The organism is Micromonospora polyrhachis (genome assembly GCF_014203835.1).
In the GTDB taxonomy this organism is placed as follows: Bacteria; Actinomycetota; Actinomycetes; order Mycobacteriales; family Micromonosporaceae; genus Micromonospora_H; species Micromonospora_H polyrhachis.
The window spans coordinates 1557132-1613808 of record NZ_JACHJW010000001.1; the positions used below are offsets into that span (position 1 = coordinate 1557132).

The 56677-nt window shown below is 70.1% G+C and carries 54 protein-coding genes and 2 tRNA genes; 23 read left to right on the plus strand and 33 right to left on the minus strand.

Annotated elements, in window-relative coordinates; all coding sequences use genetic code 11:
• Positions 1 to 56 precede the first annotated feature (56 nt).
• Complete coding sequence (recG, locus tag FHR38_RS06250) at positions 57 to 2312, minus strand: ATP-dependent DNA helicase RecG (protein ID WP_184533609.1); 2256 nt, start codon at positions 2310 to 2312, stop codon at positions 57 to 59.
• The gene (locus FHR38_RS06255) at positions 2309 to 4063 is read right to left on the minus strand and encodes a fatty acid kinase ATP-binding subunit FakA (protein WP_184533611.1); all 1755 of its coding nucleotides are present in this window, start codon (positions 4061 to 4063) and stop codon (positions 2309 to 2311) included. Before FHR38_RS06255 ends, recG begins: the two co-directional genes overlap by 4 nt.
• A gap of 106 nt (positions 4064 to 4169) precedes the next feature.
• Here FHR38_RS06255 and FHR38_RS06260 point away from each other — a divergent pair, with 106 nt between their 5' ends.
• The 3 genes from FHR38_RS06260 (at position 4170) to FHR38_RS06270 (ending at position 8267) form a co-directional block, all read left to right on the plus strand.
• The gene (locus tag FHR38_RS06260; RefSeq protein ID WP_184533613.1) at positions 4170 to 6278 is read left to right on the plus strand and encodes a PBS lyase; all 2109 of its coding nucleotides are present in this window, start codon (positions 4170 to 4172) and stop codon (positions 6276 to 6278) included.
• Between the two features lie 180 nt (positions 6279 to 6458).
• Complete coding sequence (gene rpmB, locus FHR38_RS06265) at positions 6459 to 6650, plus strand: 50S ribosomal protein L28 (protein WP_184533614.1); 192 nt, start codon at positions 6459 to 6461, stop codon at positions 6648 to 6650.
• 375 nt (positions 6651 to 7025) lie between these two features.
• The gene (locus FHR38_RS06270) at positions 7026 to 8267 is read left to right on the plus strand and encodes an ATP-grasp domain-containing protein (protein WP_246446334.1); all 1242 of its coding nucleotides are present in this window, start codon (positions 7026 to 7028) and stop codon (positions 8265 to 8267) included.
• 26 nt (positions 8268 to 8293) lie between these two features.
• Here FHR38_RS06270 and FHR38_RS06275 read toward each other — a convergent pair whose 3' ends face one another.
• Complete coding sequence (locus FHR38_RS06275) at positions 8294 to 8761, minus strand: GNAT family N-acetyltransferase (RefSeq protein WP_184533616.1); 468 nt, start codon at positions 8759 to 8761, stop codon at positions 8294 to 8296.
• Between the two features lie 177 nt (positions 8762 to 8938).
• Positions 8939 to 9877, minus strand: coding sequence for a thiamine-phosphate kinase (locus tag FHR38_RS06280; RefSeq protein WP_184533617.1), 939 nt, complete (start codon positions 9875 to 9877; stop codon positions 8939 to 8941).
• Between the two features lie 257 nt (positions 9878 to 10134).
• On the opposite strand from FHR38_RS06280, the gene FHR38_RS06285 reads away from it, so the two are divergent.
• Entirely contained in the window at positions 10135 to 10368 is a 234-nt protein-coding gene (locus FHR38_RS06285) for an Lrp/AsnC ligand binding domain-containing protein (protein ID WP_184533618.1), read from the plus strand.
• Positions 10369 to 10980 (plus strand): DUF3515 domain-containing protein, encoded by a 612-nt coding sequence (locus FHR38_RS06290; protein ID WP_184533619.1) that lies wholly within the window; start codon positions 10369 to 10371, stop codon positions 10978 to 10980.
• Positions 10981 to 11164: 184 nt separating this feature from the next.
• On the opposite strand, the gene FHR38_RS06295 is transcribed toward FHR38_RS06290, so the two are convergent.
• Positions 11165 to 12265 (minus strand): D-alanine--D-alanine ligase family protein, encoded by a 1101-nt coding sequence (locus FHR38_RS06295; RefSeq protein WP_184533620.1) that lies wholly within the window; start codon positions 12263 to 12265, stop codon positions 11165 to 11167.
• 289 nt (positions 12266 to 12554) lie between these two features.
• Here FHR38_RS06295 and FHR38_RS06300 point away from each other — a divergent pair, with 289 nt between their 5' ends.
• Together FHR38_RS06300 and FHR38_RS06305 are read left to right on the plus strand one after the other, a co-directional pair.
• A complete protein-coding gene (locus tag FHR38_RS06300) occupies positions 12555 to 13910 on the plus strand; it encodes an ATP-binding protein (protein ID WP_184533622.1) in 1356 nt (451 codons plus the stop codon).
• A gap of 46 nt (positions 13911 to 13956) precedes the next feature.
• The gene (locus tag FHR38_RS06305; RefSeq protein WP_184533624.1) at positions 13957 to 15099 is read left to right on the plus strand and encodes a tetratricopeptide repeat protein; all 1143 of its coding nucleotides are present in this window, start codon (positions 13957 to 13959) and stop codon (positions 15097 to 15099) included.
• A 3-nt stretch (positions 15100 to 15102) separates the two neighbouring features.
• Here the strand turns inward: FHR38_RS06305 and FHR38_RS06310 are convergent, their stop codons facing one another.
• A complete protein-coding gene (locus FHR38_RS06310) occupies positions 15103 to 15336 on the minus strand; it encodes a hypothetical protein (protein ID WP_184533626.1) in 234 nt (77 codons plus the stop codon).
• Positions 15337 to 15351: 15 nt separating this feature from the next.
• Positions 15352 to 15528 (minus strand): hypothetical protein, encoded by a 177-nt coding sequence (locus FHR38_RS06315; RefSeq protein ID WP_184533628.1) that lies wholly within the window; start codon positions 15526 to 15528, stop codon positions 15352 to 15354.
• A gap of 224 nt (positions 15529 to 15752) precedes the next feature.
• On the opposite strand from FHR38_RS06315, the gene FHR38_RS06320 reads away from it, so the two are divergent.
• Positions 15753 to 16604, plus strand: a complete 852-nt coding sequence (locus tag FHR38_RS06320; protein WP_184533630.1) for a helix-turn-helix domain-containing protein — start codon at positions 15753 to 15755, stop codon at positions 16602 to 16604.
• Positions 16601 to 16804, plus strand: coding sequence for a DUF397 domain-containing protein (locus FHR38_RS06325; protein ID WP_184533632.1), 204 nt, complete (start codon positions 16601 to 16603; stop codon positions 16802 to 16804). The genes FHR38_RS06320 and FHR38_RS06325 overlap by 4 nt, the downstream gene beginning before the upstream one ends.
• Positions 16805 to 16826: 22 nt before the next feature.
• Here the strand turns inward: FHR38_RS06325 and FHR38_RS06330 are convergent, their stop codons facing one another.
• Together FHR38_RS06330 and FHR38_RS06335 are read right to left on the minus strand one after the other, a co-directional pair.
• On the minus strand, positions 16827 to 17063 hold the full coding sequence (locus tag FHR38_RS06330) for a hypothetical protein (protein ID WP_184533634.1): 237 nt from the start codon (positions 17061 to 17063) through the stop codon (positions 16827 to 16829).
• Positions 17057 to 18016 carry a hypothetical protein gene (locus FHR38_RS06335; RefSeq protein ID WP_184533636.1) on the minus strand — a complete coding sequence of 320 codons (960 nt, stop codon included), beginning with the start codon at positions 18014 to 18016 and terminating at the stop codon, positions 17057 to 17059. The genes FHR38_RS06330 and FHR38_RS06335 overlap by 7 nt, the downstream gene beginning before the upstream one ends.
• A 236-nt stretch (positions 18017 to 18252) precedes the next feature.
• On the opposite strand from FHR38_RS06335, the gene FHR38_RS06340 reads away from it, so the two are divergent.
• Positions 18253 to 19626 (plus strand): NsdA family TPR-like regulatory protein, encoded by a 1374-nt coding sequence (locus tag FHR38_RS06340; RefSeq protein ID WP_221448924.1) that lies wholly within the window; start codon positions 18253 to 18255, stop codon positions 19624 to 19626.
• Between the two features lie 13 nt (positions 19627 to 19639).
• On the opposite strand, the gene FHR38_RS06345 is transcribed toward FHR38_RS06340, so the two are convergent.
• The 9 genes from FHR38_RS06345 to FHR38_RS06385 all read right to left on the minus strand — a co-directional run bounded on the left by FHR38_RS06345 (position 19640) and on the right by FHR38_RS06385 (position 26856).
• Positions 19640 to 20422, minus strand: coding sequence for an SDR family NAD(P)-dependent oxidoreductase (locus FHR38_RS06345; RefSeq protein WP_312881896.1), 783 nt, complete (start codon positions 20420 to 20422; stop codon positions 19640 to 19642).
• 215 nt (positions 20423 to 20637) lie between these two features.
• Positions 20638 to 21066 carry a transposase gene (locus tag FHR38_RS31980; RefSeq protein WP_184533640.1) on the minus strand — a complete coding sequence of 143 codons (429 nt, stop codon included), beginning with the start codon at positions 21064 to 21066 and terminating at the stop codon, positions 20638 to 20640.
• A gap of 31 nt (positions 21067 to 21097) precedes the next feature.
• Positions 21098 to 21556: an Imm1 family immunity protein gene (locus tag FHR38_RS06355; protein WP_184533642.1), complete on the minus strand. Its 459-nt coding sequence runs from the start codon at positions 21554 to 21556 to the stop codon at positions 21098 to 21100.
• Positions 21553 to 22314, minus strand: coding sequence for a DddA-like double-stranded DNA deaminase toxin (locus tag FHR38_RS33505; protein WP_184533644.1), 762 nt, complete (start codon positions 22312 to 22314; stop codon positions 21553 to 21555). The genes FHR38_RS06355 and FHR38_RS33505 overlap by 4 nt, the downstream gene beginning before the upstream one ends.
• Before the next feature lie 284 nt (positions 22315 to 22598).
• Positions 22599 to 23246: a DUF998 domain-containing protein gene (locus tag FHR38_RS06365; RefSeq protein ID WP_246446977.1), complete on the minus strand. Its 648-nt coding sequence runs from the start codon at positions 23244 to 23246 to the stop codon at positions 22599 to 22601.
• 142 nt (positions 23247 to 23388) lie between these two features.
• Positions 23389 to 23739: a DUF4288 domain-containing protein gene (locus tag FHR38_RS06370; protein ID WP_221448926.1), complete on the minus strand. Its 351-nt coding sequence runs from the start codon at positions 23737 to 23739 to the stop codon at positions 23389 to 23391.
• A gap of 110 nt (positions 23740 to 23849) precedes the next feature.
• Positions 23850 to 25061, minus strand: a complete 1212-nt coding sequence (locus tag FHR38_RS06375) for a cystathionine gamma-lyase (protein ID WP_184533650.1) — start codon at positions 25059 to 25061, stop codon at positions 23850 to 23852.
• A gap of 17 nt (positions 25062 to 25078) precedes the next feature.
• Positions 25079 to 26080, minus strand: coding sequence for an NAD(P)H-dependent glycerol-3-phosphate dehydrogenase (locus FHR38_RS06380; RefSeq protein WP_184533652.1), 1002 nt, complete (start codon positions 26078 to 26080; stop codon positions 25079 to 25081).
• On the minus strand, positions 26077 to 26856 hold the full coding sequence (locus FHR38_RS06385) for a lysophospholipid acyltransferase family protein (protein ID WP_184533654.1): 780 nt from the start codon (positions 26854 to 26856) through the stop codon (positions 26077 to 26079). The genes FHR38_RS06380 and FHR38_RS06385 overlap by 4 nt, the downstream gene beginning before the upstream one ends.
• Positions 26857 to 27093: 237 nt before the next feature.
• Between FHR38_RS06385 and cofC the strand changes: the two genes are divergently transcribed.
• From cofC to FHR38_RS06400, 3 genes are read left to right on the plus strand one after another with little or no spacing between them, the layout of a single operon-like run.
• Entirely contained in the window at positions 27094 to 27960 is an 867-nt protein-coding gene (gene cofC, locus FHR38_RS33720) for a 2-phospho-L-lactate guanylyltransferase (RefSeq protein ID WP_446685668.1), read from the plus strand.
• Between the two features lie 45 nt (positions 27961 to 28005).
• Positions 28006 to 30357 (plus strand): RNA degradosome polyphosphate kinase, encoded by a 2352-nt coding sequence (locus FHR38_RS06395; protein ID WP_376771468.1) that lies wholly within the window; start codon positions 28006 to 28008, stop codon positions 30355 to 30357.
• A gap of 4 nt (positions 30358 to 30361) precedes the next feature.
• A complete protein-coding gene (locus FHR38_RS06400; protein WP_184533657.1) occupies positions 30362 to 31267 on the plus strand; it encodes an NUDIX hydrolase in 906 nt (301 codons plus the stop codon).
• A gap of 118 nt (positions 31268 to 31385) precedes the next feature.
• Here the strand turns inward: FHR38_RS06400 and FHR38_RS06405 are convergent, their stop codons facing one another.
• The 4 genes from FHR38_RS06405 to leuC all read right to left on the minus strand — a co-directional run bounded on the left by FHR38_RS06405 (position 31386) and on the right by leuC (position 36445).
• Positions 31386 to 33395 (minus strand): endonuclease/exonuclease/phosphatase family protein, encoded by a 2010-nt coding sequence (locus FHR38_RS06405; protein WP_184533658.1) that lies wholly within the window; start codon positions 33393 to 33395, stop codon positions 31386 to 31388.
• 200 nt (positions 33396 to 33595) lie between these two features.
• Complete coding sequence (locus FHR38_RS06410) at positions 33596 to 34216, minus strand: HU family DNA-binding protein (RefSeq protein ID WP_184533659.1); 621 nt, start codon at positions 34214 to 34216, stop codon at positions 33596 to 33598.
• 173 nt (positions 34217 to 34389) lie between these two features.
• Positions 34390 to 34977, minus strand: coding sequence for a 3-isopropylmalate dehydratase small subunit (gene leuD, locus FHR38_RS06415; RefSeq protein ID WP_184533660.1), 588 nt, complete (start codon positions 34975 to 34977; stop codon positions 34390 to 34392).
• Between the two features lie 13 nt (positions 34978 to 34990).
• Positions 34991 to 36445 (minus strand): 3-isopropylmalate dehydratase large subunit, encoded by a 1455-nt coding sequence (gene leuC, locus FHR38_RS06420; RefSeq protein WP_184533661.1) that lies wholly within the window; start codon positions 36443 to 36445, stop codon positions 34991 to 34993.
• Between the two features lie 49 nt (positions 36446 to 36494).
• On the opposite strand from leuC, the gene FHR38_RS06425 reads away from it, so the two are divergent.
• Positions 36495 to 37181: an IclR family transcriptional regulator gene (locus FHR38_RS06425; RefSeq protein WP_184533662.1), complete on the plus strand. Its 687-nt coding sequence runs from the start codon at positions 36495 to 36497 to the stop codon at positions 37179 to 37181.
• Positions 37182 to 37740: 559 nt separating this feature from the next.
• Here FHR38_RS06425 and FHR38_RS06430 read toward each other — a convergent pair.
• From FHR38_RS06430 to FHR38_RS06440, 3 genes are all read right to left on the minus strand, one after another.
• Positions 37741 to 37813: transfer RNA gene (locus FHR38_RS06430), tRNA-Glu, on the minus strand.
• A 91-nt stretch (positions 37814 to 37904) separates the two neighbouring features.
• Positions 37905 to 37979: transfer RNA gene (locus FHR38_RS06435), tRNA-Gln, on the minus strand.
• Positions 37980 to 38084: 105 nt separating this feature from the next.
• Positions 38085 to 38888 (minus strand): fumarylacetoacetate hydrolase family protein, encoded by an 804-nt coding sequence (locus FHR38_RS06440; RefSeq protein WP_184533664.1) that lies wholly within the window; start codon positions 38886 to 38888, stop codon positions 38085 to 38087.
• 166 nt (positions 38889 to 39054) lie between these two features.
• Here FHR38_RS06440 and FHR38_RS06445 point away from each other — a divergent pair, with 166 nt between their 5' ends.
• From FHR38_RS06445 to FHR38_RS06455, 3 genes are all read left to right on the plus strand, one after another.
• Positions 39055 to 40269, plus strand: a complete 1215-nt coding sequence (locus tag FHR38_RS06445; RefSeq protein WP_184533666.1) for a hypothetical protein — start codon at positions 39055 to 39057, stop codon at positions 40267 to 40269.
• 67 nt (positions 40270 to 40336) lie between these two features.
• Positions 40337 to 41236, plus strand: a complete 900-nt coding sequence (locus FHR38_RS06450) for a 3-methyladenine DNA glycosylase (protein ID WP_184533668.1) — start codon at positions 40337 to 40339, stop codon at positions 41234 to 41236.
• Positions 41237 to 41247: 11 nt separating this feature from the next.
• On the plus strand, positions 41248 to 42462 hold the full coding sequence (locus FHR38_RS06455; protein ID WP_184533670.1) for an MFS transporter: 1215 nt from the start codon (positions 41248 to 41250) through the stop codon (positions 42460 to 42462).
• Positions 42463 to 42526: 64 nt separating this feature from the next.
• On the opposite strand, the gene arfB is transcribed toward FHR38_RS06455, so the two are convergent.
• The 5 genes from arfB to FHR38_RS06480 form a co-directional block, all read right to left on the minus strand.
• The gene (arfB, locus tag FHR38_RS06460) at positions 42527 to 42952 is read right to left on the minus strand and encodes an alternative ribosome rescue aminoacyl-tRNA hydrolase ArfB (protein WP_184533671.1); all 426 of its coding nucleotides are present in this window, start codon (positions 42950 to 42952) and stop codon (positions 42527 to 42529) included.
• Positions 42953 to 42986: 34 nt separating this feature from the next.
• A complete protein-coding gene (locus FHR38_RS06465) occupies positions 42987 to 43844 on the minus strand; it encodes a S1C family serine protease (RefSeq protein WP_184533672.1) in 858 nt (285 codons plus the stop codon).
• Between the two features lie 156 nt (positions 43845 to 44000).
• A complete protein-coding gene (locus FHR38_RS06470) occupies positions 44001 to 44960 on the minus strand; it encodes a VWA domain-containing protein (RefSeq protein ID WP_184533673.1) in 960 nt (319 codons plus the stop codon).
• A complete protein-coding gene (locus FHR38_RS06475) occupies positions 44957 to 45991 on the minus strand; it encodes a DUF58 domain-containing protein (RefSeq protein WP_184533674.1) in 1035 nt (344 codons plus the stop codon). The genes FHR38_RS06470 and FHR38_RS06475 overlap by 4 nt, the downstream gene beginning before the upstream one ends.
• Complete coding sequence (locus tag FHR38_RS06480) at positions 45988 to 47037, minus strand: AAA family ATPase (RefSeq protein WP_184533675.1); 1050 nt, start codon at positions 47035 to 47037, stop codon at positions 45988 to 45990. The genes FHR38_RS06475 and FHR38_RS06480 overlap by 4 nt, the downstream gene beginning before the upstream one ends.
• A 187-nt stretch (positions 47038 to 47224) precedes the next feature.
• Here FHR38_RS06480 and FHR38_RS06485 point away from each other — a divergent pair, with 187 nt between their 5' ends.
• Complete coding sequence (locus FHR38_RS06485; RefSeq protein ID WP_184533676.1) at positions 47225 to 48244, plus strand: endonuclease/exonuclease/phosphatase family protein; 1020 nt, start codon at positions 47225 to 47227, stop codon at positions 48242 to 48244.
• Positions 48245 to 48332: 88 nt separating this feature from the next.
• On the opposite strand, the gene cimA is transcribed toward FHR38_RS06485, so the two are convergent.
• Positions 48333 to 49922, minus strand: coding sequence for a citramalate synthase (gene cimA, locus FHR38_RS06490; protein ID WP_184533677.1), 1590 nt, complete (start codon positions 49920 to 49922; stop codon positions 48333 to 48335).
• A gap of 416 nt (positions 49923 to 50338) precedes the next feature.
• On the opposite strand from cimA, the gene FHR38_RS06495 reads away from it, so the two are divergent.
• From FHR38_RS06495 to FHR38_RS06510, 4 genes are all read left to right on the plus strand, one after another.
• Positions 50339 to 50893: a peroxiredoxin gene (locus FHR38_RS06495; RefSeq protein WP_184533679.1), complete on the plus strand. Its 555-nt coding sequence runs from the start codon at positions 50339 to 50341 to the stop codon at positions 50891 to 50893.
• 3 nt (positions 50894 to 50896) lie between these two features.
• On the plus strand, positions 50897 to 51427 hold the full coding sequence (gene ahpD / locus FHR38_RS06500; RefSeq protein WP_184533681.1) for an alkylhydroperoxidase, AhpD family: 531 nt from the start codon (positions 50897 to 50899) through the stop codon (positions 51425 to 51427).
• A 410-nt stretch (positions 51428 to 51837) separates the two neighbouring features.
• Entirely contained in the window at positions 51838 to 52170 is a 333-nt protein-coding gene (locus tag FHR38_RS33145; RefSeq protein ID WP_184539316.1) for a PRC-barrel domain-containing protein, read from the plus strand.
• A 176-nt stretch (positions 52171 to 52346) separates the two neighbouring features.
• Entirely contained in the window at positions 52347 to 53063 is a 717-nt protein-coding gene (locus FHR38_RS06510; protein WP_312881900.1) for a tyrosine-protein phosphatase, read from the plus strand.
• Between the two features lie 170 nt (positions 53064 to 53233).
• On the opposite strand, the gene FHR38_RS06515 is transcribed toward FHR38_RS06510, so the two are convergent.
• Together FHR38_RS06515 and FHR38_RS06520 are read right to left on the minus strand one after the other, a co-directional pair.
• The gene (locus tag FHR38_RS06515) at positions 53234 to 54328 is read right to left on the minus strand and encodes a branched-chain amino acid aminotransferase (RefSeq protein ID WP_184533683.1); all 1095 of its coding nucleotides are present in this window, start codon (positions 54326 to 54328) and stop codon (positions 53234 to 53236) included.
• 210 nt (positions 54329 to 54538) lie between these two features.
• Positions 54539 to 55570 carry a 3-isopropylmalate dehydrogenase gene (locus FHR38_RS06520; RefSeq protein WP_184539320.1) on the minus strand — a complete coding sequence of 344 codons (1032 nt, stop codon included), beginning with the start codon at positions 55568 to 55570 and terminating at the stop codon, positions 54539 to 54541.
• 220 nt (positions 55571 to 55790) lie between these two features.
• Between FHR38_RS06520 and FHR38_RS06525 the strand changes: the two genes are divergently transcribed.
• The gene (locus tag FHR38_RS06525) at positions 55791 to 56651 is read left to right on the plus strand and encodes an FAD:protein FMN transferase (RefSeq protein ID WP_184533686.1); all 861 of its coding nucleotides are present in this window, start codon (positions 55791 to 55793) and stop codon (positions 56649 to 56651) included.
• The last annotated feature ends 26 nt before the right edge of the window (positions 56652 to 56677 follow it).

The following is a 56677-nucleotide window of genomic DNA, read 5'->3' on the forward strand; positions in this document are numbered from 1 at the left end:
CACCGAAATGCGACATTCCGGCGCCACAACTTCATGATCAACGGGGAGAGCGGGGGTCAGCCCTTCTCCAGGTAGCCGGCGCGTTCCTCGTCGACCAGGGTCGCCACCGAGGCGGCCAGGGCGGGATGTCGCGTCAGCTCCGGATCGTCCTCGACCAGGGTGATCGCCTCGGTCCGAGCGGCCCGGATCAACTCGGTGTCCCGCAACAGTGACAACAACCGCAGGTGCGAGCGCCGCCCGGACTGGGTGGCTCCGAGTACGTCCCCCTCGCGGCGCTGCTCCAGGTCCAGTTCGGCCAGTCGGAACCCGTCCGTGGTCGAGGCGACCGCGTCCAGCCGTTCCCGGGCCGGTGAACCCTCCAACGTTTCGGAGACCAACAGGCACAGCCCGGGTGCCGTACCCCGCCCGACCCGGCCGCGCAACTGGTGCAGCTGGGACATGCCGAACCGGTCGGCGTCCAGCACGATCATCACGGTCGCGTTCGGCACGTTGACACCAACCTCGATCACCGTGGTCGCCACCAGCACGTCCAGGTCACCGGCGGCGAACGTACGCATCACCGTGTCCTTCTCGTCGGCCGGCAACCGTCCGTGCAGCACCCCGATCCGCAGCCCGTGCAGTGGCCCCTCGGCCAGCAGCGGCGCGACCTCGGTGACGGCCAGTGGAGGCCGGCGGGCCGACTCGTCCCCGGACGGCGGCTCCTCCTCGGACTCCGGCCCGGTGCCGATACGCGGGCACACCACGTACGCCTGATGGCCGGCGGCCACCTCCTCGCGTAACCGACGCCAGGCCCGGTCCAGAAAGGCCGGTTTCTCCGCGGCCGGTACGACGTGCGACGCGATCGGCGAGCGCCCGCTCGGCAGTTGGGACAGGGTGGAGACCTCCAGGTCCCCGTAGACGGTCATCGCCACCGTTCGCGGGATCGGCGTCGCCGTCATCACCAGCACGTGCGGCGGCTGTTCGGCTTTGGCCCGCAACGCGTCGCGCTGCTCCACCCCGAACCGGTGCTGCTCGTCCACCACCACCAGGCCGAGGTCGGCGAAGTCGACCCCCTCGTAGAGCAGGGCGTGGGTGCCCAGGACGATGCCGGCACGGCCGCTGGCCACCTCCTCCAGCGCGTGCCGACGAGCCGCCGCGCCGAGCGAACCGGTGACCAGGGCGACCCGGGTGCCGTCCGGGTCGCCGTCCAGCTCACCGGCGCGACCGAGCGGACCGAGCAGGTCGAGGATGCCCCGGTAGTGCTGGGCGGCGAGCACCTCGGTCGGGGCGAGTAGTGCCGCCTGGCCACCGGCGTCGACGACCTGGAGCATGGCCCGCAACGCCACCAGCGTCTTGCCGGAGCCGACCTCCCCCTGCAACAGCCGGTGCATGGGATGCGCGGTGGCCAGGTCGGCGGCGATCTCTCCCCCGACCGTGACCTGGCCACCGGTCAGCTCGTACGGCAGTTTCGCGTCGAAGGCGGCGAGCAGGCCGGCCTCGCGCGCCGGGCGGGGTTGCGCCGGCCAGGCCGCCGCCCGATGCTTGCGCTGCACCAACGTGATCTGTACGGCGAACGCCTCGTCCCACTTCAGTCGGTGCCGGGCCCGATAGAGGTCCTCCTTGGTGGACGGCCGGTGGATCTCCCGCAGGGCCGGTCCCAGGCCGATCAGGTTGTGGCTGGCCCGTACGGTCGCCGGTAGCGGGTCCTCGGGCGGGGTGAAGGTGTCCAGCACCACCCGTACGCAGCGGGCGATGACCCAGGTGGGCACCGCCGAGGCGGCCGGATAGACCGGGATCATCGCCCCGGCGAACTCCTCGATCTCGGGCGACCAGTCTGACCCCGCGTCACGTGACCTGGCCGGCTCAGACCGGTCGTCGGTGGCCGCCACCTCGCCATCGGCCGGACCGTCGCCGAGCAGCACGTAGTCCGGGCCGTTGAGTTGGCGTTTGCCCCGGAACTCGGTGACCTTGCCGGCGAACAGTCCCCACCGGCCGGGCCGCAGGTCCCGTTCCCGCCACGCCTGGTTTCCGAAGAAGGTCAGGGTGAGCTGCCCGCCCGAGCCGTCCTCGACGGTGACCTCCAGCAGGTTGCCGCGCCGCTGCCGCATCGGCCGGACCGCGGTACGACGCACCTGGCCGAGTACGGTCACCTCCTCGCCCACGTCCAGGGACCGGATGTCGGTGTGCTCGCCGCGCTCGTCGTACCGCCGGGGGAAGTGGTAGACCAGGTCACCGGCGGTGTGCAGGTCGAGATGGCTGGCCAGGGCCTTGGCCGTCTTCTCCCCGACCAGCTTCTTCAGCGGCGTGTCCATCGTGGACTGTTGCTCGGTCACTCGACCCCCACCAGCAGCGGATAGTGCGGTTGCCCACCGACGTAGTCGTGCACCTCGACGAAGGGCCACCGGCGGGCCACGTGGGCCTGGACCGCGTCAACCAGCCCGTCCGGCGCGTCCGCGCCGAGTAACAGGGTCACCAACTCGCCCCCACCGCCCAACAGCCGGTCGAGCAGCGCCTCGCAGGTGGCCAGCAGTTCGGCACCGATCAGGTGCACCTCGCCGTCCACCAGGCCGAGCACGTCACCGGGCTGACACCGGCCGGCCACGGTCAGCGCCTCTCGGCTGGCGTAGCAGATCTGGGCGTAGCGGCAGGCCCCGGCGGCCTCCGCCATGGCGATCACGTCATCCTCGAACGGGCGGGCCGGATCGCGTACGGCCAGCGCGGCCAGCGCCTGCACCGGTGACCGGGTGGGCACGACACTGACCTTCACCCCGAGTGGTACGGCGGCTCGGGCCGCTGCGCCGGCCACCGCCTGGGTGTCGGGGCCGTTGGGCAGCACCACCACCTGGGCGGCACCGGTCGACCGGATCGCCGCCAGCAGGTCGCCGGTCGACGGAAGGTCGGTCACCACCGTGACCCCCTCGGCACGTAACAGTTCGGTGAGTCCGGCCCCGGCGGCCAACACCACGGCCGCCCGATCGGAACTCCCCACTGCCCGACCGGATGCGGCCGCCCGATCGGAACTCCCCACTGCCCGACCGGGGCCGGCTGGACGGACCGTCCCCGACCGGTCGTCGACCGGGTGGACCGCCTCGGGCCGCCCATCAGCCGGACAGGCGACGGGCACCTGGTCGGCGAAGCGGGTGACGGAGATCTGGTGTGGTCGACCGGCCACCACCCCGGCCTCCACCGCAGCGCCCACGTCGTCGACGTGGACATGCACCCGCCAGGTGGACGTCTCCGACGGGGCGGCTCCGTCGCCGACCACGACCAGCGAGTCGCCGAGCCCGGCCAGCACCGCCCGCAGCCGCTCCACCGCCGGGTGGTCGGCGTCGAGCAGGTACTGCACCTCGTAGGCGTACTCCGGGGAACCGGTCTCCCGGGACGCGGTCCCCGCCCGACCGACCGGGGGCGGCGCGGTGGCCGGCCGGTGCGGACGCTCGCCGGTGACCACCTCGACCAGGGTGTCAAGCAGGACGCAGAGGCCCCGGCCGCCGGCGTCGACCACTCCGGCACGGCCCAACTCGGGCAGCTGGTCCGGGGTACGGCCCAACGCGTCGGCGGCGGCCGAGGCGGCGACCCGGGTCACCTCGGCGAGGTCGTCGGTGTCGGCGCGTTCGGCGGCGGACGCCGCCGCCCCGATCACGGTCAGCAGGGTGCCCTCGACCGGCCGGGCCACTGCGGCGTAGGCCGCCGAGGCGGCGGTACGCAGCCCGGCCGTCAGCGCCCGCCCGCGCACCTGCGGCACCGGGGCCAGCGTGTCGGCGAGACCGCGCAGGATCTGTGCAGTGATCACCCCCGAGTTGCCCCGGGCACCGAGCAACGCTCCCCGAGCCATCAGCCGTAACGCCCGCCCGTGGCCGGTCGACTCCCCCTGCGGTGTGGCGGACAGACCACGCGGAATCTCCAGACCGGAGGTGAGCGCCTGGTGGGCAGAGGTCAGGGTGAGCACCAGGTTGGTGCCGGTGTCCCCGTCGGGAACCGGGTAGACGTTGAGGTCGTCGATCTCGCCCTGATGCCGTTTGAGGGCGGCGAGCCCGTCCGCGCACCACCGGTGTACGGCGGCGGCGTCCACGCTCTCCAGCATGGGCAAAGCCTACTGGCGTCCCCCGACAGGCTGCTGACCACGCACTCCGGCCCGTAGCCGCGCCGAGGACGAGCGCTGTCGGACCGTTCGGGCAGGATGCCGCAGCATGACGGATGATCCGACCAGGTCGGCCTGCTGGCCGAGACGCGATCCATTCGCCGGTCTCGACGAAATCCGCTGGGGTCGTATGCGGCACGCCTACGGTTCCGCCGCCGAGGTTCCCGGACTGCTACGCAACCTGGCCGACCCCGACCCCGCCATCCGGGAGGTGGCCCTCGACCAGATGTACGGCGCGGTCCACCACCAGGGCGACGTGTATCCCTGCACGGTCGCGACGATTCCGTTCCTGCTCCGTATCGCTGGGTGCGGCGAGTTGCCCGGGCGGGCCGAGGTGCTACACCTGCTGGCCAGCATCGGCAGTGCCGAGGACCCGACCGGGTTGACCGGCCCGTACCGGAAGGCCAACCAGGCGGTCGCCGAGGCGTACCCGATGTTTGTGGGGTTGCTGGCCGACGACCCGGACCCGCAGGTACGCGCGGCGGCGATCGCGGTCCTGCCAGCCTGCCCGGGTCAGGCGTCGGCGGCGGTCACCCGGCTGCTCGACCGGCTCCCCGAGGAGCAGGACCCGATGGTCCGGGCGGCGATCATGCGGGGTGCGGCCGAGTTGGCCCGCCGTGGCACCAGCGTCGGGCCAGTGCGTGAGCGACTGGCCGGGCTGCTCACCACCGAGCCCGACCCGCAACTGCGGCTGGTGGTCCTGACCGAACTCGCCTCCCTGCCGGACAGCGCTGTCGCGTCCGACGGCCAACCGGGCAGCCGGCCGCTGATCGAGGTCGACGACGTGCTTCCCCTGATCGACGCGATCTACCGCACGGGTACGCCCACCACACCGCCCGCTGGGTTCGAGACCGACACTCTGCTCGGCGCGATCCGGCAACGGCGTGAACAGAGCGACGAGGGACGCCATGCTCCCCAGGCTGCCGCACTGGTCCGTACCGTCGCCGCCTCGTTCGGCGACCGCGTGACCGATCGGGTACGCCTGCTGACCGCCCTACTGCGCTCACCAGATCCGGAGTGCCGACTCGACGCGCTGTACCCGGCGGGCAACCTCGTCGACCGGTGGCGTGGTGACTACGCGGAGCTGATCGCCCTGGTCGGCGACCAGCTCCGCGCCGGGCAACCGCCGCAGCTCGGCCCACGTGCCGTACACCTCCTGGAGAACCTGGGCGGGCTCGCCGCCCCCGCCGTCGACGCCCTGGTGGCGGCATTGACCACCGCCGAGCGGGTGCAGCACCCAAGCACCGACGGGCAGACACCCTGGGTGATCGAGTGGGCGCAGGGGTTGCCGACGGTCGGGCCCGGCCTACGTGCCCTCGCCGGTACCGGTGACCCGCGCGCCCTGCCGATGCTGGCCTGGGTGCTGGACCGTGAACAGCTGCCCCGCGACGTGGGCTACCTCGTCGCCGGCTACGGCGCGCAGGCCGCGTCTCTCGTCCCGGTGATCCGCCGCCGGCTGAACGATCTGCCCACCGACGATCCACGCGACGACCGGCGGGACAGTCTCGTGGCGGCGCTCGCCCGGATCGGTCCGGCCGCCGCCGAGGCCCTGCCCGAGATGGTGGACCTGCCGGTCACCCCGGCCGTACTGCGGGCACTCGCGGCGATCGGCCCGACGGCCGAGGCCCTGCCGATCCTGCGGGCGGCCGCACAGTCACCGGACCGGGCGACCGCGACCGCTGCTGTGAAGGCGTTGTGGCTGGTCGCCGGGGACGCGGACGCCGCACTCGACGTCGCCGACCGATATCTCGACGGCAACGAGTACGCCCAGCGCGACGCCGTGGAGATCCTCGCCGAGTTGGGACCGGCGGCACGGACCCGAGCCGGTCGACTCCGGCGGCTCACCCGCCGCAGGGACCGGTTCGGCTGGCTTCCCCTGAGCGCGGCGCGGGCGCTGTGGCGGGTGACCCGCGACCCCGTACCGGCGTTGCCGACGTTGGATCTGACCTGGCACCAGAATCCACACACGCGTCGGGTCGTCGCCTCGGTCTGGGCGGAGATCGGCCCGGACGCCGCTGCTGCACGGCCGCTGCTGACCGAGGAGCTGGGTCGGGTACGCCGACACAACGCCATGGACGGCGGTTACAGCAGTGCGCAGGTCACCGACGACGAGGAGTTGCTCGGCATCTGCCGGGCGGCGCTGGCCGCCCTCGGCTAGGCTCCGGCACCGGTCGCCTCTCCCACGGCCTCACGGATACTTTCCCGCTCCGTCGCCAACCGGTTCCGCCGCAGGCCGGAGCCGGTTGGCCGGGGCGGTGGGGCATCGGGTAACCTGACCAGGTTGCCGAGGGCGATGTCTTTGCACGCCCTCATGAACGATCAATCCCAGGAGTATCCCGTGGCTAGCGTGTGCGACGTCTGTGGCAAGGGTCCGGGCTTCGGCCACAACGTGCCGTGGTCGAAGAAGAAGACCAACCGCCGCTGGAACCCGAACATCCAGTCGGTGCGTACCCCGGCCGGTGGCGGGACCACCCGTAAGCTCCAGGTCTGCACCTCGTGCATCAAGGCCGGCAAGGTCGCCCGCGCCTGACCTGAGGCGGGGCTCGGCCCTTCCTGTCAACTTCGCCGTTGCCGGCGGATCCATGTGATCCGCCGGCAATGTCGTGTTTCCGGCACTTCGGAACGACCTCCCAAAAAGACAACTCCCAAAGGACGACTCTTCAAAGAGGGCCTCTTTAAGAACGACAGGATTGGCCACCCGGCGGGCATCCCTTCGATTGACCGACACATCGCGCGGACCTTCGGTCGTAATTTGGCGGACGTCCATCGGAGTAGTTCCGGCGGTGGCTGCCGCCACAATTAGCGCCACAGATGCGGCTGAGGTCGCAAACCGGAGGGCGCACCATCGATCCCCCAGAGCGGCGCACTTCGGGACAACCTGTGTCGCCCCCGGAGGACCGCTTTGATGATCCAGCTAGGCCAGGAGGAACTCGTACTCGTCGGGTGCCCGCTGGGGCTACTGGCCTGGCAGTCGGAGTACCTGCCGGACCGCAGTGTCGTGATCATCGAGACTCCGGACGGCATCCGTGACCATGATCTCGAACGGGTCGTCCGGCGGACTCCGGTGGTGGGCCGGCTCATCGCCGCCGAATACCGTACCGACCTCGACCTCGACGAACTGCTGGCCCGCGAACCGGGCCTGGCCACCGCCACCCTGGTCGTCCCCGGGCTGGAGTACGCCGTCGGCGCCGCCGCCCGGCTCGCCGACCGACTGGGACTGCCCGGTGCCGGGCTGCCGGCCGGGGACATCTTCCGGGACAAGTACCAGATGCGTCAGCTGGCCGCCGCCAACGGCATCGCCAACCCGGTCCACCGGCTGGTCCGCGGTCCCGACGAGGCGGAGAAGTTCTTCGCCGAGGTCGGCGGCAGATGCGTGCTCAAACCCACCAACCGGCAGGGCAGCAGCGGCGTGCAGTTCATCGACGCGCACACCCAGATCGCCGAGTGCTGGTCGCACACCGCCGAACCGGACACCACCCGGCCCGGCACACCGACCGACGTGCTCCTGGAACAGGCCCTGACCGGGCCGGAGTTCAGCGTCGAACTACTGGTCAGCGCCGGCCAGGTAATCTTCCGCAACGTCACCGCCAAACGGCTGGTGCCCGGCCGGTTCCCGGTCGAACTCGGACACACCGTACCGGCACCGATCACCGCCGAACTCCGCACCAGGCTGCTCGCCTCGGCCGAAGCCCTGGCCACCGCGGCCCGCTTCGGCAGCGGCGTCCTGCACAGCGAATGGATCGTCCAGGCGGGCATACCGACCCTGGTGGAGTGCGCGGCGCGGCTCCCCGGGGACAGCATCAGCACCCTCATCTCGATGGCCTACGAATTCCGCTTCATCGAAATCTACCTTCGGGTGCTGCGCGGTGACCGGCTGACCCTACCGAGCGAGGCCGCCAGGGCGGCGGCGGTGCAGTTCCTCACCGCCCCGCCCGGCCGGGTGATCGCGGTGGCCGGGGTCCAGCAGGCGAGCCACACCCCGGGCGTCGTGGACGCACAGGTCACCGTCGAGCCAGGCGCACAGGTTCACGCCGTCACCTCCTCCGACGACCGGATCGGGCAGATCATGGCGCTCGGCGACACCCCGACCCAGGCCGAGACGAACGCCCGTACCGCCGCCGACGCCATCCAGGTGACGGTGGTCTGAGCGTCGCTCCCACCCGGTGACCGGTCTCAGAGGGTGCGGCCGAAGGAGATGCAGCCGGGGGCATCCCGGTAGTAGCCGAAGTTCTCGATCTGCTCGTAGCCACCGCTGCGGTACATCGCGATCGCCTCGGGCTGCTTGTCGCCACACTCCAGGATCATCCGCTTGCACCCGTACTCCCGGGCCGACTCCTCCACCGCGGCCAGCACCGCACGGGCCACACCCCGCCCCCGGGCGGACGTCGTGGTGAACATCCGCTTCAGCTCGGCGGTGTCGCCCCCCTCGCCGTGGCCACGCCAGCCGCCACAGCCCACCGGCTCGCCAGCCAGGTATGCCACCAGGAACGCCCCGGCCGGGGGCTCGAACTCGGCCGCGTCGACCGGTGTCTCGTCCCCGCTGCCGCCGTAACGAGCCCCGAGTTCGGCCAGCGCGGCGGTCGTCAACTGCCGGGCCACCGCAGAGTCGAAACGTACGACCCGGATTTCGATCTCACTCACCGCTAGAGCCTACCCAGGTGTCGGGAAGGCCCCTTGGCCATCGCTTCCAGCCGGCAGAGAGGCCCTTCCCCACACCAAAGCGGGCGGGCTCGGACGGGCAGAAAGGCGGCGCACATACTGACAGGCAGGCAGGCGCACGGGCGGGCAGGCGGGGATCGGGCGGGCAGGTGTGCTGGCTCAGCGGAAGTGGTCCCAGCCGGCACTGCCCTTGTATGGCTTGCCGTCCACGGTCAGCCCACCGCCGTGTACGACGTGCCCCACCATCCGCCAACCGTCGGGTATCCCGTGGTCCTCGGGGAAGGTGGCGGCAAGCGCGTGATCCTCCCCACCGCCAAGCACCCAGGAGTACGGATCGACGCCGAGCGCGTTCGCCGCGTCCCGCATCTGCTGCGGCACGTCGAAGGCGTCCGCGCACAGGTCGATCCCGACCCGGCTGGCGGTGGCCACGTGCCCCAGGTCGGCCAGCAACCCGTCCGACACGTCGATCATGGCGGTGGCCCCGTGCACCGCGGCCTGCGGCCCCGCTCCGTACGGCACCTGCGGCCGGCGGTACGCCTCCACCAGCAGTTTCGGCGTACGGAACCCACGGGAGAGCACGGTGTAGCCGGCGGCAGCGTAGCCGAGTCGACCGGCGATGGCGACCACATCCCCGGCCTGCGCCCCGTCCCGGACCACCGGTGCCCGGCCGCCCAGGTCACCGAGGGCGGTGACGGCAACGGTGAGGGTGGTACTGGCGGACATGTCCCCGCCGACCACACTCGCCCCGACCAGGGCCGCCTCGGCGGCCAGGCCGTCGGCCAACTCCTCGGCCCAGCGCACGTCCACGTCCGGTGGCAGGCAGAGCGCGACGAGCAGCGCGGTAGGGATCGCACCCATCGCCGCGATGTCGGCCAGGTTGGCCGCCGCCGCCCGGTGCCCGATGTCCGTGGCGCTGGACCAGTCCCGTCGAAAGTGCCGGCCCTCCACGAGTACGTCCGTGCAGGCGACCACCCGTCGGTCGGGCGCACTGACCACGGCTGCGTCGTCACCCGGCCCGAGCAGGCAGGTGGGTCCGACCCCCAGCCGAGCGGTCACCCGGGCGATCAGCCCGAACTCGCCGACCCGCGCGACACTCATATCGGCATATCCTGGCGTTTCACGCCCGGAAGCGTACGCGGCGGGGCCGCGACCGCGTAGTACGGCAAGCCGAACGGCCCCGTCGATTTCACCGCCCCGCGGTACTGCTCTGCGGGCTCCGGGCCAGTTCGGGGTTCACCGAATCGACCGATTCCCTTGCTCACTGTCGCCTCCTCAACCACCGATAGACATCCGCCCTGGTCCGTACGGTAGTTTCACGGTCGAGCCGCTCTGCGGCGGCGGACGGGAGTCGGATCGTGGTACAGGCGTACATCCTCATCCAGACCGAGGTCGGCAGGGCGCGTGACGTGGCCGCGTCCATCACGGATATTCCCGGAGTCGTTCGCGTCGACGCGGTGACCGGCCCGTACGACGTGGTCGTGCTCACCGAGGCACACAACGTCGACGAGTTGGGAAAAATGATTGTCAGCAAGGTACAACTGGTGCCGGGCATCACGCGTACCGTCACATGTTCGGTGGTGCAACTGTAAGTGGAACAGCTCACCCCGGTGCGGCCTGAGCAGGAGCGCAAGGACCGGACCACGCGTAGTGCTGCGCTGTGGGCCACGCTCGTCGCCCTGCCAGTGACCGTACTAGTCGCAATCCTCGGTTTCGTGGCGCTCCGTCCGGACGCCCCGGCTGACGAGCCGAGCCCGTCGCCCACCACCCCCCGCGCCCAGTCGAGCGCACCGGTCGAGATGGCCGCACCTCCGCTGGCGGAACGGGCGACCTTGGTCTGCCGCGCGCTGCTGGCCAAGCTGCCGGCGACCGTCCGGGACCTGACCCAACGGCCGGTGACCGCCGGTGCCGAGCAGAACGCCGCGTACGGTGACCCGGCGCTCACCGTGGCCTGCGGCGCGACCCTCCCGTCGTACCACCCGGAGGAGAAGTTGTGGGTGGTCAACGCGGTGTGCTGGCACGCCAAGGAGGGCAAGGAGAATACTGATCCGACGGTGCTCACCACGGTCGACCGCGAGGTGCCGGTACAGGTGACCGTGCCCAGCGCCTACGAGGCCCCGTTGCAGTGGATCCCCTCGCTTTCCGAGGCCCTGGTCTCCTCGGTGCCGACCGCGAAGGACGTCCCGTTCGGCTGCACCGGCTGAGCCCCCTGTTCGGCCGCACTGCCTGAGCCAGGACAGAACCAGGAAGCCTGAGCCAGGACAGAACCAGGAAGCCTGAGCCACGACGAAGCAGGAAGCCTCAGCCAAGACGAAGCAGGAAACGGCCCTCGGTCGACGAGTCGTCGACCGAGGGCCGTTCCGGTGCCAGCGGTCCGAGACAGCGGAATCAGTGCAGGCCGGTGCCCCGACTCAACGCGTTGCGGATCAACCGGTCGACCAGCTTCGGATACTCCAGTCCGGCCGTCGCCCACATCCGCGGGAACATCGACGTCGAGGTGAAGCCCGGCATGGTGTTCAGCTCGTTGAGGTAGACCTGGTTGTCGTCGGTGACGAAGAAGTCGACCCGGGCCAGGCCGGCGCAGTCCAGGGCGGTGAACGCCCGGCAGGCGTACTCCTGGACCTGACGGGTCACCTCCTCGGGCAGGCGGGCGGGCAGGTCGTACTCGCAGGATTCGTCGAGATACTTGGCCTCGAAGTCGTAGAAGTCACGCCCCGGCAGAACCCGCACCTCGGCCAGTGGGGACGCCTCCGGCGCGCCACCGGCGTCGCTCTCCAGCACCCCACACTCGATCTCCCGACCGACGACCGCCGCCTCGACGAGCACCTTAGGATCGACCTGCCGCGCCGCCTCGATCGCCGCGTCCAGGTCGGCCCAGTCGGAGACCTTGCTCACCCCGTACGACGAGCCGCCCCGGGCCGGCTTCACGAAGACCGGCAGCCCGAGCCGCTCCTTGTCGGCCTCGCCGAGCGTCGTCCCGTTACGCAGCACCGCGTACGGTCCGACCGGAATGCCCTCGGCGGCGCAGAGCTTCTTGGTGAACTCCTTGTCCATCGCGGCGGCCGAGGCGAAGACGTTGGAGCCCACGTACGGAATGTCCGCCATCTCCAGTAATCCCTGGATGGTCCCGTCCTCGCCGTACGTGCCGTGCAGCACCGGAAACACCAGGTCGACGCCGGCCAGGGCACGGGGACCGTCCGGGGCGTCCAGGACCATCAGCCCGTTGCCGGTCGGATCGGCCGGCAGGACCACCGCAGCCCCGGTGCCGGCGGTGATCTCCGGCAGCCGCCGGTCGTCGATGGCGAGTTTGTCGCCGTCACCGCTGGCCAACATCCACTGGCCGGCCCGCGTGATGCCGATCGGCACCACCTCGAACTGGTCCGAGTCGAGGGCGGCGAGGATGCTGCCCGCACTGACGCAGGAGATCCCGTGCTCGGTGCTGCGGCCGCCGAAGACGACAGCCACGCGGGTCTTACGTGGGGTGGTCAAAGAGTCACCTCTCGTTCGCGACTGCGTACGCCGCAACGGTAAGAGGAGGAGGTCCGCCGGACCGTACCCGCTCCTCGCGCTCACGCGGGTGACCCTACTCTGCGTGGCCGACCTTCGGGTCCTGGCCGGTGGAACCGTGGTTAATCAAACAGAACGTAGCGGCGAGGTCGTCCCTGGGCGAATCGTGCTTCGATATCCGGCTGGCTGCTCGGCGTTGCTGCTACCCGCGTACCTGGTCAGGCGAAAGCGGTCCGTCCCGGACGGGCACGAACGGTAGGGTATCGGCCTTGTGAGCCACGAACCCCTCATCGTCAGCCTCACCGCCGCTCTGGAGGACCGCCCGGAGGACCTGCCGCTGCGGCTACACCTGACCGGTCTGCTGCTCGACGCCGGCCAGGTCGGAGCGGCGATCGCGCACGTCGCGCAGGTGCTGGCCCGGGACCCGGACAACACACAGGCGCAGACGTTGATGCAACGGGCACTGCGCGGCCCGGCCGCCCAGTCGACCACTGCCACCGAGCCGAACGCGACCACCCAGTCGACCGCCGCCACAGCCGCCCCCGCCCCCTCTGTCCAGTCGACCGCCGCCACCGAGCCGAACGCGACCACCACGACAGCGACGCCGGCACCGCCAACGCCATCGCCGGCACCCGCCACTACGGCCTCCTCACTGACCGACTACGAGCAGGAGTTGTCCGAGGTCGTCCCACCCCGGTTCGCCACCGTCACCACCCAGCCGGAGCCGGTGACCGGTAACGAGGACCGGGCCTTCGACGTGGAGACCACCACGATCCGGTTGGCCGACGTCGGCGGCATGACCGACGTCAAGGAACGCCTGGAGCTGGCCTTCCTCGGCCCACTGCGCAACCCCGAACTGCGCAAGCTGTACGGCAAGAGTCTGCGTGGCGGCCTGATGCTGTACGGCCCGCCTGGCTGCGGCAAGACCTTCCTGGCTCGGGCGATCGCCGGTGAGATGGGGGCGAAGTTCCTCTCCCTGTCCATTGTCGAGGTCCTGGACATGTACATCGGCACGTCAGAACGAAACCTGCACGAGCTGTTCCAGACCGCCCGCCGCAACGCGCCGTGCGTACTCTTCCTCGACGAGGTGGACGCCCTCGGCCACAAGCGCTCGCACATCTCCTCCTCGTCGATGCGGGTGCTGGGCAACCAGTTGCTGGCCGAACTGGACGGTATGGAGGGCAGCAACGAGGGTGTCTTCGTACTCGCCGCGACCAACACCCCGTGGGACGTCGATCCGGCACTACGCCGCCCCGGTCGCCTCGACCGGATGGTGCTGGTGCTCCCGCCGGACCCACCGGCCCGCGCCGCGATCATCGAGTACCACCTGCGGGACCGGCCGATCGCCGGCATCGACCTGCGGCGGTTGGTGGCCGCCACCGAGGACTTCTCCGGCGCGGACCTGGCCCACCTGTGCGAGACCGCCGCCGAGTTCGCGATGGCCGACTCCATCCGCTCCGGCGAGGTGCGGATGATCGAGCAACGCGACTTCGACCAGGCGCTACGGGAGGTGCGTCCCTCGGTCAGCTCCTGGTTCGCCAGTGCCCGCAACGTCGCCAAGTTCGCCAACGAGGGCGGACTCTACGACGAACTCGCGGCGTACCTGAAGAAGCGCAAGCTGCTCTGACCGTCGCACGGAGACCGCCCGGACCACCTAGACGGAAGCAGCCCCGATGACAGCCCCGGCACAGCTGGCACGGGCCCGGCACCTCGCCCAACTCGGCCGGATCACCGCCGCCCTCGACGCGGTGCGCTCGGTGCTGGCCAGCGAACCGCACCACGTCTTCGCCCTGTTGTTGCTGGCGTACTGCCACCAGCAGGCGGGACAGCCGGTCGAAATGCTGGACGCGGCCGACCGGGCGGCGGCAGCCGCACCGGGAAACCCGGCCGCGCATCGCAGCCGCTCGGTGGCGCTACGGAAGCTGGGCCGGTACGCCGAGGCGCTGGCCGCCGCCGACCAGGCCCGATCCCTCGCCCCGGACGACGCCGAGGCCGAGATCATGCGGGCGTACGCGCTGCTGGCCATCGGTGGCACCCGGGCCGTCCTCGCCGCCGCCGCGAGTACGGCGCGAGCCCGCCAACTCGCACCGCACGATGTGGACGTCCACCGGGCCGAGGGAAACGCGCAGCGCCGGATGGCCGAGTTCGGCCGGGCCCGCGCCGCGTACGAACGGGCATTGGCCATCGCGCCGGGCGACCCGAGGACGATGCGCGCCCTCGCCGCCCTGGACGCCGACCGGGGCCGGGCCCTGCGTGCCGCACCGACCCTGGGGGCGGCGCTGAGCGCATCCCCCAACGACCCGGCCACCCTGCGCACCTCGATCCTGGCCGCCCGACGGATGCTGTGGCTACTGACCGATGTGGCCTGTCTACTCCAGATACTGGTCACCATCGCGGTCGCCGGGCTGCTGGAGAACCTCGACGGCTGGGCCGGTACGACCAGCGCGGCGGCGGTGCTGGTGGCGGGCACGCTCGGTGTGACCCTGTTCCTGCGGTGGCGGCTGGGCCGGTTGCCGCACGCCACCCGTACCCTGCTGCGGACGTACCGGTCTCAGCTCAATTTCGTGACCGGGCCGCTGCGGGTGGTCTCCCTCGCCGCGGCCGGGCTGTTGATGCTCGTCGGTGGTCATCTGCCGACCGCCCTGGAGGCGATCGGGAGCGCGCTGGCCGGCTGGCCGCTGTTGCTGCTGCTCCTACGGGCGCGTAACTGGTTCTTCGGCGAGGTTTACTACCTGGCCCGCCGGTGCTGGTTCCGGCTGCACCCCCGACCCGACCCCGGCGTCAGCCCGGGGATCGGCCTCGACGGTCGGCCCTGACGGTCAGGCCGGTGGGCTGGCCGGGACCAGTTGTCGCCGACCGACCGCGATCACCTTGACCCGCTGCCGACCGGCCCTAACCATGCCCAGCGCCATGAACGCACCAGCGATCTTGTCGGCCGCCTCTCGGCTGGTCGCACCGACGACCTGACGGCGGCGTTCCGGGATGAGCCGCTCGTTACGCCCGGCGATGGTGAGCGGTCGGACGTCGGTGAGCACCACCAGGAAGCGCGTCACCGGGAATCACCATGGTCAGTCCGCACGGCGGGTCACCTCGGGCTCGGCCGTAGTGGCGGCCAGCCCGCCCGACCGGTCTCGGCAGACGTAGGCCAGGTTGGCGTGGATCCACGCCCCGTCGTTGTCCCGTAGCACCGGATTCGCGCACCAGCGGCACCGCGAGACCCGGGGCCAGAAACCGGTGGTCGGCATCCGACTCCCTCCAGCTTGGTGGCGGGAGGAACACGGCGATCGGGAACGGGGAGAACCGATCGCCGTGCACCTCATTTCCCCTCGCGGTCACCCACCACCACCGTCGCCACGACAACCGGCGGTGAGGACGCACTAACAGATTGGCATCTGCGAACGCATGAATGCAACTCTCACGGCCGTTCTCTCATGCACACTTTCTCGCAAACGTGTGTCAGGATCTATGCATGGCCCCGAAAACCGCTCGCGGACGCCGACTCGGTATCGCCCTGCGCAAGCACCGAGAGGCGGCCGGACTCACGCTCGAAGAAGCCGCTGACCAGATCAGCAGCACCCGTAGCACCCTGTCGCGCTACGAGAACGCCCAGGGCCTGCCCAGTCCGGCGACAGTGCACGGCCTACTGACCGTCTACAAGGTGAGCGAGGACGACCTGGCCGCAGCGGTCCAACTCGCCAAGGACGCCCGCAAGCCCGGCTGGTGGGTGTCCTACTCGCACCTACTCGACCGCCGCACCATCGACTTCATCGCCGTCGAAGCCGAGGCGACCGCCATCGCCAACTTCGAACCGTCGATCGTCCCCGGCATGCTCCAGACCGCCGACTACGTTCGGGCGATCATGCGGGGCGGCCCGCACACCCTCAGCGACGAGGAGGTGGAGGAGCGGGTCGAGATCCGGATGGACCGGCAGAAGCGACTGGTCGGCACCGATCCGCCCATCATCGAAGCCATCGTCGACGAAGGTGCCCTGCTGCGGCCGGTCGGCGGCAAGGCCGTCAACGACGCCCAACTCCAGCACCTGCTCAAGATCTCTGAGTTGCCGAACGTCTCCGTGCAGGTCATCCCGCTCAAGTCCGGCTACCACCGAGGCACCCGCGGCTCGCTGCACATCCTCGAATTCGCCGACCCAGAAGATCCGATCCTCGCCTCGGTCGAGACCGTCGCCGGGCAGTTGATCCTGGACCGCCCGGCCGATCTCCGTACCTGCACGAAGATCATGGAACATCTGCGGTCCGTCGCGCTGAGCCCTGCCGCCAGCCGCGACACCATCCACAATCTCCTGAAAGGACAACGACCATGACACCGAGTAACACCCTGCGCGACGCCAACTGGCGCAAGAGCACCTACAGCGGAGACCAGGGCGCCTGTGTCGAGGTCGCCGCCGTCGCCGACACCATCGCCGTACGCGACTCGAAGGACCCGGCCGGCCCGACGCTCAGCTTCTCCCCCACCGCCTGGGCCGCCTTCGCCAAAGCCACCCCGATCGCCGACGCCGCCTGACGGCGGCCGGCACCACCACGCTTTACTCCGGGGCCCCAACGCCGCCGCCGGACGACGCAGGACCGGGCAGGTCGGTCAGTCGTCCGGCGGCGGCCAGCCGCTCGTACGCCCACCACCAATCAGGACACCGGGTACGCAGACAACGCGGACACGCCCCCAGCTTTGGGTCATCCGCATGGGCGAGCATCGTGTCCCGGTAGTGCGCCACCATCTTCTCCGACAACGGCACCGGCTCCCCGGCGCTCGGCCCGCTCAGCACCGGCCCGCTCCGGTTTCGATGGCCGCCGCGAAGAACCCGGCCAGCGCCGCCCGATCCAGCCGCTGGGCCGCCAACAGCTCGATCAGCAGCATCGTCCGCAGGGCCACCAGCTGCGTCGACCGGAGATCCAGCGATCCCGCCTCGACCTGCTTGGCTGGCTCGGCGGGCTCGGCTTGCCTGGCTGGCTCGGCTTGCCTGGCTGGCTCGGCGGGCTCGGCCGGGTTGATGGCGGTCCGGACCAGCTCGGCCATCGTCGCCAGGTCCAGCTCCCCGCCGTACGGGTCGTAGCGATCCTGCACCCCGGCCACGAACCGGAGCACACTCGCCGCACTCCGGTCGTCCGCCGCGAACCGCCGCTGGGCCGCCAACTGAAGGACGGCGGCGACCAGCTCGGCGTACCCGTCAAGAAGCCGATCGTGACCGACCACCGTGACCCGGCGGTCGTAGCGGCACGGTGGCAGCGGCCCCCGGTGGTGGCGGACCGGTACGACCAGCCGGCCCGCCACCACCGTCCCCGCGTTCCGCCGATCCACCGGCGGGCTGGACTGTTGCCGCAGCCCACGCACCACCTGCGACCGCCGCATCGGCCGCAGATTCCCGCCGCCGGGTGGTTCGGGGTACGCGGCCGTCGAGGCGACCCGGTGCATCAGCCAGGCGGTCAGCAGGTCCAGACAACCCACCCCCACCTGCCACTGCACCATCGCCGCCACGACCGTCGGATCGCCCTCGGGCGGCTGCGATCCGACCCCCTCGGTCTGGCTCCGGACCCGGTTGACGACCTTCGTAGCCCGCCGTACGGTCTCCGCCGCCCGGTGCAGGACGACCGTCCGGTCACCGGACCCGTCGTGCGGTACGGCCACCACCAGCTCGCGCAGCTCGGCAACCCCCTGCCACACCGCCCAAGCCGCATCCCCGGCCGATTCCGCGCTGGTCGCCTCAGTCGTCTCCGTCACCCGTCCCCCTCCTCCGCTTCCTTGCGTTGGATCGGCTCCGGGACGGGCGGGATTCAGTCCAAAAGGGGAGGCAGACCGCTTGCCAGCACCCGCCCCGGGCCGTGCCATTAGGTTCTCGAGTGAGCGATTCGCTGTGCAGGTGGCATTGCCAGCGTTTGGTTGAAAGCAGGTTGAAAATGCCTCCGGCCTGGTGCTCTGGGCAGCATCTAGCACGTTCAACTGGAAAGATGCGGAACGTGTCCGACGTCATGCCCAGTGTGAACGAGGCGTTGGCGGCTGCTATCCGCTCGGCCGGATGCTCACATGCGGGACTCGCAAGGCGGATCAACAAGCTTGGCGCGGCCCGAGGCATGTGCCTCGCCTACGACAAAACGGCGGTCAGTCATTGGCTGAGCGGAACCCAGCCACGTCCCCAGGTCCGCTTCCTGATAGCCGAAGCCCTCTCGGAAAAGCTCCACCGTCCAGTTACGCTTGCCGAGTTGGGGCTCGCCGAGCCGGAAGCGCCGAGTTGCACCGTCGGCGGCTTGCTCTACCAACGCTCGATCGGGCCGACGATCAGCACCTTGATGGAGCTGGCGAAGTTGGATATCGAACGAAGATCACTCCTCAAGATGGCCCCGTTCCTGGCAGGGGCACTGGTTGCCCCACAGCGCGACTGGCTGCTCCATCTACTCGGCCAGGAGAACACGTCTCCACCTGCGGAAACATCCGCGCCAGCGGATGCGCTGCTTGAAATGGGACGGGTCTTCGAGGACTTGGACAACCGCCTCGGCGGGGGACACGCTCGCCTGGCCCTCGTGCAATATCTTCGGGAACAGGTCACGCCGCTACTACGTCTGCCCCACCCCGACGGCCAACGCCAACGGCTGTTCACCGCCGCCGCGCACCTGGTCTCAACGGCTGGATGGATGACCTATGACAGTGGCGACCTTGGGCTTGCGCAGCGCTACATGACCCAGGCTCTCCGTCTGTGCGCGGAGGGCGGTGAGCTTGCCTTAGCGAACCAGATCTTCGCTGGGCTCTCTCACCTCACCATCAGCGCAGGTAGTCCGCAGGAAGGGCTCAACCTCGCGCTGACGGGGCTCGCCACCGCCAAACAAACCGACAGTCGGCTGGGCCTCATGCGGTTGCATGCCATGCGGGCACGAGCACACGCCGCTCTCGGCGAGCGCCGCCAGGCTACTCAGGCAATCACCGCCGCCGAGCACGCACTGGACGCCAGTCCGGGGCCGGACAACGAATCACAGTGGGGACGTTTCCTCAATGCAAGCTTCCTGGCAGCGGAAACAGCAGCCTGTATGCAGGACGTAGGGGATCATGCGGCCGCACAACGCTTCGCGGCGATGGCCGCCGCCGGCACCGGCCAACTCGGCCGCAGACAAACCATCAGCCTGGCGGTGTTGGCGACCGCTCAGCTCGACCAGCCGAGTCGAGACCTTGAAGGCGCAGTCGACAACGCAACCAAGGCGCTCAACGGTATGGCCGGAATTTCCAGCCAGCGCAGCGCCAAGGCCCTCAATGACGTACGCCGCCGCCTCGCGCCGTTCCGCCGGGAGGCCATCGTGCGAGAGTTCGAACTGGCAGCCACGGCCCGTCTCAGGGTTCTGTAGGCCGCGGACTTGATCAGTACCCGTCTGGCGACGGGGCGTTCTGACCAGCATCAACGGGAATGTTCGCGCCGTTGATCGCCCGTGACCGGTCCGACAGAAGGAACGCGATCACCTCCGCTACATTGTCTGGGTCCACAAGTTGCCCACCTGGGAACTCCGCCGCGAACCGTGCATACTCCTCGGGATCCTCCGTCATCATCCGATGCCACCGCTTGCCCGGGATCAGCATCGAGCCGGGGCTGACGGCATTGACCCGGATTCGTTCTGGAGCAAGTTCCCGAGCCAGGCACGCGGCGAGATGGTTGAGTGCCGCCTTGGCCACGCCGTACTGGGCTTGCGGTGCCGGTTTAGCACCGGAAATGGACGACACGAGAACGATTGATCCTCCGCCGGACGCTGCCATCAGCGGCACGGCTGCCCGCACGGCGGTCACCGCGTGGCCCACATTGACGTCGTACGTCGCCAACCAATCGTCAGTTGTCGACTCCAGCAAACCTCGACCGCGAGCCCCGCCCACATTGGCAACAAGCCCATGAAGGCCGCCGAACTTCGTTGCCGCATCACGTACGAACGCGGCCAACCCGTCGTGATCAGTTACATCCAGCGCCCGTCCCAAGAGATGACCTCCTTCGCCACCGAACGCTTCTATGCTCACCCGTAGCTCTTCCTGGTCACGAGCACACAGCGCGACGGCACCATTTTTGGCGACCAAGCATCGAACGACAGCTGCCCCGAGTCCTCGGGTACCACCCGTCACCGCAGTCACCCGACCGGCCAGCCCAAGCCATCCCTCCACGTCGGTGATGATCCCAGAGCGTCGCCCGATGTCCTATCGGGCGTGTGTTGATTTCGGCTCTGGCTCACAAACACACACAACAACATTCGGCTCTGTCTCACATTCGGTGGTAACCGAGGGTAGTCGATGTCGTTGAGCTCATGTGTGCAAGATCGATGATTTTACAAAGACGGTGTTCTCGGGGCTGCTGCCCCTGGTGATCGACGCAGTCCGTCCTATCTCGTGAAGCCTCGCTGACCGGCTGGTTTGCGGACGATGTGCAGGGCGGTGGCCAGGATTCGGGTGGCCCAGTCCACGAGGCGGCCGGCGAACCCACCGTCGGCGAGAACGAACCGCACGGGTGTGGCCAGGTAGAGGCTGAGCAGGGTCGACTTCGCGCCGTCGCGGTCCTGGACGTTGGCGGCGCAGACCATGACTACCAGGAGCAGGCCCAGTGTGTCGGTGACGATAAACCGTTTCCGGCCGTTGATCTTTTTGCCGGCGTCGTAGCCGCGACTGTCCCGGGCGACGGTGTCGGCGGCTTTGACGCTCTGGGAGTCGATGATCCCCGCTGATGGTTGGGGGTTACGGCCCTGGCTGACACGTACCTGTTCGCGCAGCTGGTCGAGGATGCGTTGGGTGACGCCTTCGGTCTCCCAGCGCACGAAGTACCAGTAGACGGTCTGCCATCTAGGATTAACTCCATGGATCGTCAACTGGGAACCGCCCGACGTCGACCGGCTCGTCTCCGCACCCGGTGCGCTCATCCCACTCGACGCTGCTGGGCCGCTCGTCGGTGGCGATGAGTTGTCGTACGACCTCGAGGGCACGTACCGGGGTAATACGGGTTTCGGTGGGATGGTACTCGGTGGCCTGGCCGCCGTAGCTGAACTCGATGTCACCGTCCCACGGGCCAACACCGGGTTCTACCGCGTAGCCGCCTTCGGGATGGCCGAAGTACAGCACGAATGACCGCTCTGGATGGCCGACACCGACCTGCACGCCACCATCGGGTCTTCCGTCCCGGTAGCGAAACACGTCGACCACAACCGGCTGCCCCGCCTGGTGTAGTGGGGCGAGGACGGCGTCGACCTGTTCCGGATTGCTCAACGTGGCGTGGCCGGTGCCGAGCCAGGTGGCCTCGTACGTGGTCATTCCGCGGTTCCCTCTCCCGTACCGATGTAGGTCTTCCAGAATCTCGGTTGGCCGTCCGCTCCCACAACGTAGACCGACAACCGCGAATCTGCGGGCAGCAACGCTGGCAGGATGGTGGCGCAGCCGTACGGACCAGGACAGGGCGGCATGGAGACCACCAAAACAGCATCCTTCGGTCCGTTTGGGCGGCGCATGACAGCGGCGGCATGGCCCTCAACGTGCTCTATTGCCGACTTCAAGCGATGCCACTGGTTGGTCCTGTCATCGCGACGCAACCCGGGCGCGCCCGCCGCCGGTCCTTGTGCGCCGCTCCAGATCGGCCCGCTCCGTGTACGTCCATCGACTGTCGCGAGCACCGCAGCCGTCTTGCTGCCTCGCGGCAGCAGCTTACGGAGTTCACCTGCAATGCCGTGCACCCAATCAGGAACAGTAGACGCACTTGGGGATCCGGTGGATCGTGCCGCGACCGCCCTGCCCATCGAAGAGAGCGGGAAACCCATGTTGGTAGTCGAGTAGTCGGCAAGAGCCTCAGCCGCACGCATGATCAGAGCAGCACTCTCGTCGGCTCGCCCGGAAGCCTGGGATATTGCGGCAACAGCCTCGGACAACCCAGGTCCGACAGCTCCTTCACCAGCAGCGGCGAGCCGCCAGCGTGCCTGATCAAGCTTTCTCCGGGCCGTGTACAGGGCAGTGACCACAAGGTTCAAGTCGGTCACCTTGGCACGCACAGTCGCGGCGACTTCTGCAAGTGGGCCCATGCCACTCCATCAGCTCATCTACCTGGCGTCATAGATTTCCATTGAAATCCTCCACCTCCTCGGCGGCAACCTGCCCTCGCAAACTGGCGGGATATCTGACTGGAGATTGCCGACAAAGAGCCGGGCTCGACAAGCAACTGAGATCTCACCGGTCCGGAACGACCTCACCCGTTCTGGCCTCGCCTGCCTCAGCGCTTCCGATCAGGCGTGCGGCCTTGCCCCGGAAAGACCAGGGCGCAACTCGTTTAGGCGTGGAGGGATGTAGTGGGCGAGCCCGATCTCGTTCACGCCGAGGGTTCGACAGGGCCGGCCGCTCGATAGAGCCGTACGGCGATCACCGCCAGCAGGGCCACCTCGACCGCGACCAGGACGCGTTCCACCAGTCCCATCAGGACCCGCTCGCCAGGGAACGCCGAATAGTAGAGCCCGGCGAGGCCGAGCACGCTTGCCAGCGCCAGCATCCGGACCGACTGAAGGTTGGCCTGCCAGCGTGAATCGGAGGCCAGCCGCCGCGCCAGGAGCAGGGCGGCGATCGGTAGGCATACGAAGGCGGTGACCGAGACGTACCGGTGGATGTATCCGTCCATCGTCATCGGCACGCCGATCGGGTCGGTGGGCACGATCGCCGAGGCGCTCAGGCCGACTCCCCAGACGACCAGCAGGAACATCGGCAGCACGCCCGCCCGTACGCGAGCGGCGCGGAGCCCGAGCGGCAGCGCCAGGGAGGCCGCCCCGAGGACGAACATGGCGATGTCCATCGGGCCGCCCCGGTTGGAGACCGCGTAGTCGGAGATGGTGAGCGACCACGGATCCATTCCGGGGTCGGGTTCCAGATGGGCGACGACGGTCAGGATGGTGGCCAGAGCGACTCCGCCAATGGTGATCAGGGCGAGCATTCGTGGGTCACGGATCGGTTGCCGACATCGGGGCATCACGCTTTTCAGCCTCGCCGGGCGGCGTGATTCCGTGATCCGGCATCATCCCGGACAGCTCCCTGGTTCCCGGACCCCTACGGTCATCAGGGATGCACCTGATCATGTGCATCAGCCGACCGACAGCATGATCGACAGTCGACTATTGAGCGTCGATCCTGCCCTGCCGTTCGTCGCCGGTGTCGAAGAACGAAGTGAGGTAGCTGTCCGGGTCGAGGCTGCTGTCCCGCATCAGGGAGAAGGCTTCAGCGCCGTGCCCCGGCTCGTCGTACAGGCGGTAGCCCTGGGCGAGTCCGATGTACTCGCAGCCGTCGAACATTTCGGCGTACTTCCGCGCTTCGTCCTCGGCGAGCGCCATCGCCTGCTCGAACCCGCCCGCCCGCCAGAGCGTGATTCGTTCTTCGTACGTGGGTAGAGGTTCGCCCGCGAAGCGGAACACGCACCGTACGGAGAACCAACCGCTCTCGGGATCCTTCGTCAGAGGGCCGTCCACCAACGTATTGTCCGTCGCGCACCTCGCCGAGGTAACAACAGGGCGGCGACGGGCGCTGGGGCCTATCGCGTTGAAGCCTGGACCCGGTTCGGGGTGCCAGAGGGGCCCTCCTACCCCGCGTCGAGGGCGGCGGTGATGTCGGTGACCAGGTCGGCCGCGTCCTCGATGCCGCAGGAGAGGCGGACGAACCCGGGTGTGGTGTCGTCGCCCCACTGGGCGCGGCGGTCGGCGGTGGTGTGCAGGCCGCCGAAGGAGGTGGCGGCGAAAACCAGCCGGGCCGCCTTCAGGCAGCGTTCGACCCGCTCGGCGGTGCCGAGGTCGAAGGCAACGATGCCGGGAATGCGGCGCATCTGGGTGCTCGCCACGGCGTACGACGGGTCGTCGGCGAGACCGGGCCAGCGTACGTTGTCCACGTCGGAGCGGGCGCGCAGTGCGCGCGCGATCGCCTCGGCGTTGGCGGTGTGCCGGGCCAGCCGCAGGTCCAGGGTGGCCAGCGAGCGGTGGGCGAGCCAGGCGTCGAACGGCCCGGGGACGGAGCCGGTGGTGTCCCGCCAGGTGCCCATTGTGTCGAGCAGTTCCGGGGTGCGGCTGGCCAGGTAGCCGAGCAGCAGGTCGGAGTGACCGGTGAGGGCCTTGGTGCCGGAGGCGACGACGATGTCGGCTCCGAGGTCGAGGGGGCGTTGGCCGAGTGGCGTGGCGGTGGTGTTGTCGACGGCGAGCAGGGCGCCGGCGGCGTGGGCCTGGGTGGCGAGGGCGGCGATGTCGCAGACGTCCAGGCCGGGGTTGGCCGGGGTTTCGACCAGGACCAGGCGTACGCCGTCGAAGCTGGGGTACGGGCCGGCGGTGGGTACGTATTGGACGGTGACGCCGATGCCTGCCAGGGTGGTGGCGGCGAACTTGCGGACGCTGAAGTAGCCGTCGGCGGGCAGGATGACGGTGTCGCCGGGGCGGAGCACGGCCAGCAGGAGTGCGGTGATGGCGGCTTGTCCGCTGGCGAAGGTGAGGCAGTCGCCGCCTTCGAGTTGGCCGATGGCGGTTTCGAGGTGACGTCGGGTGGGGTTGCCGGTTCGGGCGTAGCCGTCGTAGCCGGCGGTTGCCACGTCCGGCCCGGTCCCGATGTGGTAGGGCGCGGCAAAGACCGGACTGGGCAGGAACGGCTGGCCGGGGACCGGGTCGGGCAGCCCGGCGTGGGAGCACCGGGTGCCGTCGCCATAGCCGTAGCTGTAGTCGGAACCGGAACCGGAACCGTGGCCGGAGCCCCTGCCAGTGCCAGTGCCATGGTTGGCAGCGTTGTCGACGCCGTGGGTGGACCGATCGGCCATCCGTACCTCCGAGAGGGCTATTCGGGTTTGGTGGAGCGGGCCATCAGGGCGGCCATCGCCACCCGGGGGGAGAGGCCCTCGTGGCAGACCCGTTCGACCTGTTCGGTGATGGGCATCTCGACGTCGTGTCGCCGGGCGAGGTCCCGGATCGACAGGCAGCTCTTCACCCCTTCGGCGGTCTGCTTGGTGGCGGCCTGGGCTTCTTCGAGGGTTTCGCCCCGGCCCAGGTGTTCGCCAAAGGTGCGGTTACGCGACAGCGGCGAGGAGCAGGTGGCGACGAGGTCGCCCATGCCAGCGAGGCCGGCGAAGGTGAGCGGGTCGGCACCGAGGGCGACGCCGAGCCGGGAGGTTTCGGCCAGTCCCCGGGTGATCAGGGTGGCCTTGGTGTTGTCGCCGAGGTTCATGGCGGTGGCTATGCCGCAGGCGAGGGCGATGACGTTCTTGACCGCGCCGCCCAGTTCGGCACCGATCACGTCGTCGTTGGTGTACGGCCGGAAGTAGGGGGTGCTGATCGCGGCCTGGATCAGGGTGGCCCGGTCGGTGTCGGTGCAGGCGACGACGGTGGCGGCGGGCTGCTCGTCGGCGATCTCGGCGGCGAGGTTGGGGCCGGAGACGACGGCGACCCGGTCGGTGGCCACGCCGGTGACCTCCACGATCACTTCGCTCATCCGTTTGAGGGTACCGAGTTCGATACCCTTCATCAGGGAGACGAGGGTGGAGTCGGGGGCCAGGTAGGGGACCCATTCGGCGAGGTTGCGGCGCAGGGTCTGCGACGGTACGGCGAGCACGACGATCTCCGCACCGTCGATCGCCTTGGCGGCATCGCTGGTGGCGGTGATCCGGTCGGGTAGGCGTCGACCGGGCAGGTAGTCGGGGTTGGTCCGGGTGTCGTTGATGGCGGCGGCGACCTGTTCCCGGCGGGCCCAGATGCGTACGTCGGTGCCGGCGTCGGCGAGCACCTTGGCGAAGGCCGTACCCCAGGATCCGGCGCCGAGGACGACGGCGGTGGGGCCGCTCATGCCGCGCCGCCCAGGCCCGAGGTGGCGGTGCCGCCGTCCCGACGCTGCTGGACGGTGGGCTGGCCGCTGGTGGCCGTACGGGTGGGGGGTGCCCACAGCGGTGGTGGTGTCTCGCCCCGGAGTTCGGCCAGCATGTCCCGCAGTCTCAGCATTATCTCGTCCGTCATCTCGTCCAGGGTCGTCTTGGTGGGTGCGGCGTCGGCCCACCGGCTCAGGTCGACCGGCGGCCCGGCGACGACGGTCACCGGCAGGCGGGGTCGCAAGCCTAGTTTCTTGGTGCGTGGGTCGAAAAGTTTCTCGGGCCCCCACATCACGACCGGGATCACCGGGGCTCCGGTGGTCAGGGCGAGCCGGGCCGCGCCGGTCTTGGCCCGCATCGGCCAGAGGTCGGGTTCCCGGGTGGTGGTGCCCTCCGGGTAGATGACCACGGCTCCGCCGGACTGGACGGCATCGACCAGTTTGTCCAGGGAACGGACGGCTTCAACCGATCCGCGTTCCACCGGGATCTGCCGGCACTTGTGGAGTAGCCAGCCGATGCCGGGCACCCGGAAGACGCTGGCCTTGCCGAGGTACTGCGGCCACCGGCCGGCGTCGTAGATGAAGTGTGCGGAGACGAGCGGGTCGGCGTGGGAGAGGTGGTTGGCCACGATGATGATGCCCTGGTCACCGGCCAGGTGCTCCATCCCGCGCCAGGTACGCCGGGTCCAGCCGGTCATCACCGGCTTGACCAACATCACGGCGAACCGTCGCCAGATTCCCAGCCTGCGCCGTGCCACGACCCCTCCTCGTCACGCCTTTGACCTCGCCGGTCAGTGTGCCGGCAACGCCGGTACGTATCCCGGCAGCGTTGCGGACGCCGCCGACGTCCGCAGCGAAATCATGCCTGTTCGCCCCGGGTACGGCCAGCGAGCCCCCTACCTGGTCCGGCTGGCAGGACCGCCAACGGGTCGGCTGGCTGGACCGTCAACCGGCCGGCTGGGGATTGCCAGCTGACCGGCTGGCACGATTGTCGTGTGGTGGAGCCGTCTTGGACTGTGGTGGTGCCGGTGAAGCGGCTCGACGCGGCGAAGAGTCGGCTGCGGGGCGCGCTGGACAGGGTGCCGCACGAGTCGTTGGCGCTGGCGCTGGCGCAGGACACCGTCGCTGCGGCGCTGGCCTGCCCGCTGGTCGGCGAGGTGCTGGTGGTGACCGCCGACCGTACCGCTGCGGAGTCGTTGCGGGCGTTGGGTGCCCGGATGGTGCCCGAGCCGCCGCAGGGCGGGCTGAACCCGGCGTTCGTCGTGGGGGCGGCGCGGGCGGCCGGGCGCTGGGTGGCGGCGCTCACCGCCGACCTGCCGGCGTTGCGGCCGGTGGAGCTGGCGGCGGCGCTGCGGTCCGCCGCCGACGACCCGGGGATGCGCCGGTTCGTGGCCGACGCTCCGGGCACCGGTACGACGCTGCTCACCGCCCCGCCCGGGGTGCCGCTGTCGCCCCGGTTCGGGGTGGGTTCGGCAGCCGCGCACGCCGCCTCCGGGGCGGTGGCGTTGCCGGCCGTCGGGCCGACCCTGCGCCGTGACGTGGACACCCCGGCCGACCTGGTGGCCGCCGCCGCGCTGGGGCTGGGCGGGCACACCACTGCGCTGGGGCTGGGCGGGCACACCGGCACGCTGCTGGAGCCCGCCGCCCCGGTGTACGGTGCTGACATGCAGGGCACCGTGGCAACCTTCGACCCGCAGCTACGTTCCGGCACGCTACTGCTCGACGACGGCACCCAGGTCGAGTTTCCGGCCGCCGCGTTCGACGCCTCGGGGTTGCGGCTGCTCCGCCTCGGCCAGCGGGTACGCATCGAGCACGACGACGCGGGTGGGTTGACCCGGATCACGTTGCCGACGTTCCGCTGACCGGTGCCGGCTGACCGGGTGTCGGCTGTCCTGCCGTGGACCGTCCTGCCGTCGGCTGGCCTGCCGGCGGTTAACCTGCCATCAGCTGACCTACCGGCGGTTGACCTACCGTCGGTTCACCTGCCGTCGCTGCCTGCGGATCGGTTCCTCGACCGGGAGCTGTCCTGGCTGGATTTCAACGCACGGGTGCTGGCGCTGGCCGAGGACCCGGCCACTCCCCTGCTGGAGCGAGTGAAGTTCCTGGCCATCTTCGCCAGCAACCTGGACGCGTTCTACATGGTCCGGGTGGCTCGGCTGCACCGCCAATGGCGGGCTGGGCTGCCGATGGGCAACGGAAACCGACCGCCACGTGCCCGGCTGGATCTGATCTCCGGGAAGGTCGCCGATCTGGTCACCCGGCACACCGACTGTCTCACCGAAGAGGTGCTGCCGGCGTTGGCCGCCCAGGGCGTCCACCTGCCCCGCTGGGCGGAACTGGACCCGACCGAGCACGACCGGCTGCGAGCGTACTTCCAGGAGGAGATCCTGCCGGTGCTCACGCCGCTGGTGGTGGACCCGGCGGCTCCGTTCCCGTACGTCTTCAACCGGTCGCTGCACCTGGCGGTCGTGCTCGCGGACCCAACGGTGGCGGTGGGTCCGGGGACGGGTGGCAGTAGCCCGGCGGATGGGCCGGAGCGGTTGGCCTGGGTCAGGGTGCCGCAGAACGTGCCACGGTTCGTCCGGGTCGAACGGGATGCCCCGGGATCCTGGTTCCTGCCGGTGGAGGAGCTGGTCGCGGCCCAACTGGGGCAACTCTTCCCCGGCCGGCGGGTGGTCGGGTGTCATCCGTTCCGGGTGACCCGCACCGCCGAGGTGGAGGTGGCTGAGGAGCGCGACGGGGACCTGTTGCAGGTGTTGGAACGCAGGTTGGCCCGCCGCCGCTTCGGCCCACTGGTACGCCTCGAAGTGGCCGTCCCGTTCCCCGATCGGGTGCTGAAGTTGCTGTCGCGGCTGCTGGCCGTGGACCTCCGGGACGTGTCGCGGGTGCCGGGGCGGTTGGACCTGTCGGCGTTGTGGCAGCTCTATGAGGAGGTGGACCGGCCCGACCTGAAGGAGCGACCCTTCGTGCCGGCCACCCATCCGAGGCTGGCCACCGAGGTCGAGAGGCCGGGCGACGCCGAGAGGCTGGCCGCCGAGGTCGAAGGGCCGGGCGACGTCTTCGCGGCGCTCCGCAACGGGGACATCCTCGTGCACCATCCGTACCACTCGTTCGCGACCAGCGTGCAGCGCTTCGTGACGGAGGCCGCCGCCGACCCGGACGTGTTGGCAATCAAGCTGACGCTCTACCGCACCAGCGGCGATTCGCCGATCGTGGCCGCCCTGGTGGCGGCGGCTGCCGCCGGCAGGCAGGTGGTGGTGCTGGTGGAGGTACGGGCCCGGTTCGACGAGGTGGCCAACATCGGCTGGGCCCGGATGCTGGACCGGGCCGGCTGTCAGGTCGTCTACGGGCTGGCCGGGTTGAAGACGCACGCCAAGGTCGCGCTGGTGGTACGGCGGGAGGGTGACGGGATCCGGCGCTACTGCCACGTCGGCACGGGGAACTACCATCCGAGGACCGCCCGACTGTACGAGGACCTGGGCCTGCTCACCGCCGATCCGGAGGTGGGGGCGGACGTGTCCGACCTGTTCGACGTGCTGACCGGCTGCCGCCGACAGGTCGACTATCGACGGCTGCTGGTCGCCCCGCACGGCCTACGGCGGGGGCTGGTCGAGCGAATCGACCGGGAGATTGTGTACCACCGGTCGGGGCGGCCCGGTCTGATCCAGATCAAGGTCAACTCGCTGGTCGACGAGGAGATCGTGGAGGCGCTCTACCGCGCCTCGCAGGCCGGCGTCCGCGTCGATCTGGTCGTTCGGGGCATGTGCACGCTGCGGCCGGGCATACCGGGGTTGTCGGAGAACATCCGGGTACGTTCGATCGTCGGCCGGTTCCTGGAGCACTCACGGATCTTCCGGTTCGGCAGCGGCTCGGGAAACGGGTCCGGCAGCGGCTCGGGAAACAGCTCCGGTAGCGGGCCCGGTAGCGGCTCCGGCGGCAGCGGGGAGGCGGAGTTCTGGTTCGGGTCGGCCGACCTGATGCACCGTAACCTGCACCGCCGGGTGGAGGCACTGGTCCGGGTGACCGACCCGGTCGCCCGCGCCGAACTGGACCATCTGCTGACCGCCGCGATGAGCCCGCAGGTGGCGGCGTTCGAGTTGGCCGCCGACGGCAGTTGGCACCGCCACACCGGTACGCCGGATGGTCGGTCCGTCCATCTGCACGAGCTGCTGCTGCGGCGGGCGGTGACGACACGAAATCGCCGCTCGGCAGAGATGGAACATCATGGCTACCCGGCATCGGCGACCGACATACCCTGACGAAATGGCACGTGGAAGGTGGCGGGCCACGGTTGCCGAGCGCCCGGTGATCCGGGCCGCCGGTGGGGTGGCGTGGCGGCCCGGTGACGACGGGTGCGTCGAGGTCTGCCTGGTGCATCGTCCCCGCTACGACGACTGGTCGCTGCCCAAGGGCAAACTGGATCCGGGCGAGCCGGCGCTGCTGGCCGCCGTCCGGGAGATCGCCGAGGAGGCTGATGTCCAGGCGGTGCCGCAGGTCCGTTTGGCCACCTCCCGGTACGTCAGCAACGGCCACCCCAAGATCGTCGAATACTGGTCGATGCGGGCGGTGGGAGCCGGCGGGTTCCAGCCGGACACCGAGGTCGACCAGCTCCGCTGGCTGCCGGTGGCCAAAGCGATCGAGCTGGTCAGCTATCCGCACGACGCGACGGTGCTGCGCTCCTTCGCCGAGCTGCCCCCGGTGAGCGTGACGCTGATCCTGGTCCGGCACGCCGCCGCCGGCAGCCGGGACACCTGGTCGGGGCCGGACACCGCCCGACCACTGGACGACACCGGTCGGGCGCAGGCGCACGAGTTGGCGCGACTGGTGCCGCTGATCCGCCCGGTGCGCTTGTTGTCCGCCTCGACCCGCCGATGCGTACAGACCTTCGACCCGACGGCCGACCGGCTGGACCTGTCGATCGAGGTGGACGGCGCATTCGACGAGCCGACCCCGGGGTGGGGGTCAGAGGAATGTGGCATCGCCGCCGCCGACCGGCTGGTCGAGCTAGCGATAGCCGGCAAGCCGGTGGCGGTGTGCAGTCAGGGCAGGGTGATTCCCGACGCGCTGGAACGGTTGACCAGCGCACCGGGCGACTTCGCCACTCCCCAGGGCACCGGCTGGCTGCTCGCCTTCGCCGGGGACCGGCTGCTCGCCGCCGACCACCTGTGACCCCCCTCCCTCTTCCCCTGCGCACTTTCACTGTTTGCGTGGCTATCTCGCGGCGAATAGCCACTCAAACAGTGAAAGTGCGGGGGTGGGGGGTGGGGGATAGAGCGAGGCGTGTGGGTCAGCCGACCGTGAGGGTCACCGCCACGGGAAGGTGGTCGGAGGCGGTGCTACGCGTTGTGCTGGCGTCGCTGGGGACCATGTCGGGCGAGACGAAGACGTGGTCGATCTGCTGGCGCGGTGCGTTCGCCGGGCTGGTGGGCAGCGGTCGGGCGGCGGCCAGCGCGTCGACCAGCCCGGCGTTGGTGAACTCGGCGAACGCCGGTTCCCCCGGTTCGGTGTTCATGTCCCCGGCCACCACGAGCGGCCGGCCGGCGGCGTACCCGGTGGCGAAGCGGGCCACGGCCCGGGCCTGGACCACCGGTCCGTCGTCCGGTGGCGGTTGCAGGTGGGTGGAGACGACCACCACCTCCCGACCGTCGAGGTCCAGGGTGACCGCGAGCGCCTGCGCGCCGGTCGGAGCGCCGACGCGGGGCAACGGCAGCGTTTGGCTGTGTCGGATCGGTAGGCGGGTGAGTACGGCGTCGCCCCAGACCGGGTCGGCGGCGGGGGCGAACCGGTAGGGCAGGTCGAGCCGCCGGGCGAGCAGTTCCAGGGTGTCGTGTCCGCCGTTGAGCAGCCAGCCCCGGTCGACCTCGCTGAGTACCACCACATCGGGCCGCTGCCGCGCGATGACGTCCACCAGGCCGGGCAGGTCGAAACGCCCGTCCAGTCCGAAGCCCATCCGGATGTTGTAGGCGACCAGCCGTACCGGTCCGGGGGCGTGGTCCAAGGCCGGTTCCCGGAGGTGGCCGGGAACGACGACGGCGGCGAGCAGGGTGAGTCCTGCCAACAACCGGGCGGTCAGTCTCTCGTGCGGCTGGGCGGAGAACATGGACCACCAGCTGCCCGTGACGGCCGTCGTGTCCCGGAGCGCGACCACGGCGACCAGCCCGGCCACCACGAGCGGCACCCACCAGTTGGGATAACCAAGGTCGTAAGCGGCGTAGTAGGCGATGGCGGCGACGACGAAGACGAGCATTCCGGCCAGGGCGGCGAAGCTACGCCGGGTCCCGGCCGAATCGACCGTCCCTGCCGAATCAACCGTCCCGGCCGGGTCGACGGCGCCGCCCCTCAGCGCCGGAGGGGGCATGCTCGCGATGCCCACCGCTGCCTCCACTGGGGGCGCGGTAGTTGCGGTCAGGGCGAGACAGAGCCCGGCACCGAGGGCAGCCAGTCCCATCGCGTATCCCCATAGTCGGGGCGAGCCAGCGGTGAAGACCCCCACGCCGACGATGAGCGCCAACGGTGCCATCCACCGGGCGCCCCGGTCCGGCCGTGCCAGGGCGGTCAGGACGAAGAGTGCGACGGCGAGCCCGACGAGCGTCCCCTGCGGCAGATCCGCCAGATACGCCGGTTGGGCGATCCGGGTGTTGTCGGCGAACTGGTAGGACACGGCGCTGCCGGCCAGCGCCGGCGACAGGGCCACCATGCCGGTGAGCAGCAGCGTGGGGCCGGCGAGCAGCCAGGTGCGGGAATTGCCTACCCCCGAGCCGGTACGGGTGTCAGCGGCCGTCTCCGGGGCTGGTACAGCCAACTGCGCCGCCACCAGGAGCACGGCCAGTACGGCGCTGACCAACCAGGCCAGCCGGTCACCCCGCCAGACCAGGTCGTACGTGTCCAGCGCGGTGTGCATGGCGGCACCGAGGGCCAGCCCGAGCACCAGTCCCGGACCGGGTCGTACGGTCGTGGCGGCGGTCGCCGCGAGCCACACCAGCCCGGCGAGCAGGCCGACGCTGGCCAGGTAGAGCTGGAGTTGCCCGCCGGGGGTGCTGGTCAGGGCGAGCCGTGCGGCGGCCAGTACGACCACCGCGATGCTCGCGATCGGCCGGGGACCGGTGCGCCGGACAAGTGCTGGGGTGGCCATCGGCAGTAGGAACCACAGCAGCGCGAAGGCCCCCATCAGTTCGGCCGGGGTGGACGCGGCCTGGCCGAAGATGGTGATGATGCCGGGCAACCAGATCCGCAGGATGTCCACGAGGACGAGAATTCCCAGGCAGACTGCGACAGTGGCGGGGGCGGGGCGGCGCATCGGCACTCCGGGGGCGAGGAGGACTGCGATGGAATCCTGACGTGCCGGCGATTCTCTGCCCCTGGACTGGTCGGGTCAATGGCAACGGCGTGGCGTACCCGCTCGGGCCGGAGTCGGCCCACCGGCGGTGCCGGACCGGAAACGGTGAAGGGCGCCCACCTGTCGGCGGACGCCCCCCTGGGTCAGCGCTTGGTGGGTGCTCAGCGCTTGGTTGCGGCTTTCTTGGTAGTGGTCTTCTTCGCCGGAGCCTTCTTGGCCGCCGCAGTGGTTTTCTTGGTCGCGGCGGTCTTCTTGGCGGTGGTGGTCTTCGTGGCCGCCTTCTTGGCCGGCGTGGTCTTGGCGGTGGTCACCTTCTTGGTGGTGGTCTTGGTGGCCGCCTTCGTCGGCACCGCCGTCTTGGTCGCGGCCTTCTTCGTGGCCGTCTTGGTGGCGGTGGTCTTCTTCGCCGTAGCAGCCTTGGTGGTGGTCTTGGCAGCGGTGGTCTTCTTCGCGGTCGTGGTCGCACCGGTGGTCTTCTTCGCCGTCGGCGTGGTGCTCTTGGGCGCCTTGCCGCTGGCGACCATCTCCTTGAAGCCGGCCCCCGGCCGGAAGGTCGGTACCGATGTCTTCTTGACCTTCACCGCCTCACCGGTACGTGGGTTGCGCGCTGTTCGCGGGCCCCGCACCCGCTTTTCGAACACCCCGAAACCGGTGATCGCCACGCGGTCGCCCTTGGTGACCGCGGCCTGAACCTCGTTGAGGACCGCGTCGAGCGCCGCCGTCGCCGCCTTACGATCCCCCAGGCGTACGGCGAGAGCCTCGATGAGCTCGGCCTTGTTCACGACTTCCTCCCATATGTGCAACTGGACTCAACGCGAGCCATTCTGCGCGCACGGTATGCCCTGTGCCACCGGGACACAAACATCTGCTGGAAAAAAGCCGTTGTGTCGTAACGGATTCGCCCCCGCCGGATGATCCGACGGGGGCGAAAAGCGCTCTGCGACAGGCGTACGGGCTATCTCACAACCGGCAGGAAGGGGTGCCGGAGCTGCTCGTAGGAGGTGATGGAAGCTTCATGCCGAAGGGTGAGTCCAATGTCATCCAAGCCTTCCATCAAGCGCCAACGACTGAAGTCGTCGATGGGGAACGACCAGGCCGAGACACCGGCCCGGACCTGCCGCTCGATCAGGTCGACCGTCACCGGCGTGGCGGGCTCGGCCTCGATCAGCGCCCACAATTCTTCGATGGCGCTCATTTCCAGCTCGACCGGAAGGAGTCCTTCCTTGAGTGCGTTCCCCCGGAAGATGTCACCGAAGCGGGGCGAGAGTACGGCCCGGAAGCCCCAGTCCCGTAGCGCCCAGACGGCATGCTCTCGGGACGACCCGGTGCCGAACTCCGGACCCGCCACAAGGATCGACGATCCGGAATAGGTTTGATCGTTCAACACGAATTGCGGATCCTCCCGCCACGCGCTGAAGAGTCCGTCGGCGAAGCCGGTTCTGGTGACCCGCTTGAGATACACGGCTGGAATGATCTGATCTGTATCCACATTGGATCGCCGGAGTGGGATGCCGGTGCCGGTGTGAACGGTGAACTTTTCCATTGATGTCTACCCCTCACAGATCGGCCGGGGCGGCCAGCCGACCGGCCACGGCGGTGGCGGCGGCGACCGGTGGCGAGACCAGGTGGGTACGCCCACCCCGCCCCTGCCGGCCCTCGAAGTTTCGGTTGGAGGTGGAGGCGGATCGCTGCCCCGGGGTGAGCGTGTCCGGGTTCATGCCCAGACACATGGAGCACCCGGCGAACCGCCACTCGGCGCCGGCCTCGGCGAAGACCTGGTCCAGCCCCTCGTCCTCGGCAGCGGCCCGTACGGCGGCGGAGCCGGGCACGACCAGCATCCGTACGCCGTCGGCGACCTTGTGACCGCGCAGTACGGCGGCGGCGGCCCGTAGGTCCTCCAGCCGGCCGTTGGTGCAGGAGCCGACGAAGACCACGTCCACCGGTACGTCCCGCAGCGGGGTGCCGGGGCGCAGGTCCATGTACTCCAGCGCCCGCTGGGCGGCGGTCCGCTCCGCCTCGGTGTCGAAGCTCGCCGGGTCCGGCACGGCCTCGTCCAGCGCGATGCCCTGGCCCGGGTTGGTGCCCCAGGTGACGAACGGGCTGATCTGGCTGGCGTCCAGGAAGACCTCGGTGTCGAAGGTCGCCCCCTCGTCGGTCGGCAGGCTGCGCCAGTAGTCCACCGCCGCGTCCCAGTCGGCACCCTGCGGGGCGTTGGGACGGCCCTTGAGGTAGGCGAAGGTGATCTCGTCCGGCGCGATCATGCCGGCCTTGGCCCCCCACTCGATGGACATGTTGGCGATGGTCATCCGGCCCTCCATGGAGAGCTTGCGGATCGCCTCACCCCGGTATTCCACGATGTGGCCACGCCCGCCGCCGGTGCCCACCTGGGCGATCAGCGCCAGCACCAGGTCCTTGGCGGTGACTCCCGGACGGAGTTCGCCGGTCACCGTGACCGCCATGGTCTTCGGGCGGCTCTGCGGCAGCGTCTGGGTGGCCAGGACGTGCTCGACCTCGCTGGTGCCGATGCCGAAGGCCAGCGCCCCGAAGGCACCGTGGGTGGCGGTGTGCGAGTCGCCGCAGACGATGGTCAGGCCGGGTTGGGTCAGGCCCAACTGGGGGCCGATGACGTGCACGATCCCCTGGTTGTCGTCGCCGAGCGGGTGCAGCTTGACGCCGAACTCGGCGCAGTTGCGGCGCAACGTCTCGATCTGCGTACGGGAGGTCGGGTCGGCGATCGTCAGCAGGTCGCCGCGCCGGGCCCGGAACGCCGGGTCGGCGTAGCCGGTCGGGGTGTTGTGGTCCTCGGTCGCGAGGGTCAGGTCCGGCCGGCGTACCTGACGGCCAGCCATCCGCAGGCCGTCGAAGGCCTGCGGGCTGGTGACCTCGTGCAGCAGGTGAAGGTCGATGAAGAGCAGGTCTGGTTCACCCTCGGCGGATCGCACCACATGGGCGTCCCAGACCTTCTCGGCCAGGGTCCTCGGCGATGCCGCCTTCGATGTGACTCCCACCATCTGGACATCCTAAATTCTGGGAGGTAAGTTTCGGCTTGTGGGACACAGTATGAGCGGTGTCGGCGTTCTCGACAAGGCGGTGGTCATCCTGGCCGCCTGCGTCGACGGCGCCAGCCTGGCCGAACTCGTCGAGCGCACGAAGTTGCCGCGCGCCACCGCACACCGGTTGGCGCAGGCCCTGGAGATCCATCGAATGCTGGTCCGGGACACCCAGGGACGCTGGCGACCCGGCCCCCGACTGGGCGAACTGGCCAACGCCGCACCTGACGTGCTGTTGACTGCCGCCGAGCCGTTGCTGTCCGCATTGCGGGACGCCACCGGCGAGAGCGCCCAGCTCTACCTACGTCGGGCCGACGAGCGGATCTGCGTGGCCGCCGCCGAACGGGCCAGCGGACTACGGGACACCGTCCCGGTCGGCTCGGTGCTGCCGATGACCGCCGGTTCGGCCGCCCAGGTCCTGCTCGCCTGGGAGCCGCCGGAGGCGGTGATGCCGCTCCTGCCCCGGTGCAAGTTCACCGGCCGCACCCTGGCCGAGGTACGACGCCGCGGCTGGGCACAGAGCGTCGCCGAGCGGGAGGCCGGTGTGGCAAGCGTCTCCGCTCCGATCCGGGACCGGACCGGCCGGGTCATCGCCTCGATCAGCATCTCCGGCCCGATCGAACGACTCGGCCGGCGGCCGGGTGACCGGCACGCGATGGCTGTCGTTCGAGCCGGACAGCGGCTCAGCGGCCTCTGATCCCCCTCCATTCAGCCGACCACTCCATCAGCCGTATCCCCTATCCGTATCCGGGCTCGACTGACCCCGGCCGGGTCCGTCACCACCGCAATCGGTGGTGGCCGTAATCCGGCCGGCCCGCCCGATCACCGTCTCTCCCGACGACAGCCCGCCCGATCACCGTCTCTCCCGACGACAGCCCGCCCGACCGCACGCCGCCCGACCACAGCCCGTCCCCGACCGCGTCCCCGGCACGCAGGCCGGCCGAGTAACGCAAAGGGCCGCGCCCCCGGCACACAGCCCGACCGAGTAACGCAAAGGGCCGCGCCGGGGGCGTGTTTCGCCGTAGGGTGGGTGGCAGGGGCAAGCCCCCGATGATCGGCGACAGCTGTGAAGGCCAACCGCTACAAAGGCCGACGGCGGTGAAGGCCGGCAGCTACGAAGGCCGACAGCGGTACAGATCGGCAGCGGTACAGATCGGCGGTCGAGAAGAGCAGCAGCCGAGACAGGTTGGCGTGAGTGTGGCGGGGCACAGAAAGAAGCGGCCCGCGCCACCTGAGGTGACGCGGGCCGCCAGATGTAGCCCCGACCGGATTCGAACCGGCGCTACCGCCTTGAGAGGGCGGCGTCCTAGGCCACTAGACGACGGGGCCAGGACTTGCTTTTCTTGCTTCGCCGCTCTTTCGAGCGGCGCTGCTGAACTCTATCAGAGACCAGCTACCGATGTTCTTGCGGGTCCATCGGTGGCTGGGGTACCAGGACTCGAACCTAGACTAACTGAACCAGAATCAGTTGGGCTGCCAATTACCCCATACCCCAGTGGCGCTCTCTCGAACACCGGAAAGAACTTTACCGGACCCGGCGGACGGAGACCAAATCGGGCCGGAAATACCGGCCTGACCTGGAAAAACGCGCCAACGATGGTCAGCTCAGCGGGACCACCGGATTCGACAAACTGCCGATGTTCTCGATGCGCACCGTGACGGTATCCCCATCCGCCAACGGGCTAATCCCCGCCGGAGTGCCGGTCAGGATCACGTCACCCGGCAACAAGGTCATCACGTGTGAGACGTACGACACCAGAGTCGGCACGTCGAAGACCATGTCCTTGGTCCGCCCGAGCTGCCGTACCTCCATCTCGTCCGGGTTGCGACCCACCTCACACCGGACTTCGAGGTCACTGACGTCCAGCCCGGTGGCGATCCACGGGCCGAGGGGGCAGAACGAGTCGAAGCCCTTGGCCCGGCCCCACTGCCCGTCGGTACGTTGCAGGTCCCGCGCGGTCACGTCGTTGGCACAGGTGTAGCCGAAGATGGCCTTGCTCGCCGTCTCCCGGTCGGCCCGGCGGGCACCGGGCGGGCCGATGACCACGGCCAGCTCGGCCTCGTGGTCGACCCGCTTGCTCTGCGGCGGCAGCCGGATCGCGTCCCGTGGCCCGATCACGGAGGTGGACGGCTTCAGGAAGAGCATCGGTTCGGCCGGCACCTCGGCGGCCTGCTCGGCGGCGTGTTCCACGTAGTTCCGGCCGACGCAGACGACCTTGCTGGGCAGGATGGGCGAGAGTAGCCGAACGTCGGCCAGCGCCCACCGCGCGTCGGTGAGCTTGATCTGTCCGAACGGGTGGCCCTCGATCTCGGCGATGGTCAGCGCCTCGGGACCGGCATCCGGCTCCCCCTCGACGACACCGAACGACATTCCCTTGGCATGAGCAAAACGAGCGATACGCACCCCGCCAATCTAGCCCCACCTGCCCCGATGACCCCCGGGGTACGGCGACCACCCCGCGCGGCGCGCACCATACCCGGCCCCGGCGTCCTGCTGACCGCGTTCATCTCTTCCGCCCCACGCCCCCGCACCACCGCCCTAGCGTGCGGCTTGGGAGGTCTCGTTTGTCATGCCAATGTCGAAGCGTGGACACACGGTAGCGGCGGCCCTGCTGATAACCGGGACGGTGGGCCTGTCCGCCGGCACGGCGGTTCCGGTGACCGCGGCCCCGCCGACCCGTCCGGCGGTATCCGTCGCGGTGACCCCGGACGGAGCCACCGCCCCCGCATACCGGATCGACGTACGCAACAGCGGCAACAGCACCGTGGACACCACCGTCCGGCAGGAGCTGCCGTCCGGGGCGACCCTGTCCGGGATCAGCAACGGCGGGCAGGTGGCCACACCCAATGGCCAGGATCGGGGCAGCGAGGTGACCTGGCAGCTCAACCTGCCGGCCGGAAGCAGCACCACCCTGACCACCATCCTGTCGGCACCGACGGCCGGCACGCCGGTGACCGCACCGGTCTGCGCCTACACCAGTGGCGGTGACACCCCGTACGACTGTGGCACCGCGACCTGGGACGTGGCGGCCATGGGTCGGGGCGGGCCGAGCGGACCAGCCTGGTGGCAACGGCCCGCGTTCTGGCTCGGCGCACTCGGGGTGGCAGTGGTGCTCGGCCTCGCCGGTTGGCTGGGCTACCGGGTGTACCAGCGGCGACTCGTCCTGCGCCGGGCGCAGAGCCGGCAGCGCTCGGGCGTCGCGGTGTACGACCCGAACGCCTCGCGCGGCACCCTCTATCCTCGGCCCGCCACGCCACGCGGACGCACCCGTCGTCGGCCACCCGCCTGGCTGGCGGTCGGCCTCGCCGCCGCGATCCTCGCCGGGGTGATCGCCGGGGCGGTGTGGACCGCCACCGGACAGGTGAGCGCGATCCAGGCGGACCGGGCGCCGTCCAACGGGGCCTGGGTGGGCCAGACGCAGACCGGGCAGGTCGGTACGGCCCTGCGCGAGTCGGCCTTCGAGTTCACCGTCTACCGGGTGGCCTGTCCGGCCGGCAGCGACCGCTGCCAGGCCACGGTGGGCCTGCGTAACGTCAGCCCGAAGGAACAGAGCTGGCACGGCGCGCTACAGCGGGCATACCTGCCCGATGGTGAGTGGGTCACCACCGACGAGGCGGCTACCCGGTCGGCCAACGAGGGGCGGGACCTGTTCGCCGCCCCGGTCCCGGCCGGCGGGCAACTGCTGGCACCGCTGGTGTTCAACACCGCCGGGCGTGCTGCGCCCACCCAGATCGAACTACGTAGTGCGGTCTTCTCCGCCGGCGTACGAGTCGACGTGGCATAAGGGACAACGTGGCGTAGGAGTCGACGTGGCGTAGGAGTCGGCCACCGGACGGTCGTACGCTGGTTCGGTGACCGCCGCCCTGCCCACTCGTACCGCCGTGCTCGACCCGCCGACCTGGCAGGCCCGACGACAGGCCCACGAGCAGCGGATGGCTGGCTGGCTGACCCCGCACCTGCACCGGCGGCGCAGCGGGGTCAAGCACCCGGTGGAGGACTTCCTCTTCACCTACTACTCGCACCGACCCGCGCAGCTGCGTCGGTGGCACCCGGGTGCGGGGGTGACGCTGCGGGCGGCGGATCCGGCCGAGTTCGGCCGCGACTACCTGGCCACCCCGGACGGGCTCACTCTCGACACCGAGGGGGTACGCGGCCGGCGCGCCGACTCGATCACCTGGATCCGCTCGCTGTTGGTGGCCACGGCGGACCGGCCCGCCCAGTACGGCTGTTTCGGGATGCACGAGTGGGCGATGGTCTACCGGCAGACCCAGGACGAGGTACGCCACAACGCCTGGCCGCTGCGGCTCAGCCCGGCGGAGACCGCCCGCACGGTGGAGGCGAACCGGGTCCGGTGCAGCCACTTCGACGCGTACCGGTTCTTCACCGCGCCGGCCCGGCCGCTCAACCTGCTCACTCCGACCCGTCAGACGCAGCACGAGAACGAGCAGCCCGGCTGTCTGCACGCCAACATGGATCTTTACAAGTGGGCGTACAAGCTCTCGCCGCTGGTCTGTTCGGAGCTGGTCGCCGACTGCTTCGAGCTGGCCCGGGAGATCCGCACCCTGGACATGCGGGCCAGCCCCTACGACCTGGCGGCCCTGGGCTATCCGCCGATACGGGTGGAGACCGCCTCGGGTCGGGCCGAGTACGTCGCGGCGCAGCGGGACTTCACCGATCGGGCGGGCCCGCTGCGGGCTCGCCTGGTTGACGCGATCGACGATGGCGCGTCCTCCACGGCGGCCCGCCGGTAGGCTCAAACGTTGTGACCAGCGACCTTGAGGCATCGACCGTCAAGGCGTGGCGCAACGCGATCTTCGTCGTATTCGCGCTGACCGGAATCGGCCTCTCCAGTTGGGTCTCCCGGACCCCGGCCGTCCGGGACGTGCTCGATGCCTCCACCGCCCAGATGGGCTGGATCATCTTCGGTCTGGCCGCCGGTTCCATCGCCGGCCTGACCACGTCCAGCCACGTCATCGCCCGGGTCGGCGGAAGATGGACCATTCTCGGCGCGCTGCTGCTGGCCGCCCTGGGGCTCGCCGTCGTCGGTGTCGGTGCACTGGCGGCAGCCACCGGAATCATCATCGCCGGACTGGCCCTGTTCGGTGCCGGGTACGGCCTCTGCGACGTGGCCATGAACGTCGAGGGGGCGGCCAACGAGCACGCCCTGGACCGTACGATCATGCCGCTGTTCCACGCCGCGTTCAGCGTGGGCACGATCATCGGGGCGGGACTGGGCACGCTGGCCGAGTTCAGCAAGGTACCCGTCGTCGTGCACCTCGTCGTCGTCGCCGCCGTCCTCGCCGGGACGATCCTCGCCACCGTACGCTTCATCCCGGTCGGCGCGAGCCGGCCGGAGGCCGAGGAGGCGGACGCCGCCGGCCCGGTGACCCGCCGTACCCGGCTGGCCGTCTGGCGGGAACCCCGCACCCTGCTGATCGGGGTGATCGTGCTCGGTCTGGCCTTCGCCGAGGGGTCCGCCAACGACTGGCTCGCCCTGGCCATGGTCGACGGCCACGACGTCAGCAACGCCGTCGGTTCACTCCTCTTCGGCGTCTTCGTCGCCGCGATGACGGTCGGCCGGATCGCGGGGGTCAAGCTACTGGACGCCTACGGCCGGGTGCCGGTGCTGCTCGGGTCGGCCGCCTGCGCGGTGGCCGGTCTCGTCATCGTCATCTTCGTCCCGAACACGGTCGTCGCCTCGGTCGGTGTCGTCCTGTGGGGGCTCGGCTCCGCGCTCGGCTTCCCGGTGGGACTCTCCGCCGCCGCCGACGAGCCGCGCCTGGCCGCTGCCCGGGTCAGCGTGGTGGCCACGATCGGCTATCTCGCCTTCCTGGCCGGGCCGCCCGGACTCGGTCTCCTCGGGGAGCACGTCGGCCTGCTGCACGCTTTCGTCGCCGTACTCGTCTTCGCCGCGATCGCCGGGCTCGCCTCGCCCGCCGCCCGCCCGGTCGGCACCCAGAGCCCAGCCGCCCGCTGAGCCGGACCGCGCCCGAACCGTGGCTACTGTCGCGCAGTTCACTGAACGTGACCGGAACGACGAATCAGTCGGGCTCGCCGCGACGAAGTCGCTTGGTCTCGCCCCGGCGCTTCTTCTCGGCGATCCGCCGTTCCTTGGACGCCCGGGACGGCCGGGTCGCCCGGCGTGGTGGCGGTGGGGGTGCCATCGCCTCCCGCAGCAGGGCTGCCAACCGCGCCCGAGCCGCCTCCCGGTTGGCCAACTGGGCCCGATGCTCGCTCGCGGTGACCGTGAGCGTGCCGTCGACCAACCGGCTGGCCAGCCGTTCCACCGCCCGCTGCTTCACCTTCTCCGGCAGCAGGGTGGTGCCGGCCAGGTCCCAGGACAGCTCGGCCCGCGAGTCCGTGGTGTTGACGCCCTGCCCGCCCGGTCCCGACGACCGGGAAAAGCGCCAGTTCAGCTCCCCGCCCGGAATCACCAGGCGGTCGTTGACGCGCAGTTCGTCGGCCATGGGTCGAGGTTAGTTCCGTCCCGACGAGGGCGGCTCAGCCGCCCTTGCCGATGATGGTGTCGGCAACCTGCTGGGCCTGTTCGATCGGAATGGCGAAGCCGATCCCGATCGAGCCGTTGCCGTCGATGGTGGCGATGGCCGTGTTCACCCCGACCACCTCACCCCGGGCGTTCACCAGTGGACCACCCGAGTTGCCGGGATTGATCGACGCGTCGGTCTGCACCGCCGTGTGCTGGTTGTTGCCGAGCCGGACCTGTCGGTCCACCGCGCTGACGATGCCGGCGGTGACCGTACTGGGCAGGCCCAGCGGCGAGCCGACCGCCAACACCGGCTCCCCCACTCGGGTCGCGCCGGGCTTGGCCAGCGGCAACGGGGTCAGCCCCACCGACGGCGGCACCCGCAGTACGGCGATGTCGCTACGCGTGTCGCGGCCCACCACCCGGGCGGTGACCTGCCGCCCGTCGGAGGCCTCCACCTGCACCGTCGTGCCCTTTCCTCGGGCCACGATGTGGTCGTTGGTGACGACGTGCTGTTGGTCGTCGATGGCGAAGCCGGAGCCGGTGGCGGTTCCGCCCCGACCGTCGACCCGGATCGAGACGACTCCGGGCACCACCTGGGCGGCGGTGCCCACAAGGTCGGCTGGAACCGACGCCTGAGCGGCCGCCGGCTCCCCCCGGCCCGTACCGGCGACATAACCGCCAGCCGCCGCCCCCGAGGCGGTGGAGAGCGCGACCACGGCCAGCGCCGCCAGCAGGCGTCGCCGCCGCCGTACGGTGGAGTCCGGGGGCGCCTGCCCATCCGGTACGACGGGGAGCCCGCCCCCGCCCGTATTGAGGTTGGGTGAGACGAACCACGGACCGCGGGGCTCACCCAATCCGGTCTGTACTGCCATCCGGCACTCCTCCTCGCCTCACAGTCGCGCTACTTCACCGCTTCACCACTCCACCGTTGCGTTGCTTGACCGCTTCACCGCTCCACCACTTCACCGTTGTGTTGCTGAACTGAGTTCCCGCTCTGCCGCTGGACTCACCTACGGTTGGCATGACCGTCAGGGCAGGCGGGAGAACCAGGCCATCGAGCCGGTCGCCGCCGCCATGGCCAGCAGCAGCCCCAGTCCGATAAACCGGGCGGAGATGTCCTGCCGCTCGGTGCGATAGCCCACCGAAGTCCCGATGTCCTCGTAGACGGCCCGCAGCTCGGCGCTCGTACCGGCCTCGTGGTAGCCGCCACCGGTCTCCTCGGCCACCGACTTCAGGGTCTGCCCGTCGACCGGCACCCGGATCGGCCGGCCGCCCCGATCCACCGACCCGGTCGGGGTGCCGAACGAGATGGTGTGCACCGGCACCTTCACCGCCACCGCGTCGGCCGCCGCCGCCAGCGGGTCGCGACCGGAGGTGTTCGCACCGTCCGAGAGCAGCACGATCCGGGCCGGGGGCGGATCCTTCGCCGCCCGCGCGTCCAGCGTCTTCACCGCCTGTAACGAGGTGTTGATCGCCTCTCCGATGGCGGTGCCCTGCACACCGGTGGTCCCCTCGGCGAGCCGCCGGATGCCGTTGTGCAGCGCCTTGCGGTCGGTGCCCGGCGGTACGAACACCGCGGCGCTGCCGGCGAACGCCACCAGCCCCACGTTGAACTCCTTGGGCAGTCCGTCGACGAACCGCCGTGCGGCCAGCTTCGCCGCCGCCAACCGGTCCGGCTCCACATCGGTGGCCAGCATGGAGGTGGAGACGTCCACCGCCACCATGACGGTGGCCCGTTCCCGGGGCACCCGTACGTCGTCATGTGGGCGGGCGAAGCCGACCACCAGCAACGCCAGCATCGCCAGGAACAGACTCGCCGGTACGTGCCGCCGCCATGCCGGGCGGTTCGGCGCGACCCGGTCGAGCAGTCGCAGGTTGGTGAACCGTACGGCGTAGCGGCTGCGCCGGCGCTGCATCAGCACGTACGCGACGCCCACCGCGACGACGCCCAGCAGCAGCCACAGCCGGCCGGGAGACTCCCAGGTCACACCCCACCTCCAGATCCCACCCGGGGACGGCCGCGAGCCGCACCGATCAGCCGGCGCTGGTCGTGGACGTGCCGCACGATGTCCGTGGTCCAATCCCGATCGGTACGCAGCGTCAGGTGTGCCGCACCGGCTCGGCGTACCGCCTGCTCGACCAGCCGGCGCTGCGCGAGGGCCGCCGCCGCGAACCGGTCCCGCAGCCGGGGGTCACCTGTGGACACCTCTCGCCGCTGCCCGGTCTCCGGGTCGACCAGGGTGATCAGGCCGACGTCGGGAAGTTCCAGCTCGCGCGGGTCGGTCACCTCCACGGCCAGCACCTGGTGCCGCCGGCCCAGCCGCCGCAACGGCCGTTCCCAGGTCGGCTCGCCGACGCCGTCCTCGGGCAGTCCGTCCAGGAAGTCGGAGACCACCACCATCAGCCCGCGTCTGGGCACCGCCCGGTGCAGCGACTCGATGGCATCGGCCAGTCCGACCGGTGCCGCCGACCGGTCGGCGGGATCGGCGGCACCGACGTCGGCGTCGGCCCGGGGCGCGGCCAGCAGGGTACGCAGCAGCGCCAGCAGGTGCTTGCGGCCGCCCCGGGCCGGGAAGCGTCGTATCCGGTCGGCCTGCACCAGGTACGCCCCGAGCCGGTTGCCCATTCCGGAGGTGAGGAACCCGACCGCCGCCACGGCCGCCACCGCCAGCTCCCGTTTGTCCAGTTCGGCGGTGCCGAAGTCCATGCTGGGGCTGGCGTCCACCAGCAGCCAGGTGCCCAGTTCCCGGTCGGCGTCCACCTCCCGCACGTGCGGCGTGGTGGTACGGGCGGTCACCGCCCAGTCCATCCGGCGTACCTCGTCCTCGCCGGGCCGGTACTCGCGACTGCCGGCGAACTCGCTGCCGGAGCCGGTGAGCAGCCCTCGATACTGGCCCTGCAACAACCCGTCGAGCCGCCGGGTGACGGTCAGTTCCAACCGGCGCAGTCGATGCTCCGGAGTCAGGTCCCGCAGACCCGGTTCGGCGGCCCCACCGCCGGTACGTCGGGGCCGCGTCACGCCGCCGCCAGTTCCGGATACGGCTCGCCTCTGGCCGGGGCGATCTGTGGCGGTGGCACCGCCTGCACCAGCCGTCGCACCAGCCACTCCGGTCGTACGTCATCGGCGATCGCGTCGAAGGAGAGCACCAGCCGGTGCGCCAGTATGTCCACCGCCAGTTCCCGGACGTCCTCGGGTAGCACGTAGTCGCGGCCCCGGAGCAGGGCCTGCGCCCGGGCCGCGGCGACCAGCCCGAGGGTGGCCCGGGGACTGGCCCCGTAGGCCAACAATGGCGCGAGGTCCGGCAGCCCGAACCGGGCCGGATCACGGGTGGCCAGGATCAGGCGGACGACGTACTCGGCGAGGGCGTGGTGTACGAACACCCGACCGGCCCGTTCCTGGAGTGCCCGCAGCCGCTGCGGGTCGAGCACCTGCCGGGCCTTGGGCCGGTCGACGCTCATCCGGTAGAGGATGGCCAGTTCGTCGGCGTCGCTGGGGTAGTCGACGGTGACCTTCATCAGGAACCGGTCGCGTTGCGCTTCGGGCAACTGGTAGACGCCCTCGCTCTCGACCGGGTTCTGGGTGGCCAGCACCAGGAACGGTTGGGGCACCGGATAGCTGCGGCCACCGATGGAGACCTGCCGTTCGGCCATCGCCTCCAGCAGGGCGGACTGCACCTTGGCCGGGGCCCGGTTGATCTCGTCGGCTAGCACCAGGTTGGCCATGATCGGTCCGAGTTCCACGTCGAAGCCCTCCTTCGACGCCCGGTAGATCCGGGTGCCGACGATGTCCGAGGGCACCAGGTCCGGGGTGAACTGGATCCGGGAGAATCTGCCACCGACCGCGGTGGCGAGGGTCTGCGCGGCCAGGGTCTTGGCAACCCCGGGTACGCCCTCCAGCAGGCAGTGGCCGTCGGCGAGCAGGGCGGTGAGCAGCCGCTCGACGAGTTGGTCCTGCCCGACGATGACTCGTTTGACCTCGAAGAGGGTCTGTTCCAGCTCGGAACCGGAATTCGCGGTCTCGACCGGCCAGTGCGCGCTGGCCACAGTGTCCGACATGTCCGTCACGCTGCGGGCTACCCCGCCCTCCCGCGACCAAACCTGTAGCCGATTCACTTTTCGACCCTGGCTGGACAACCCGTCGGCCGGGGTGTCCCCGGCCATCAGCGAGTGACCGTCGGTACGGTGCGCGACGTCCGTAGGATCTTCACGGTTCCGCCACAGCGTCGCCTCGACCCACCGTTAGCGTGCCCACATGAGCAGCCTGCCTACCCTGGAACGCCCAGCCGAACCGCCCCACGCCCGCCGTCGACCGGGCCGAACCCTGCTGACCTGGCTGTGCTGGCTGGCGGTCGCCCCCGCGCTGATCTGGGCGGCCCTACGGATCACGGGGTTCGATCGGGGACCGCTGGTGCCATTGCTCGCCTTCACCCCGTACGTCGCCGGGTGGACCGTGGTGCCGGTGGCGCTGGCGCTCGCGCTGCGCCGCTGGTGGGCGGCGGGCGTCGCGGTCCTGACCGCGGTGGCGCTGATCGGGGTGGTCGCGCCGCGCGCGCTGGCCGACAACGACCCGCTGCCGGGCGGTTCGACGCTGCGGGTGCTCACCGCCAACCTGCTCGTCGGCGTCGCCGACCCGGCGGCCGTGGTCGAGCTGGTCCGCGCCCACCGGGTCGACGTGCTGGCGGTGCAGGAGTTCACGCCGGAGGCGCAGGCCGCGCTGGACCGGCACGGGCTGGCCGACCTGCTGCCCCACCGGCAGCTCAACGCCGAGGTGGGCAGCCCCGGATCAGGGTTGTACGCCCGGTTCCCGCTGAGCGCCGGCGGCACCCGGACCAACGACGGCGGCTTCACCCAGGCGTACGCGACGGTGCACATGCCGGATGCGCCGGCGGTGCTGGTCGAGTCGGCGCACCCGTGCGCGCCGTACGAACACCAGCAGCTCCGGTGCTGGCACACCGACCTGGACCGGCAGCCGAGGGCCACACCGGACGGTCCTCTGCGGATCCTGGCCGGTGACTTCAACGCCACCCTGGACCACGCTCCGCTACGCGCGCTGCTGGACACCGGCTACGTCGACGCGGCGGCAGCCGCCGGAGTCGGGCTGACCGGCACCTGGGGCCCGTACGACGGCGACTTCATCCCGCCGGTCGCCATCGACCACGTGCTGGTCGACCGCCGGATCGGGGTACGCGCCGCGTCGGTACACCCGCTGCCCGGCAGCGATCATCGGGCGCTGCTTGCCGAACTGGCCCTGCCACCCCTGCTTGGACGTTAGGAAAGGCCCCTTCCCGGCAAAAAGGCGACAGGAAGGGGCCCTTGCTTTCATCACACCGTGGAGGTGCGGGACGGGCCGTAGGTGCGGCTCAGACCTTGGGGGTGCGGGCGAGGCCGTAGGTAAGGGCGTCGACCAGGGCGTGCCAGCTCGCCTCGACGACGTTCTCGTGCACCCCGACGGTGGTCCAGTCCCGGCCGCCGTTGGCGTCGGCGGTCTCCACCAGCACCCGCGTGATCGCCCCGGTGCCGTGACTGCCCTCCAGGATTCGGACCTTGTAGTCGGCCAGCTCGAAACCGCGCAGCTCCGGGTAGTGCCGGGACAGCGCCACCCGCAGCGCCTCGTCCAGGGCGTTGACCGGACCGTTCCCCTCGGCGGTGGCGATGATCCGCTCACCGCGTACCCGGAGCTTGACGGTCGCCTCGGAGACCACCGCGCCGTCCTCGCGGTGCTCGACCAGCACCCGGTACGACTCCAGCGCGAACGGTCGGGGGGTGCCCGCCCCGGGCAGTTCGGAACGGACCAGCAGCTCGAACGAGGCGTCAGCGGCCTCGAACGACCAGCCGCCGGCCTCCAGGTCCTTGACCCGCTTGGTGACCCGGGACGCGGCGTCGGGATGGTCGGCCAGGTCCAGCCCGAGCTCGCGACTCTTGAGCTCGATGCTGGCCCGGCCGGCCATCTCCGTCACCAGGATCCGCATGTCGTTGCCCACCACGCTCGGGTCGATGTGGTTGTAGAGCACCGGATCCACTTTGATCGCACTCGCGTGCAGTCCCGCCTTGTGGGCGAAGGCTGCGGCCCCGACGTAGGCCTGGTGGGTCTCGGGGGCGATGTTGGCGATCTCTGCGATGGCGTGCGATACGCGCACCATCTGTTCCAGGCAGCCATCCGGTAGGACGGGCAGCCCGAGCTTGAGTTGCAGGTTGCCGACGACGGCGAAGAGGTCGGCGTTGCCGGGGCGTTCGCCGTAGCCGTTCGCGGTGCCCTGGAAGTGCCGTACGCCGGCCTCCACGGCGGCGACGGTGTTGGCGACCGCGCACGAGGTGTCGTTCTGGCAGTGGATGCCGAGCCGGTCCGGGGCGACACCGAGCCGCTCGGTCAACGCGCCGATGGCCGTGGTGACCTGGGAGGGCAGCATGCCGCCGTTGGTGTCGCACATGACCACGATCTCGGCACCGGCGTCGAGGGCGGCCGAGGTGACCGCCGTGGTGTACGCCGGGTCGTACCGGTAGCCGTCGAAGAAGTGCTCGCAGTCGAGGAAGACCCGGCGGCCCTCGGCGACGAAGTGCGCCACGGTGTCGGTGACCATGGCGAGGTTCTCCGCCCCGGTGGTGCGCAGCGCCCGTTCGACGTGCCGGATGTCGGACTTGGCGACCAGGCAGACGGCGGGGGTCTCGGCGTCGAGCAGGGCGCGTACCTGGGGGTCGTCGGCGACCGCGAGGCCGGCCTTGCGGGTGGCACCGAACGCGACGAGGAGGGCGTGCCTGAGGTCCAGTTCGGTGCGGGCCCGGCGGAAGAACTCGGTGTCCTTGGGCATCGCCCCCGGCCAGCCGCCTTCGATGAAGCCAACCCCGAACTCGTCGAGCAGCCGGGCGACGGCCAGCTTGTCGACGACGGAGTAGCTGATTCCCTCCCGCTGTGCCCCGTCGCGCAGCGTCGTGTCGTAGACCTGGAATGTCATCGGCGGCGTCCTTTCCATTAAGCACCGGGACCGGCGGAGGCACCGGCAGCGGTATCGGGAGCGGCGGAGGTATCGGGAGCAACGGGGCGAGTCGGGACCAACAAAAAGACCCCCCGCAGGTGCGGGAGGTCGGCGCGCTCGGCGGAGGGTGCCGGGCGCGCTAGCAGAGAATAATGATCACTCGGAGTGCCACGTTCCGTACTCTGCCACCATGCGCGTGTCCTCGGCAGGAAGAATCCACATCGCGGGACAATGACGGAGAGTCGTCCTACCGCATCGGCGCGCACGCTGCGAGTCGAACCGCCGCCGGTGATCGGCTTCACAGTTCCTCAGGCCGCCAGCAAGGCGAAACCGGACTGCGGAATCATCTGGAACGAATCCAGTTATCGGCCCCGCGCCGTCCACAAGGAGGACCCGTGCTCACTGTCGGTGACCACTTCCCCGAGTACGAACTCAGCGCCTGCGTCTCGCTCGACGCCGACAACGCGTTCGCCACGATCAACAACAAGAGCCACCAGGGCAAGTGGCGGGTCGTCTTCTTCTGGCCGAAGGACTTCACCTTCATCTGCCCGACCGAGATCGCCGAGTTCGGCCGGCTCAACGGCGAGTTCGCCGACCGGGACGCCCAGGTGCTCGGCGTCTCCGTCGACTCAGAGTTCGTCCACTACGCGTGGCGCAAGGACCACCCGGACCTGCGCGACCTGCCGTTCCCGATGCTGAGCGACATCAAGCGCGAGCTGACCGCCGCCTGTGGCGTGCTCGGCGAGGACGGCGTCGCCCAGCGGGCGACCTTCATCATCGACCCGGACAACGAGATCCAGTTCGCCATGGTGACCGCCGGTTCGGTCGGCCGGAACGTCTCCGAGGTGCTGCGGGTGCTCGACGCCCTGCAGACCGACGAGCTCTGCCCGTGCAACTGGAACAAGGGCGGCGAGACGCTCGACGCCAAGAAGCTCCTCGCCGGAGCCTGAGCCATGGGTCTCGATGCGATCAAGGCGGCTCTGCCGGAGTATGCCAAGGACATCAAGCTGAACCTCGGTTCGACCGTCGGCACCTCGACGCTCACCGTCGAGCAGGCCTGGGGCACCGCCCTGGCCTGCGCGGTGGCCGGTCGTAACCCGGTGGTGCTGCGGGAGATTGCGGCCGAGGCAGCCGAGCGCCTCAAGCCCGAGGCGGTCGAGGCGGCCAAGGGCGCTGCGGCGATCATGGCGATGAACAACATCTACTACCGGGCCAAGCACCTCATCGGCGACGAGGACTACGCCTCGATGCCGGCCCGGCTGCGGATGCAGATCATCGGCAAGCCCGGTGTCGACAAGGGTGACTTCGAGCTGTGGTGCCTGGCGGTCTCGGCGATCACCGGCTGCGGAGTGTGCCTGGAGTCGCACGAGAAGACGCTGCGCGCTACCGGGTTCACCCGGGAGCAGGTGCACGAGGCGTTGCGCATCGCCGCTGTCGTACACGCGGCTGCGGTAACGCTCGACGCGGAGGCCGCGCTGGCCTGACCAGCCGCGACGACCATTCGACCGGGGGCGTTGTCCCGGGCCAGCCTGGCCCGGGACAACGCCCCCGCCGCGTGTCCCCACCGGAGGGCAGACCTACCGGGTGTGGAATTCGAACCCTCTGGGTACGACTGTTCGGGACAGAGCAGACGTCGAGCAGAGGAGTGAAACCCATGGACAGGCTCGACCCCCAGACCGCCCCGCACACGTCCACGCCGACCGGTGGCTACGACTCCACCGCGGCGGGCGGCTACGGCTCGACCCCGGCGGGCGGCTACGGTTCCACCGCGGCTGGTGGCTACGCGGACCCCGGCAGCTACACCGACGCGACCCCGACCGACGGCTACTCGCGTACCGAGGCCGCGACCGGTGGTAGCGCCTTCCAGGCGTGGCGTTACCGGGACGACGCCGGGGTGACCGGCGCCGAACTGACCGGCTACAAGGCGGTCGCCACCGACGGCGGTATCGGCAAGATCGACGAGGCCACGCACGACGTGGACGCCAGTTACCTGGTGGTCGACACCGGACCGTGGATCTTCGGTAAGAAGGTCATGCTCCCCGCCGGTGTGGTGAACCGGGTGGACCACGACGAGGAGAAGGTCTACCTGGACCGGAGCAAGGACCAGATCAAGGCCGCTCCGGAGTACGACGACACCAGCCACGCCGACCCTGCCTACCGCGACCGGCTCGGCGGTTACTACGGCGAGACCTACGGCTCGCCGAGTTCCTCGGACCGTCCGCTGTAGGTCCGGAAGAACGTCAAGTCGCCGGTGGCCGGTAGGGTTCGTCCCTACCGGCCACCGGCATCTCCCGCGCGGTACGACGGCGTCCCCCATCCGGTACGACGGTGTCCCCCATCCGGTACGGCGATACGCCGAAAATTCGTTACGGTGAGCGGGTGGACGTGCTGCCGGTTAACCGTGTGACCAACTTCTCTACCGTCTTCAACTTCCGGGACGTCGGCGGCTACGCCGGTCTCGACGGCCGTCCAGTGCGCTGGCGGCGGCTCTACCGGTCCGACTCGCCGCATCGGATCTGCGGCGTCGACCAGGAGACATTTACCGCCCTCGCCATTCGCACCGTGATCGACCTGCGCCGGCCGACCGAGGTGGCCCGCGACGGCCGGGTACCCGCCTGCGATGGGCTGTCCTACCTGCACATCCACCCGGAGCACCAGCAGTGGGACGAGGTGCCGTACGACGAACGGCACGGTGTGGCCCGCTACCTGGCCGACCGTTACCGGGACCTGGCCGAGACCGGTACGGCCGGCATCGCCCACGCGCTCGCGGTGATCGCCGAACAGGAGTCCGCCCCGGTAATGGTGCACTGCGTGGCCGGCAAGGACCGGACCGGTGTGCTGTGTGCCCTGACCCTGTCCCTGCTCGGCGTCAGCGACACCGACATCGCCGCCGACTACGCACTGACCGACGCCTCGGCCGAGCGGTTCACCGCCTACCTGCGGGAACACCTACCCGCACACGCCGCCACCCCGGCGGCCTACCATGCCTCGCCGGCCGAGGCGATGCTGATGTTCCTGACCGAACTGCGCGAGCGGCACGGGTCGGTGGAGCGTTACGTGCGCGACGCTGGGCTCCAGACCGACCAGATCGCGGCGCTCCGGGCCCACCTGCTGAGCTGACAGGCAGTGCTGAGCTATCCCCAGGCTGCGCCAACAGCGCTGAGCTACCCCGGTCCGCGCCAACAGCGCTGAGCTGTCTGGTACGGAGCCGACCGCGCCGAGCCAGCCGGAAGCAGCGGGGCCGACCGGGCATTGACCCACCCGGTCGGCTCCGCCGCTCGCCCGTCTCGTCAGAGGACGCGGTGCACCCAGCCGTGCGGGTCGGCGCCCCGGCCCCGCTGGATGTCCACCAGGGTCTGCCGGATCCGCATGGTCGTCTCGCCTGCCTCGCCGTCGCCGATGGTGAACTCGCCGTCCGGGAAGCGGACCTGCCCGATCGGGGTGATCACAGCGGCGGTGCCGCAGGCGAAGACCTCACGCAGTCGACCACTGGCGGCGTCGGCCCGCCACTCGTCGAAGCTCACCGGTCGTTCGGCCACGGTGAGGCCGGACTCGCTGGCGAGCTTCATCACCGACTCCCGGGTGATGCCGGGCAGGATGGTGCCCAGCGGCGGGGTGACCAGCGTGTCGTCGGCGTAGCGGAAGAAGACGTTCATGCCGCTCATCTCGTCGACGTAGCGGCGCTGCACGGCGTCGAGGAAGACGACGTCGTCACAGCCCTGGGCGACCGCCTCCGCCTTGGCGATCAGCGAGGTGGCGTAGTTACCACCGCACTTGGCCGCGCCGGTGCCACCGGGTGCGGCCCGGGTGTAGTCGGGTGAGACCCAGACAGTCAGCGGCTTGACCCCGCCGGAGAAGTACGACTCGACCGGTGAGGCGATGAGGACGTAGAGGTACTCGGTGGCCGGGCGGACGCCGAGGAACACCTCGCTGCCGTACATGAAGGGGCGCAGGTAGAGGCTGCCGCCCTCGGTGTCGGGGATCCACTCCCGGTCGATCTCGATGAGGTGACGCAGTGAGTCGAGGAACGCCTGCGGCGGCAGTGGAGCCATCGCCATCCGCTTGGCCGACTCGACGAACCGGGCGGCGTTGGCGTCGGGCCGGAACAGGGTGACCCCACCATCGGCGGCCCGGTACGCCTTCAGCCCCTCGAAGATCTCCTGGGCGTAGTGCAGTACGGCGGTAGCGGGATCCATCGGGATGGGGCCCCGCGCCTCAACCCGGGCGTCGTACCAGCCCTTGCCCTCGGCGTACCGGATCGTGACCATGTGGTCGGTGAAGATCCGGCCGAATCCGGGGTTGGTCAGTAGCGTGGCCCGCTCGGCGGCGGCTACTGGCTGAGGATTCGGGCGAATCTCGAAGTCGAGCTTGTCACCACCGCTCATAGCGTTGACCTCCATGCGAGCGGCATGCGGGAACGGGCATGCCAGAAGAATGGTTCCTGCAACTTACCCCGAACGCTCGTTCAGCGGGAACAGCCGGTCGGCCGGCGGCACCAGGGACCGCCCGGCCGCCGATCGTACGAGGTGCGGCGGGCCGCCGCGTACGCGGCGGGCCGGGTTGGATCAGCCGCGTACGCGGCCAGCCGGATTGGATCAGCCTGCGGCGTGCGCGACGAGCCGGTCGCCGATCTCGGCGGTGCTGCCCCGCTCCCCCGGGGTGCGGGAGGCGAGTTCGGCGGCGACGGCGTTGGATACCCGCTCGGCGGCCTCGGGGTGACCGAGATGGTCGAGCAGCAGGGATACGGAGAGCACCGCCGCGACCGGATCGGCCAGGCCCTGACCGGCGATGTCCGGCGCGGAGCCGTGTACCGGCTCGAACATGGACGGGTAGGTCCGCTCCGGGTTGATGCTGCCGCTGGCCGCCAGGCCGATTCCGCCGGTAACGGCGGCGGCGATGTCGGTGAGGATGTCGCCGAAGAGGTTGTCGGTGACCACCACGTCGTAGCGCTGGGGTTGGGTGACCAGGAACATCGCCGCCGCGTCGACGTGCTGGTATTCGGTCTCGACGTCGGGGTGTTCGGCGGCGACGGCCGCGAAGGCTCGTGCCCACAGGGAACCGGCGTGGGTGAGGACGTTGGTCTTGTGCACCAGGGTCACCTTGCGACGCTCGCGCCGACCGGCCCGGGCGAAGGCGTCGCGGATCACGCGTTCGACGCCGTGCCGGGTGTTCAGGCTCTCCTCGGTGGCCACCTCGGCCGGGGTGTCGCGGTGCAGTGCGCCGCCGGCTCCGGCGTAAAGGCCCTCGGTGCCCTCCCGGACGACGACCAGGTCGATCTCACCTGGCTTGACGCTGGCCAGCGGACCGGTGGTGCCGGGCCAGAGCCGGGACGGACGCAGGTTGACGTACTGGTCGAAGTCGAAGCGCAGCCGGAGCAGCAGTCCGCGTTCCAGCACGCCCGGCGGGACGGTGGGGTCGCCCACCGCGCCGAGCAGGATGGCGTCGTGGTCGGCCAGTTCGGCAAGCACCGACTCCGGCAGCACCTCACCGGTACGGTGGTAGCGGGCCGCGCCGAGGTCGTATTCGGTGGCCTCGACTCCGGGTAGCACCGCGTCGAGGACCTTGCGGGCCTGCGCGACCACCTCGGGTCCGATGCCGTCACCGGCCACCACCGCGATCCGCGCCACCGACACGTCCACACTCCATTCGTTCCGCCTGTCTAGGGAACGTTAAGGGGTCGTCCCGGTTCCCGGTACGATTCTCCCGAAATGTGGGAAGTGTCAAGTACAGGACTTTGCCAGGCGACACCCATGGGCTGGTCATGTTGCCGCCCTATGGTGTAACTGACCGTTCCCGGACGGCCACAACATCCGTACCGGGCGGGAAGTTGCCAGAGAGGGCCCGTAGATGCTCATCCACCAGGCGAACCGGCCCCGATCGGGGGACCGGGCGGTACCGCCGTCCGGCCGGGGGACCATACCCGACCTGCGGCTCGGTGCCAGATCAGCACCACCCGGCGAACGATCGGACGGCTCACCAGCCGACCGGATCGTGGCGCGACACACCGTACCGACCTCCACCACCGAGTTCTCGCTGGTGTTGAGCGCGCCGGCCGAGCTCGGCCGGCGGGGGATCGGGGAGGCACTGCGGGACGCGGTCGCCGAGTTGCGGGCGATCGACCTCACCTACAGCCCGGCCCGGCCCGGCAGCCTCGTGTCCCGACTACGTCGGGGCGAGATCAGCGCCGACTCCTACCCGCCACTGGCCGACATCGTGGCCCGGTGCGCGGCGATGCGGGCCGCCACCGACGGTTGGTTCGACGCCTGGGCGGTGCCCGGCGGCTTCGACCCGGGTGGCCTGCTCAACGGCTGGGCGGTGGAGCGGGCCGCTGCCCGACTACGTGCCGCCGGGATCGGCGACTACGCCGTGTTCAGCGGGGCCGACGTGGTCGTACGCGGACACGCACCACACGGCGGCCCGTGGCGGATCGCCCTGCACCACCCGACCGAAAGTCACCGGCCGCCGATGATGCTGGAGATGACCGCTGGCGCGGTCGGCACCTCGGGCGTCACCGGCCGCCGGGACCATGTGGTGGACCCACACACCGGCAAGCCGGTAAACCACTTCCTCGCCGCCACGGTGACCGGCCCCGACCTGGCCGTGGCCGACGCGTACGCCACCGCGTTGTTCGCCGCCGGCCCGGCCGGACTCGACGGGTTCCCCACCACCGACGGCTATCGGGTGCTCTTCGCCACCACCACGGAATAGGACCATCGCCCAACAGGCAGCCGGCA

Excerpts from the sequence above, each read along its gene's own strand:
- FHR38_RS06355 (WP_184533642.1), bottom strand. The coding sequence starts at position 21,556 with ATGACCACGTACGAGGCCACCTGGCTCGGCACCGGCCACGCCACGTTG.
- FHR38_RS06400 (WP_184533657.1), top strand. The coding sequence starts at position 30,362 with ATGGCACGTGGAAGGTGGCGGGCCACGGTTGCCGAGCGCCCGGTGATC.
- FHR38_RS06260 (WP_184533613.1), top strand. The coding sequence starts at position 4,170 with ATGACGGATGATCCGACCAGGTCGGCCTGCTGGCCGAGACGCGATCCA.
- leuD (WP_184533660.1), bottom strand. The coding sequence starts at position 34,977 with ATGGAAAAGTTCACCGTTCACACCGGCACCGGCATCCCACTCCGGCGA.
- cimA (WP_184533677.1), bottom strand. The coding sequence starts at position 49,922 with ATGACATTCCAGGTCTACGACACGACGCTGCGCGACGGGGCACAGCGG.
- FHR38_RS06380 (WP_184533652.1), bottom strand. The coding sequence starts at position 26,080 with ATGAGCGGCCCCACCGCCGTCGTCCTCGGCGCCGGATCCTGGGGTACG.
- FHR38_RS06315 (WP_184533628.1), bottom strand. The coding sequence starts at position 15,528 with ATGCCGACCACCGGTTTCTGGCCCCGGGTCTCGCGGTGCCGCTGGTGC.
- FHR38_RS06445 (WP_184533666.1), top strand. The coding sequence starts at position 39,055 with ATGCCAATGTCGAAGCGTGGACACACGGTAGCGGCGGCCCTGCTGATA.
- FHR38_RS06270 (WP_246446334.1), top strand. The coding sequence starts at position 7,026 with ATGATCCAGCTAGGCCAGGAGGAACTCGTACTCGTCGGGTGCCCGCTG.
- FHR38_RS06525 (WP_184533686.1), top strand. The coding sequence starts at position 55,791 with ATGCTCATCCACCAGGCGAACCGGCCCCGATCGGGGGACCGGGCGGTA.
- leuC (WP_184533661.1), bottom strand. The coding sequence starts at position 36,445 with ATGGTGGGAGTCACATCGAAGGCGGCATCGCCGAGGACCCTGGCCGAG.
- FHR38_RS06320 (WP_184533630.1), top strand. The coding sequence starts at position 15,753 with ATGGCCCCGAAAACCGCTCGCGGACGCCGACTCGGTATCGCCCTGCGC.
- FHR38_RS06305 (WP_184533624.1), top strand. The coding sequence starts at position 13,957 with ATGACAGCCCCGGCACAGCTGGCACGGGCCCGGCACCTCGCCCAACTC.
- FHR38_RS33505 (WP_184533644.1), bottom strand. The coding sequence starts at position 22,314 with ATGGGCCCACTTGCAGAAGTCGCCGCGACTGTGCGTGCCAAGGTGACC.
- FHR38_RS06515 (WP_184533683.1), bottom strand. The coding sequence starts at position 54,328 with ATGAGCGGTGGTGACAAGCTCGACTTCGAGATTCGCCCGAATCCTCAG.
- FHR38_RS06485 (WP_184533676.1), top strand. The coding sequence starts at position 47,225 with ATGAGCAGCCTGCCTACCCTGGAACGCCCAGCCGAACCGCCCCACGCC.
- FHR38_RS06465 (WP_184533672.1), bottom strand. The coding sequence starts at position 43,844 with ATGGCAGTACAGACCGGATTGGGTGAGCCCCGCGGTCCGTGGTTCGTC.
- FHR38_RS06255 (WP_184533611.1), bottom strand. The coding sequence starts at position 4,063 with ATGCTGGAGAGCGTGGACGCCGCCGCCGTACACCGGTGGTGCGCGGAC.
- FHR38_RS06325 (WP_184533632.1), top strand. The coding sequence starts at position 16,601 with ATGACACCGAGTAACACCCTGCGCGACGCCAACTGGCGCAAGAGCACC.
- FHR38_RS06280 (WP_184533617.1), bottom strand. The coding sequence starts at position 9,877 with ATGAGTGTCGCGCGGGTCGGCGAGTTCGGGCTGATCGCCCGGGTGACC.
- FHR38_RS06365 (WP_246446977.1), bottom strand. The coding sequence starts at position 23,246 with ATGCCCCGATGTCGGCAACCGATCCGTGACCCACGAATGCTCGCCCTG.
- FHR38_RS06425 (WP_184533662.1), top strand. The coding sequence starts at position 36,495 with ATGAGCGGTGTCGGCGTTCTCGACAAGGCGGTGGTCATCCTGGCCGCC.
- arfB (WP_184533671.1), bottom strand. The coding sequence starts at position 42,952 with ATGGCCGACGAACTGCGCGTCAACGACCGCCTGGTGATTCCGGGCGGG.
- ahpD (WP_184533681.1), top strand. The coding sequence starts at position 50,897 with ATGGGTCTCGATGCGATCAAGGCGGCTCTGCCGGAGTATGCCAAGGAC.
- FHR38_RS06405 (WP_184533658.1), bottom strand. The coding sequence starts at position 33,395 with ATGCGCCGCCCCGCCCCCGCCACTGTCGCAGTCTGCCTGGGAATTCTC.
- FHR38_RS06375 (WP_184533650.1), bottom strand. The coding sequence starts at position 25,061 with ATGGCCGATCGGTCCACCCACGGCGTCGACAACGCTGCCAACCATGGC.